47 protein-coding genes (1 of these 47 only partly in view) are annotated in these 57,671 nt (G+C 72.6%); 31 read left to right on the forward strand and 16 right to left on the reverse strand.

The window, feature by feature from the left end; translation table 11 throughout:
• Window positions 1-49 precede the first annotated feature (49 nt).
• Complete coding sequence (locus ACZ59A_RS22605) at window positions 50-667, reverse strand: hypothetical protein (RefSeq protein WP_470961046.1); 618 nt, start codon at window positions 665-667, stop codon at window positions 50-52.
• Between the two features lie 171 nt (window positions 668-838).
• Here ACZ59A_RS22605 and ACZ59A_RS22610 point away from each other — a divergent pair, with 171 nt between their 5' ends.
• From ACZ59A_RS22610 to ACZ59A_RS22650, 9 genes are all read left to right on the forward strand, one after another.
• Entirely contained in the window at window positions 839-1,204 is a 366-nt protein-coding gene (locus tag ACZ59A_RS22610; RefSeq protein WP_470961048.1) for a hypothetical protein, read from the forward strand.
• Window positions 1,205-1,299: 95 nt separating this feature from the next.
• Window positions 1,300-2,094, forward strand: coding sequence for a TIGR03084 family metal-binding protein (locus tag ACZ59A_RS22615; RefSeq protein ID WP_470961050.1), 795 nt, complete (start codon window positions 1,300-1,302; stop codon window positions 2,092-2,094).
• On the forward strand, window positions 2,091-3,800 hold the full coding sequence (locus tag ACZ59A_RS22620; protein ID WP_470961052.1) for an acyclic terpene utilization AtuA family protein: 1,710 nt from the start codon (window positions 2,091-2,093) through the stop codon (window positions 3,798-3,800). The genes ACZ59A_RS22615 and ACZ59A_RS22620 overlap by 4 nt, the downstream gene beginning before the upstream one ends.
• Window positions 3,797-5,395, forward strand: a complete 1,599-nt coding sequence (locus ACZ59A_RS22625) for an acyl-CoA carboxylase subunit beta (protein WP_470961054.1) — start codon at window positions 3,797-3,799, stop codon at window positions 5,393-5,395. The genes ACZ59A_RS22620 and ACZ59A_RS22625 overlap by 4 nt, the downstream gene beginning before the upstream one ends.
• Window positions 5,396-5,430: 35 nt before the next feature.
• Window positions 5,431-7,353, forward strand: a complete 1,923-nt coding sequence (locus ACZ59A_RS22630) for an acetyl/propionyl/methylcrotonyl-CoA carboxylase subunit alpha (protein ID WP_470961056.1) — start codon at window positions 5,431-5,433, stop codon at window positions 7,351-7,353.
• 54 nt (window positions 7,354-7,407) lie between these two features.
• Entirely contained in the window at window positions 7,408-8,556 is a 1,149-nt protein-coding gene (locus ACZ59A_RS22635) for an acyl-CoA dehydrogenase family protein (RefSeq protein WP_470961058.1), read from the forward strand.
• A gap of 90 nt (window positions 8,557-8,646) precedes the next feature.
• On the forward strand, window positions 8,647-10,230 hold the full coding sequence (locus tag ACZ59A_RS22640; RefSeq protein ID WP_470961060.1) for an AMP-binding protein: 1,584 nt from the start codon (window positions 8,647-8,649) through the stop codon (window positions 10,228-10,230).
• Window positions 10,227-11,018 (forward strand): enoyl-CoA hydratase family protein, encoded by a 792-nt coding sequence (locus tag ACZ59A_RS22645; protein ID WP_470961062.1) that lies wholly within the window; start codon window positions 10,227-10,229, stop codon window positions 11,016-11,018. The genes ACZ59A_RS22640 and ACZ59A_RS22645 overlap by 4 nt, the downstream gene beginning before the upstream one ends.
• Window positions 11,015-11,632 (forward strand): TetR/AcrR family transcriptional regulator, encoded by a 618-nt coding sequence (locus ACZ59A_RS22650; protein ID WP_470961064.1) that lies wholly within the window; start codon window positions 11,015-11,017, stop codon window positions 11,630-11,632. The genes ACZ59A_RS22645 and ACZ59A_RS22650 overlap by 4 nt, the downstream gene beginning before the upstream one ends.
• Before the next feature lie 76 nt (window positions 11,633-11,708).
• Here ACZ59A_RS22650 and ACZ59A_RS22655 read toward each other — a convergent pair whose 3' ends face one another.
• Complete coding sequence (locus tag ACZ59A_RS22655; RefSeq protein WP_470961066.1) at window positions 11,709-12,809, reverse strand: citrate synthase 2; 1,101 nt, start codon at window positions 12,807-12,809, stop codon at window positions 11,709-11,711.
• A gap of 508 nt (window positions 12,810-13,317) precedes the next feature.
• On the opposite strand from ACZ59A_RS22655, the gene pdxH reads away from it, so the two are divergent.
• Window positions 13,318-13,947 (forward strand): pyridoxamine 5'-phosphate oxidase, encoded by a 630-nt coding sequence (gene pdxH, locus ACZ59A_RS22660; protein ID WP_470961793.1) that lies wholly within the window; start codon window positions 13,318-13,320, stop codon window positions 13,945-13,947.
• Window positions 13,948-14,398: 451 nt separating this feature from the next.
• On the forward strand, window positions 14,399-15,871 hold the full coding sequence (locus ACZ59A_RS22665; RefSeq protein WP_470961068.1) for a PAS domain-containing protein: 1,473 nt from the start codon (window positions 14,399-14,401) through the stop codon (window positions 15,869-15,871).
• A 42-nt stretch (window positions 15,872-15,913) separates the two neighbouring features.
• On the opposite strand, the gene ACZ59A_RS22670 is transcribed toward ACZ59A_RS22665, so the two are convergent.
• Window positions 15,914-16,669, reverse strand: a complete 756-nt coding sequence (locus tag ACZ59A_RS22670) for an SIS domain-containing protein (protein WP_470961070.1) — start codon at window positions 16,667-16,669, stop codon at window positions 15,914-15,916.
• A gap of 192 nt (window positions 16,670-16,861) precedes the next feature.
• Here ACZ59A_RS22670 and ACZ59A_RS22675 point away from each other — a divergent pair, with 192 nt between their 5' ends.
• Together ACZ59A_RS22675 and ACZ59A_RS22680 are read left to right on the forward strand one after the other, a co-directional pair.
• Window positions 16,862-17,554, forward strand: coding sequence for a metal-dependent transcriptional regulator (locus tag ACZ59A_RS22675; protein WP_063729711.1), 693 nt, complete (start codon window positions 16,862-16,864; stop codon window positions 17,552-17,554).
• A 556-nt stretch (window positions 17,555-18,110) separates the two neighbouring features.
• The gene (locus ACZ59A_RS22680; protein ID WP_470961072.1) at window positions 18,111-18,995 is read left to right on the forward strand and encodes an alpha/beta fold hydrolase; all 885 of its coding nucleotides are present in this window, start codon (window positions 18,111-18,113) and stop codon (window positions 18,993-18,995) included.
• A 55-nt stretch (window positions 18,996-19,050) separates the two neighbouring features.
• Here the strand turns inward: ACZ59A_RS22680 and ACZ59A_RS22685 are convergent, their stop codons facing one another.
• Entirely contained in the window at window positions 19,051-19,680 is a 630-nt protein-coding gene (locus ACZ59A_RS22685) for a hypothetical protein (protein ID WP_470961074.1), read from the reverse strand.
• A 297-nt stretch (window positions 19,681-19,977) separates the two neighbouring features.
• Between ACZ59A_RS22685 and ACZ59A_RS22690 the strand changes: the two genes are divergently transcribed.
• The gene (locus tag ACZ59A_RS22690; protein ID WP_470961076.1) at window positions 19,978-20,331 is read left to right on the forward strand and encodes an SH3 domain-containing protein; all 354 of its coding nucleotides are present in this window, start codon (window positions 19,978-19,980) and stop codon (window positions 20,329-20,331) included.
• A 130-nt stretch (window positions 20,332-20,461) separates the two neighbouring features.
• Here ACZ59A_RS22690 and ACZ59A_RS22695 read toward each other — a convergent pair whose 3' ends face one another.
• From ACZ59A_RS22695 to ACZ59A_RS22705, 3 genes are all read right to left on the reverse strand, one after another.
• Window positions 20,462-22,141 (reverse strand): transporter, encoded by a 1,680-nt coding sequence (locus ACZ59A_RS22695; RefSeq protein ID WP_470961078.1) that lies wholly within the window; start codon window positions 22,139-22,141, stop codon window positions 20,462-20,464.
• Window positions 22,138-22,980, reverse strand: coding sequence for an ABC transporter ATP-binding protein (locus tag ACZ59A_RS22700; protein WP_470961080.1), 843 nt, complete (start codon window positions 22,978-22,980; stop codon window positions 22,138-22,140). The genes ACZ59A_RS22695 and ACZ59A_RS22700 overlap by 4 nt, the downstream gene beginning before the upstream one ends.
• Window positions 22,981-23,085: 105 nt before the next feature.
• A complete protein-coding gene (locus ACZ59A_RS22705) occupies window positions 23,086-23,778 on the reverse strand; it encodes a bifunctional DNA primase/polymerase (protein WP_468049521.1) in 693 nt (230 codons plus the stop codon).
• Window positions 23,779-24,103: 325 nt separating this feature from the next.
• Between ACZ59A_RS22705 and ACZ59A_RS22710 the strand changes: the two genes are divergently transcribed.
• Window positions 24,104-25,495 carry a transcriptional regulator gene (locus tag ACZ59A_RS22710; RefSeq protein WP_470961082.1) on the forward strand — a complete coding sequence of 464 codons (1,392 nt, stop codon included), beginning with the start codon at window positions 24,104-24,106 and terminating at the stop codon, window positions 25,493-25,495.
• A 194-nt stretch (window positions 25,496-25,689) separates the two neighbouring features.
• Entirely contained in the window at window positions 25,690-27,591 is a 1,902-nt protein-coding gene (locus ACZ59A_RS22715; protein ID WP_470961084.1) for a hypothetical protein, read from the forward strand.
• Between the two features lie 69 nt (window positions 27,592-27,660).
• On the opposite strand, the gene ACZ59A_RS22720 is transcribed toward ACZ59A_RS22715, so the two are convergent.
• Window positions 27,661-28,980, reverse strand: a complete 1,320-nt coding sequence (locus ACZ59A_RS22720; RefSeq protein WP_470961086.1) for an ABC transporter substrate-binding protein — start codon at window positions 28,978-28,980, stop codon at window positions 27,661-27,663.
• Window positions 28,981-29,152: 172 nt separating this feature from the next.
• Here ACZ59A_RS22720 and ACZ59A_RS22725 point away from each other — a divergent pair, with 172 nt between their 5' ends.
• Together ACZ59A_RS22725 and purU are read left to right on the forward strand one after the other, a co-directional pair.
• Window positions 29,153-29,599, forward strand: a complete 447-nt coding sequence (locus ACZ59A_RS22725) for an SCO4402 family protein (protein ID WP_468049514.1) — start codon at window positions 29,153-29,155, stop codon at window positions 29,597-29,599.
• A 96-nt stretch (window positions 29,600-29,695) separates the two neighbouring features.
• Window positions 29,696-30,565, forward strand: a complete 870-nt coding sequence (gene purU, locus ACZ59A_RS22730) for a formyltetrahydrofolate deformylase (protein ID WP_470961088.1) — start codon at window positions 29,696-29,698, stop codon at window positions 30,563-30,565.
• An 81-nt stretch (window positions 30,566-30,646) separates the two neighbouring features.
• Here the strand turns inward: purU and ACZ59A_RS22735 are convergent, their stop codons facing one another.
• Window positions 30,647-32,071, reverse strand: a complete 1,425-nt coding sequence (locus tag ACZ59A_RS22735) for a zf-HC2 domain-containing protein (RefSeq protein ID WP_470961090.1) — start codon at window positions 32,069-32,071, stop codon at window positions 30,647-30,649.
• Window positions 32,068-32,649 carry a sigma-70 family RNA polymerase sigma factor gene (locus ACZ59A_RS22740; RefSeq protein WP_470961092.1) on the reverse strand — a complete coding sequence of 194 codons (582 nt, stop codon included), beginning with the start codon at window positions 32,647-32,649 and terminating at the stop codon, window positions 32,068-32,070. Before ACZ59A_RS22740 ends, ACZ59A_RS22735 begins: the two co-directional genes overlap by 4 nt.
• Window positions 32,650-32,958: 309 nt before the next feature.
• On the opposite strand from ACZ59A_RS22740, the gene ACZ59A_RS22745 reads away from it, so the two are divergent.
• Complete coding sequence (locus ACZ59A_RS22745) at window positions 32,959-33,336, forward strand: STAS domain-containing protein (RefSeq protein ID WP_468049506.1); 378 nt, start codon at window positions 32,959-32,961, stop codon at window positions 33,334-33,336.
• A gap of 186 nt (window positions 33,337-33,522) precedes the next feature.
• On the opposite strand, the gene ACZ59A_RS22750 is transcribed toward ACZ59A_RS22745, so the two are convergent.
• From ACZ59A_RS22750 to ACZ59A_RS22760, 3 genes are all read right to left on the reverse strand, one after another.
• Complete coding sequence (locus ACZ59A_RS22750; protein WP_470961094.1) at window positions 33,523-34,689, reverse strand: sensor histidine kinase; 1,167 nt, start codon at window positions 34,687-34,689, stop codon at window positions 33,523-33,525.
• Complete coding sequence (locus ACZ59A_RS22755; RefSeq protein ID WP_470961096.1) at window positions 34,686-35,354, reverse strand: response regulator; 669 nt, start codon at window positions 35,352-35,354, stop codon at window positions 34,686-34,688. The genes ACZ59A_RS22750 and ACZ59A_RS22755 overlap by 4 nt, the downstream gene beginning before the upstream one ends.
• A 483-nt stretch (window positions 35,355-35,837) precedes the next feature.
• Window positions 35,838-37,358: a helix-turn-helix domain-containing protein gene (locus ACZ59A_RS22760; protein ID WP_470961098.1), complete on the reverse strand. Its 1,521-nt coding sequence runs from the start codon at window positions 37,356-37,358 to the stop codon at window positions 35,838-35,840.
• Window positions 37,359-37,389: 31 nt separating this feature from the next.
• Between ACZ59A_RS22760 and ACZ59A_RS22765 the strand changes: the two genes are divergently transcribed.
• The 6 genes from ACZ59A_RS22765 (at window position 37,390) to ACZ59A_RS22790 (ending at window position 47,673) form a co-directional block, all read left to right on the forward strand.
• Complete coding sequence (locus ACZ59A_RS22765; protein WP_470961100.1) at window positions 37,390-38,730, forward strand: alpha/beta fold hydrolase; 1,341 nt, start codon at window positions 37,390-37,392, stop codon at window positions 38,728-38,730.
• Between the two features lie 176 nt (window positions 38,731-38,906).
• Window positions 38,907-40,247, forward strand: a complete 1,341-nt coding sequence (locus tag ACZ59A_RS22770) for a M64 family metallopeptidase (protein WP_470961102.1) — start codon at window positions 38,907-38,909, stop codon at window positions 40,245-40,247.
• A gap of 267 nt (window positions 40,248-40,514) precedes the next feature.
• Window positions 40,515-42,230 carry a protein kinase domain-containing protein gene (locus ACZ59A_RS22775; protein WP_470961104.1) on the forward strand — a complete coding sequence of 572 codons (1,716 nt, stop codon included), beginning with the start codon at window positions 40,515-40,517 and terminating at the stop codon, window positions 42,228-42,230.
• Between the two features lie 87 nt (window positions 42,231-42,317).
• Window positions 42,318-44,099 (forward strand): serine/threonine-protein kinase, encoded by a 1,782-nt coding sequence (locus tag ACZ59A_RS22780; RefSeq protein ID WP_470961106.1) that lies wholly within the window; start codon window positions 42,318-42,320, stop codon window positions 44,097-44,099.
• Between the two features lie 65 nt (window positions 44,100-44,164).
• Window positions 44,165-45,805 (forward strand): succinic semialdehyde dehydrogenase, encoded by a 1,641-nt coding sequence (locus ACZ59A_RS22785; protein WP_470961108.1) that lies wholly within the window; start codon window positions 44,165-44,167, stop codon window positions 45,803-45,805.
• A gap of 26 nt (window positions 45,806-45,831) precedes the next feature.
• Entirely contained in the window at window positions 45,832-47,673 is a 1,842-nt protein-coding gene (locus ACZ59A_RS22790) for a GMC oxidoreductase (protein WP_470961110.1), read from the forward strand.
• A gap of 43 nt (window positions 47,674-47,716) precedes the next feature.
• Here the strand turns inward: ACZ59A_RS22790 and ACZ59A_RS22795 are convergent, their stop codons facing one another.
• Window positions 47,717-48,742 carry a PT domain-containing protein gene (locus ACZ59A_RS22795; RefSeq protein WP_470961112.1) on the reverse strand — a complete coding sequence of 342 codons (1,026 nt, stop codon included), beginning with the start codon at window positions 48,740-48,742 and terminating at the stop codon, window positions 47,717-47,719.
• Between the two features lie 629 nt (window positions 48,743-49,371).
• Window positions 49,372-49,650 (reverse strand): chorismate mutase, encoded by a 279-nt coding sequence (locus tag ACZ59A_RS22800; RefSeq protein ID WP_470961114.1) that lies wholly within the window; start codon window positions 49,648-49,650, stop codon window positions 49,372-49,374.
• Window positions 49,651-49,917: 267 nt separating this feature from the next.
• On the opposite strand from ACZ59A_RS22800, the gene guaA reads away from it, so the two are divergent.
• The 5 genes from guaA to ACZ59A_RS22825 all read left to right on the forward strand — a co-directional run bounded on the left by guaA (window position 49,918) and on the right by ACZ59A_RS22825 (window position 55,133).
• Complete coding sequence (gene guaA / locus ACZ59A_RS22805) at window positions 49,918-51,504, forward strand: glutamine-hydrolyzing GMP synthase (RefSeq protein ID WP_470961116.1); 1,587 nt, start codon at window positions 49,918-49,920, stop codon at window positions 51,502-51,504.
• A 129-nt stretch (window positions 51,505-51,633) separates the two neighbouring features.
• Window positions 51,634-52,221, forward strand: a complete 588-nt coding sequence (locus tag ACZ59A_RS22810; RefSeq protein ID WP_470961118.1) for a Uma2 family endonuclease — start codon at window positions 51,634-51,636, stop codon at window positions 52,219-52,221.
• A gap of 75 nt (window positions 52,222-52,296) precedes the next feature.
• Window positions 52,297-53,100 carry a class II aldolase/adducin family protein gene (locus ACZ59A_RS22815; RefSeq protein ID WP_470961120.1) on the forward strand — a complete coding sequence of 268 codons (804 nt, stop codon included), beginning with the start codon at window positions 52,297-52,299 and terminating at the stop codon, window positions 53,098-53,100.
• A gap of 91 nt (window positions 53,101-53,191) precedes the next feature.
• Window positions 53,192-54,499 (forward strand): hypothetical protein, encoded by a 1,308-nt coding sequence (locus ACZ59A_RS22820; RefSeq protein ID WP_470961122.1) that lies wholly within the window; start codon window positions 53,192-53,194, stop codon window positions 54,497-54,499.
• A 61-nt stretch (window positions 54,500-54,560) separates the two neighbouring features.
• Window positions 54,561-55,133 carry a DoxX family protein gene (locus ACZ59A_RS22825; RefSeq protein ID WP_470961124.1) on the forward strand — a complete coding sequence of 191 codons (573 nt, stop codon included), beginning with the start codon at window positions 54,561-54,563 and terminating at the stop codon, window positions 55,131-55,133.
• Window positions 55,134-55,167: 34 nt separating this feature from the next.
• Here ACZ59A_RS22825 and ACZ59A_RS22830 read toward each other — a convergent pair whose 3' ends face one another.
• Window positions 55,168-56,838: a serine/threonine-protein kinase gene (locus ACZ59A_RS22830; RefSeq protein ID WP_470961126.1), complete on the reverse strand. Its 1,671-nt coding sequence runs from the start codon at window positions 56,836-56,838 to the stop codon at window positions 55,168-55,170.
• Window positions 56,839-56,991: 153 nt separating this feature from the next.
• On the opposite strand from ACZ59A_RS22830, the gene ACZ59A_RS22835 reads away from it, so the two are divergent.
• Window positions 56,992-57,671: the 5' portion of a PspC domain-containing protein gene (locus ACZ59A_RS22835; protein WP_470961128.1), read on the forward strand. It continues 637 nt past the right edge of the window; the window shows 680 of its 1,317 coding nt (coding positions 1-680); its start codon is at window positions 56,992-56,994; the stop codon falls past the right edge of the window.

Genomic DNA, 57,671 nt, shown 5'->3' on the forward strand with positions numbered 1-57,671 from the left:
AGGTGGAGCCGCCTTTAGGCAGCTCCACCGCCGCGGCGGGTACAGACGTTCACTCGTGGGCGCTGATCACACCGCCGGCGCTGAGCACGATGGAGCTGCCGTTGGCGTCGAGCCCGGCGTCCTTCTTGTTCGCGTCGATCGTGGCGGCCTCGCCCTCGAAGCCGTAGATCTTCGCCCGGTAGTGGAGTTCGCCAACCTTCGTGACCTTGGCCTTCCAGCCGCCCGCGAGCTTGAACGTGCCCGGTCCCTGGTGTTCGCCGCCCATCCAGGAGCGGACCTCGCCGCCCGCCGTGAGCACGACGTACATGCCGTTGGCGTCGAGACCGGCGTCGCCTTCCTTCGCCTCGATCGTGGCCAGGTCGGCACCGTCGTTGACGATCTTGAGGCGGTAGTGCTGGTCGCCGAGCTTGTAGATCTTGGCCGTGCTGCCGTCCACCAGCTTCTGGGTGCGGGACGGCGATGTCGCTGTGCCTGCCTTGGTATCGATCTTGGCATCGGAGCCCTGCGTCCCGGTGGAGGAGGACTCGGCGGCGGCCGCGGGCTTCGGGTCGGCGATGTCCGAGCCGGAGCAGGCGGTCAGGCTGAGTCCGGCGGCGGCGATCAGGGCCGCGGCGGCAACGCGCAGGGTGCGGCGACGAGCGGTGCGGGCAGTGGTGTTGGAGCTCATTGCGGGTTCCCCCCGGGGGCAGTCGGTGTCGTTGTCTCCTCGGTACGACAACCACTCTGGTCGGGGCCGCTACCGCAAAGCTGCCGCCCCGCTAACCTCCGGCTAACGCTTCAGCTCCCTTCGAGCTCCGACGGCCTGACACATACCCCTGGGCCGTGGCAGGCTCGCGGGGTGCCCCGCTACGACCCATACGTCGAGGAACTGCTCGGCTTCCTGCTGACGCGGGTGGACGAGGGGGGTTTCGGGCTGCTGGTCGCGCATGAGCCACGGCGGAAGTCGGCCGCGTATTTCGAAGGGGGCGGCGGGCGCGCGGAGACGCGTGGGGTGTGGTTCACCGGCTGTGCCGCGTGTTCGCGGATTCCGCCGTACACGCTGTTCATGGGCCATGGCGGCGTCAACGTCCCCGAGTGGCCCTGCGTGCCCGTCCGGGAGCTGGCGCTGCGGTTCGTCGGTGATCCGGACTACTGCGAGGGCTGGCGGCCCGAGGCCGCTCGCTTCGCGTCCGGGCGGTTCATCGACGAGACCTACGGTCTCTGACGCGAAATAATGCAAGCACGCTTGATTGTTTTGTGGCGCGCTGCCACGCTCACTCCCGACGCTTCGCACCGCCGCATCACGACCGGGAGTCCCGCGTGTCCGATACGGAAGCTCTGCTCGGTGAACTGCGTGCCGAGGGCGAGGAGTTGGACGGCCTGGTGGCCGGGCTGGCCGACGCGGCGTGGACCGCTCCGACGCCCGCGGACGGGTGGACCATCGCGCATCAGATCGCCCACCTCGCCTGGACCGACGCACGGGCGGTGCAGGCGGCGGAGGATCCCGAGGGGTTCGCCGACGAGGTGCGGAAGGCGTTTGCCGCGCCGGAGCGTTTCGTGGACGAGGGGGCGGAGCACGGCGCGGCCGATCCGCCCGCCGTGCTGCTGCGGCGGTGGCGGGAGGGGCGGGAGCGGCTGGCGCGGGTGTTCGCCGCGCAGCCGCCGGGCGCCCGGCTGCCGTGGTACGGGCCGCCGATGAGCGTCATGTCGATGGTGACGGCGCGGCTGATGGAGACCTGGGCGCACGGCCAGGACGTGGCCGACGCGCTGGGCGTGCGCCGCACCCCCACCGCCCGGCTGCGGCATGTGGCCCGCATCGGCGTACGGGCCCGGGGCTACGCGTACGCGGCGCGCGGGCTGGAGCCGCCCGCCGAGGAGTTCCGGGTCGAACTCACCGCGCCGGATGGTGGAGTGTGGACGTACGGTCCCGAGGGCGCGGCCCAGCGCGTCACCGGCCCGGCGCTCGACTTCTGCCTCCTGGTCACGCAGCGCGCCCACCGCGACGACCTGGCCGTACGGGCGGAAGGGCCCGACGCGGACCACTGGCTGAACATCGCCCAGGCGTTCGCGGGCCCGCCGGGCGCGGGGCGGAAGCCGGGCGGGGGTGCCGCGTGACCACGACGGGACGCGACACGCCGGGGCCCCTCCGCATCGGCAACGCCTCCGGCTTCTACGGCGACCGCTTCCACGCGCTGCGCGAGATGTTGACCGACGGGCCGCTCGATGTCCTGACCGGGGACTATCTCGCCGAGTTGACCATGCTGATCCTCGGCCGGGACCGGGCCAAGGACTCGTCCCGCGGCTACGCCACCACCTTCCTCCGCCAGTTGGAGGACACCCTCGGGCTCGCCGTCGAGCGCGGCGTGCGGATCGTCACCAACGCGGGCGGGCTGAACCCGGCCGGGTTGGCCGACGCCGTCCGTGCGCTCGCCGGGCGGCTCGGGATACCGGTGCGCGTCGCGTACGTGGAGGGCGACGATCTGCTCGGGGCGCGCGACTGGGGCCCGGGCGTGGTCAGCGCCAACGCGTACCTCGGGGGCGGCGGGATCGCGGAATGCCTGCGCGGCGGGGCGGACATCGTGGTCACCGGGCGGGTCACCGACGCCGCGCTCGTCACCGGGCCCGCAGCCGCGCACTTCGGGTGGGCGGCGGACGACTGGGACGCGCTGGCCGGGGCCGTGGTCGCCGGGCATGTACTGGAGTGCGGGACGCAGGCGACCGGCGGCAACTACGCGTTCTTCGAGGAGATCGGCGACGTACGCCGCCCCGGGTTTCCGCTCGCCGAGATCCACCCGGACGGGTCGGCCGTCATCACCAAGCACCCCGGCACCGGCGGCGCCGTCACCGTCGGCACGGTCACCGCGCAGCTGCTGTACGAGACGGCGGGCGCCCGTTACGCCGGGCCCGACGTCACGGCCCGGCTGGACTCCGTACGGCTCACCGAGGACGGCCCCGACCGGGTGCGGATCCATGGCGTACGGGGCGAGGCGCCGCCGCCGACCCTGAAGGCCGGGCTGACCCGGCTCGGGGGCCACCGCAACGAGGTGGTGTTCGTCCTCACCGGGCTCGGCATCGACGCCAAGGCCGCCCTCGTACGCGACCAGATGGAGGCCGCGCTCGCCAAGCGCCGCCCCGCCGAGGTCCGCTGGACGCTGGCCCGCACCGATCACGCCGACGCGGCCGTGCAGGAGGAAGCCAGCGCCCTGCTGCGGCTCGTCGTCCGCGACCGCGACGCCGAGACCGTGGGGCGGGCGGTCAGCGGCGCGGCCGTGGAGCTGGCCCTCGCCAGCTACCCCGGGTTCCACGTCACCGCCCCGCCCGGGAAGGGCACCCCGTACGGGGTGTTCGAGGCGGCGTACGTCCCGGCCGACAGCGTTCCGCACATCGCCGTCCTGCCGGACGGCACCCGGACCGCGATCCCCCCGGCCCCGCACACGCAGCCCCTCACGCCCGCCGACGAACCCCCGCTGCCCCCACGGCTCGAAGGCCCCACGCGCCGCGCCCCGCTCGGCGCGGTCGCCGGGGCCCGCAGCGGCGACAAGGGCGGGAGCGCGAACGTCGGCGTCTGGGTGCGTACCGAGGATGCCTGGCGATGGCTGGTCCACACCCTCACCACCGACCGGCTCCGCGAACTCCTCCCGGAGACCGCCGGGCTGACCGTCACCCGCCACCAACTCCCGCGGCTGCGCGCCCTCAACTTCACTATCGACGGCCTGCTCGGCGAGGGCGTCGCCGCGCAGTCCCGCTTCGACCCGCAGGCCAAGGCCGTCGGCGAATGGCTGCGCTCGCGCCACCTCGACATACCGGAGGTACTGCTGTGACCGTGCTCGCGTCCGCGCTCGACCCCGCAGGCGCCGACTACACGGCCCACCGCGAGGCGATGCTCGCCAAGCTCACCGAGCTGGAGGCCGAACACGCCAAGGCCCTCGCGGGCGGCGGCGAGAAGTATGTCGAGCGCCACCGCAAGCGCGGCAAGCTGCTCGTCAGGGAGCGCATCGAACTTCTCCTGGACCCCGATACGCCCTTTCTGGAGCTGTCCCCGCTGGCCGCCTGGGGCAGCGACTACCCGGTCGGCGCCTCCGTCGTCACCGGCATCGGGGTGATCTCCGGCGTCGAGTGCCTGATCAGCGCCAACGACCCCACCGTGCGGGGCGGCGCCAGCAATCCGTGGACGCTGAAGAAGTCACTGCGCGCCCATGAGATCGCGCGGGCGAACCGGCTCCCGGTCGTGAGCCTGGTCGAGTCCGGCGGTGCCGATCTCCCCTCCCAGAAGGAGATCTTCATCCCCGGCGGGGCCATGTTCCGCGACCTCACGCGCCTGTCCGCCGACGGAATCCCGACCATCGCCGTGGTCTTCGGTAACTCCACCGCCGGAGGCGCGTACATCCCGGGGATGTCCGACCACGTGATCATGGTCAAGGAGCGGTCCAAGGTCTTCCTCGGCGGTCCGCCGCTGGTCAAGATGGCCACCGGCGAGGAGAGCGACGACGAATCCCTCGGCGGCGCCGACATGCACGCCCGCACCTCCGGACTCGCCGACTACTTCGCCACCGACGAGCCCGACGCCCTCCACCAGGCGCGCCGCGTCGTCGCCCGCCTCAACTGGCGCAAGGCGCACGCCGATCCGGGTCCGGCCGAGCCGCCCAAGTACAGCGCGGACGAACTCCTCGGCATCGTCCCCGGCGACCTCAAGGTCCCCTTCGACCCGCGCGAGGTCATCGCCCGCATTGTCGACGGCTCCGACTTCGACGAGTTCAAGCCGCTGTACGGGACGAGCCTCGCCACCGGCTGGGCCACTCTCCACGGCTATCCCGTCGGGGTCCTCGCCAACGCGCAGGGGGTGCTCTTCAGCGAGGAGTCGCAGAAGGCCGCGCAGTTCATCCAGCTCGCCAACCAGCGCGACATCCCGCTCCTCTTCCTCCACAACACCACCGGTTACATGGTCGGCCGCGCCTACGAACAGGGCGGGATCATCAAGCACGGCGCCATGATGATCAATGCGGTCTCCAACTCGCGCGTCCCCCACCTCTCCGTCCTCATCGGCGCCTCCTACGGCGCCGGGCACTACGGCATGTGCGGCCGCGCCTACGACCCCCGCTTCCTCTTCGCGTGGCCCAGCGCCAAGTCCGCCGTCATGGGCCCGCAGCAGCTCGCCGGGGTGCTGTCGATCGTCGCCCGCCAGTCCGCCGCCGCCAAGGGGCAGCCGTACGACGAGGACGGCGACGCCGCCCTGCGCGCCATGGTCGAGCAGCAGATCGAGTCCGAGTCGCTGCCGCTGTTCCTCTCCGGGCGGCTGTACGACGACGGCGTCATCGACCCGCGCGACACCCGCACCGTCCTCGGCCTCTGCCTCTCCGCCCTCCACACCGCGCCCGTCGAGGGCGCGCGCGGTGGCTTCGGCGTCTTCCGGATGTGAGGAAAAACCCCGCCGTGATGCACGTGATGCCTGTGATGCCTGTGATCCGATCCGTCCTCATCGCCAACCGCGGCGAGATCGCCCGCCGCGTCATCCGCAGCTGCCGCGAACTCGGCATCGCCACGGTCGCCGTCCACTCCGACGCGGACGCCGACGCCCCGCACGTCCGGGAGGCCGACACCGCCGTACGGCTGCCGGGCGACGCCCCCGCCGATACGTATCTGCGCGGCGACCTGCTGACCAAGGCCGCCCTGGCGGCGGGCGCCGACGCCGTCCACCCCGGCTACGGCTTCCTCTCCGAGGACGCCGCCTTCGCCCAGGCGGTGTGCGACGCGGGGCTGCTGTGGGTCGGGCCGCCGCCCGCCGCGATGCAGGCCATGGCCTCCAAGACCCGCGCCAAGCGGCTCCTGCGCGACGCGGGCGTCCCCCTCCTCGACTCCCTCGACCCCGCCGAGGTCACCGCCGAGGACCTGCCCGTCCTCATCAAGGCGGCGGCGGGCGGCGGCGGCCGCGGCATGCGCGTCGTCCGCGAGACGGCCGCGCTGCCCGCCGAACTGACCTCGGCGCGCGCGGAGGCGGCATCCGCCTTCGGGGACGGCGAGGTGTTCGTCGAGCCGTACGTGGAGGGCGCCCGCCACGTCGAGGTGCAGGTGCTGGCCGACACCCACGGCACGGTGTGGTCTCTCGGCACCCGCGACTGCTCGCTCCAGCGCCGCCATCAGAAGGTCGTCGAAGAGGCCCCGGCCCCGGGGCTCGCCGACGAGCTGCGCCGCCTGCTGGAGGAGTCGGCGGTGAACGCGGCCCGGGCCATCGGGTACGAGGGCGCGGGCACCGTCGAGTTCCTGGTCTCGTCGGCGGGCCGGGCGTACTTCCTGGAGATGAACACCCGCCTCCAGGTCGAGCACCCGGTGACGGAGGAGGTGTACGGGCTGGACCTGGTGGCCCTCCAGCTACGGGTGGCCGAGGGGCAGCCCCTGGCCCCCGAACCCCCGTCCCCGCGCGGCCACGCGGTCGAGGCGCGGCTGTACGCGGAGGACCCGGGCCGGGGGTGGCAGCCGCAGGCGGGCGTGATGCACCGGCTGTCGGTGACCGGACCGCGCGTGGACTCCGGGATCGCGGACGGGGATCTGATCGGCGTCCACTACGACCCCCTGCTGGCCAAGGTCATCGCCTGGGCGCCCACCCGCGCCGAGGCGCTGCGGCGGCTGGCCCACGGGCTGGAGCACGCCCGGATCCACGGCCCGGCCACCAACCGGGACCTGCTGGTACGGGCCCTGCGGCACCCGGAGTTCGAGGCCGGACGGATGGACACCGGCTTCCTCGAACGGCACCTCGACGCACTCACCGAAGACACCGCAGAGGGCATCGCGCTGGCCGCCCTCGCCGCAGCACTGGCCGACGCGTCAGATCGGCCGGCGACCGTGGCGGGGCGTCTCGGGGGCTGGCGGAACGTACCGTCCCAGCCGCACCTCAAGACGTACCGCGCACCGGACGGCACCGAGCACGAGGTCCGCTACCGGCTCACCCGCGACGGCCTCGTCACGGAGGGCTTCCCGGATCTCCGGCTGATTCAGGCGACCCCGGCCCACGTCGTCCTCGAAGTCGAGGGAATTCGGCGGAAGTTCGACGTTTCGATCCATGACGACCGCATATATATCGACTCGCCCCTCGGATCGCACACCCTCGTCCCCCTGTCCCGCTTCCCCGACCCCACCGCCCGCACCGCGCCGGGCTCCCTGCTGGCCCCCATGCCCGGCACGGTGGTGCGGATCGCCGACGTCGCCGAGGGCGACCACGTGGCGGCGGGCCAGCCGCTGCTGTGGCTGGAGGCGATGAAGATGGAGCACCGTGTCGTCTCGCCCACCGCCGGGGTGCTCACCGCGCTGCACGCCGCCGAGGGCCGTCAGGTCGAGGTCGGGGCGCTGCTCGCGGTCGTCGCGGCGGAGGAGCCCGCATAGCCCGACCCACCCCGTACAGCGCCCCGCAACCCCGTACAACGGACGGAGCCGCACATGACCACCCAGGCGCAGGCGCACACCCCCGTCGACACCCCGGAGCAGGCCGACCTCCGCACCGCCGTGGCGGCCTTCGGCAGGGACAACCACGACACCGCCACCCGCGACCTGTGGGCCAGGGCGGGCAAGCTCGGCTATCTCGGCGTCAACCTCCCCGAGGCGTACGGCGGCGGCGGTGGCGGCATAGCCGAACTGTCCATCGTGCTGGAGGAGCTGGGCGCGGCGGGCTGTCCGCTGCTGATGCTCGTCGTGTCGCCCGCCATCTGCGGCACGGTGATCGCCCGGTACGGCACACAGGCGCAGAAGTCCCGCTGGCTGCCGGGCCTGGCGGACGGCAGCGTGACGATGGCGTTCGGCATCACGGAGCCGGACGCCGGATCGAACTCGCACCGGATCACCACCACGGCCCGCCGCGACGGCGCGGAGTGGGTGTTGACCGGCCGCAAGGTCTTCATCTCGGGGGTGGACATCGCCGACGCGACCCTGATCGTGGGGCGCACGGAGGACGCGCGGACGGGCAAGCTCAAGCCCTGCCTGTTCATCGTCCCGCGCGATACCCCCGGCTTCTCGTACCGCCACATCCCCATGGAGCTGGCCGCGAACGAGAAGCAGTTCGAGGTCGTGCTCGATGAGGTGCGGCTGCCCGCGGACGCGCTCGTCGGCGACGAGGACGCGGGGCTGGCGCAGCTGTTCGCGGGGCTGAACCCGGAGCGCGTCATGACGGCGGCGTTCGCGCTGGGGATGGGCCGTCACGCGCTGGCGAAGGCGGTGGACTACGCGCGTACCCGCCACGTGTGGAGGGAGCCGATCGGCGCGCATCAGGCCATCGCGCACCCCCTCGCCCAGGCGCACATCGAAGTGGAGCTGGCCCGGCTGATGATGGCGAAGGCGGCGTATCTGTACGACGCGGGGCAGGACGCGGCCGCGGGGGAGGCGGCCAACATGGCGAAGTACGCGGCCGGGGAGGCGGCAGTGAAGGCGGTGGACCAGGCGGTGCACACCCTCGGCGGGAACGGCCTCACGGAGGAGTACGGGCTTGCGAAGCTGATCACGGCGGCGCGGGTGGCGCGGATCGCGCCGGTCAGCCGGGAGATGATCCTCAACTTCGTGTCGCACCAGACGCTGGGACTGCCGAAGTCGTACTGACGCTCGTACCCACAGTCGTACGGACCGGGCGAGCGGGGCAGAACGGACGGGAAGGCAACAGGCAGGCACAGTGACCCGAGGGGAGCGGCCATGGTGTTGCGCAGCGAGTTTCCCGATGTCCCGCCCGTCGATCTGCCCATTCACGACGCGGTGCTGGGCCGCGCGGCGAAGGAGTTCGGGGACCGTACGGCGCTGATCGACGGGGTGACGGGGGAGAGCGTCGGCTACGCGGCGCTGGATCACGCGTCGCGCCGGATCGCCGCGGAGCTGGCGGCGGCGGGGGTGCACAAGGGCGAGGTGGTGGCGCTGCACAGCCCCAACTCGCTGATGTATCCGATGGCGTTCTACGGGGCGACGCGCACGGGCGCGGCGGTGACGACGGTGCACCCGCTGGCGACGGCGGAGGAGCTGGCCCAGCAGCTGCGGGACGCGGCGGCGACCTGGATCGTGACGGTGTCGCCGCTGCTGGGGGTGGCGCGGCAGGCGGCGGAGCGGGCGGGCGGGGTGCGGGAGATCTTCGTATGCGACGAGGCGGGCGGGCACCGTTCGCTGCGGGACATGCTGGCGGGCACGGCGCCGGAGCCGGTGGTGGACATCGACCCGGCGGAGGACGTGGCGGTGCTGCCGTACTCGTCGGGGACGACGGGCAGCCCGAAGGGCGTGATGCTGACGCATCGCAGCGTGGCGACCAATCTGGCGCAGGTGGAGGCGCTGGTGCCGACGCGGCCGGGGGAACGGGTGCTCGCGGTGCTGCCGTTCTTCCATGTGTACGGCCTGACGGCGCTCATGAACGCCCCGCTGCGGGCCGGGAGCACGGTGATCGTGCTGCCGCGCTTCGATCTGGATCAGTTCCTGACCGCGATCGAGCGGTACGAGGCGCAGGCGCTGTACGTGGCGCCGCCGATCGTGCTGGCGCTCGCCAAGCATCCGGCGGTGGCCGAGCACGACCTGTCGTCGGTGCGGTACGTGCTGAGCGCGGCGGCGCCGCTGGACGCGCGGCTGGCGGAGGCGTGCGCGCGGCGGCTGGGCGTGCCGCCGCTGTTGCAGGCGTTCGGGATGACGGAGCTGTCCCCGGGCTGCCATCTGGTGCCGAGGGAAGCGGAGGGCGTTCCGCCGGGGTCGGTGGGGAAGCTGCTGCCGAGCACGGAGATGCGCATCGTGGGGCTGGCGGACGGCCGGGATCTGAGGGCGGGGGAGGACGGGGAGATCCTGATCCGGGGCCCGCAGGTGATGAAGGGCTATCTGGGGCGGCCCGCGGACACGGCGGCCATGGTCGACGCGGACGGCTGGCTGCACACGGGCGATGTCGGCCATGTGGACGCGGACGGCTGGCTGTTCGTGGTGGACCGGCTGAAGGAGCTGATCAAGTACAAGGGCTACCAGGTCGCCCCGGCCGATCTGGAGGCCGTGCTGATCGCGCACGAGGCCGTCACCGACGCCGCCGTGATCGGCGTGACGGACGGGGACGGCAACGAGATCCCGAAGGCGTACGTGGTGCGCGGGCCGGGTGCCCGGATCTCGGCGGAGGAGCTGATCCGTTACGTTGCCGGGCAGGTGGCCCCGTACAAGAAGGTGCGGCGCGTCGAGTTCACGGACACCGTGCCGCGCTCGGCCGCCGGGAAGATCCTGCGGCGCGAACTGCGCGCCAGGGAAAGGAGTTCGACCAGCCCATGACCGAAGCCCCCATGACCGAGCCGGAAGTTCCACTGGTGCGCTCCTCCGACGACCGGGGCATCCGGGTGCTCACGCTCGACTCGCCGCACAACCGCAACGCGCTCTCCGCCCGCCTGGTCGCCGAGCTGCGCGCCGGGCTGGCGGCGGCCGGGGCGGATCCGGAGGTGCGGGCGGTGCTGCTGACGCACACCGGCAACACGTTCTGCGCGGGCGCGGATCTGCGCGAACCCCCGGCCGCGTCGGGCGCGCTGGGGCTGGTCGAGCTGTTGCGCGCGATCGTGGAGCTGCCCAAGCCGGTGGTCGCGCGGGTCACCGGGCATGTGCGGGCCGGTGGGCTGGGGCTGCTGGGGGCGTGCGACATCTCGGCGGCGGGGCGGGGCGCGAGCTTCGCGTTCACCGAGGCGCGGCTCGGCCTGGCCCCGGCGGTGATATCGATGCCGCTGCTGCCCCGGCTGGACGCCCGCGCGGCGGCCCGTTACTACCTCACGGGCGAGCGGTTCGACGCTCTTGAAGCCGCCCGGATCGGCCTGGTGACGGTGGCGGACCCGGCGGGGGACACGGGCGCGGCGCTGGCTCCGGTGCTGGAGGGGCTGCGGCGCGGCTCCCCGCAGGGCCTGGCCGAGTCCAAGCGGCTGGTGACGGCCGAGGTGCGGCGGGCGTTCGACCGGGACGGGGAGGGGCTGGCCGAGCTGTCGGCGCGGCTGTTCGCGTCGGCGGAGGCGCGGGAGGGGATGACGGCGTTCCGGGAGCGGCGGGATCCGGTGTGGTCGGCGGAGGCCGGTCAGTGAGTCCTGATACGCGGCCGCGTACGTCCCAGCCCAAGCAGGACCGCAGCCGCGCGACCCGGCAGCGGCTGCTGGAGGCCGCCGTGGCGTGCCTCGCCGAGCACGGCTGGGCGGGGTCGACGGTCTCGGTGGTCGCGGAGCGGGCCGGGGTGTCCCGGGGCGCGGCCCAGCATCACTTCCCGACCCGGGAGGATCTGTTCACCGCCGCGGTCGAGCACGTCTCGGAGCAGCGTTCGGCGGAGCTGCGCGCCCTCGCCCCGGCGGGCGAGGGCACGGCCCGTACGCACGCGGTCGTCACCGAACTGGTCGACCTGTACACCGGCCCGCTGTTCCGGGCCGCGCTCCAGCTGTGGGTCGCGGCGTCGTACGAACCCCAGCTGGGCGCCCGGGTCACCGTCCTGGAGGCCCGTATCGGCCGCGAGACCCACCGCATGGCGGTGGACCTGCTGGGCGCGGACGAGAGCGTCCCGGGGGTCCGGGAGGCCATTCAGGGGTTCCTCGACATGGGCCGCGGCCTGGGCCTGGCCAATCTGCTGACGGACGACAGCGCCCGCCGGGAGCGGGTGGTGGCGCAGTGGTCGCGCATCCTGGACGAGGCGCTGGACGCGGCGCGGTAGGCGAGCGCCGGTGGGCAGGGCGCGGTGGGCAAGGGGCCGCGGGCGGGGAGCGCCCCGCCCGCGGCCCGCCGTACCGCTACCCCGAGATGTCCCCGTAGCCGTCGATCTCCTGCGGGCCGCGGGTGCCAGGACCGACGTACCGCGCGGAGGGGCGCACGAGGCGGCCCGTCCGCTTCTGCTCCAGGATGTGCGCGCTCCACCCCGCGGTCCGCGCGCACGTGAACATGGAGGTGAACATGGGCGCCGGGACCTCCGCGAAGTCCAGCGTGATCGCCGCCCAGAACTCGACGTTGGTGGCCAGCACCCGGTCCGGCCGCCGGTTGTGCAGCTCGTCCAGGGCGGCCCGCTCCAGCGCCTCCGCGACCTCGTAGCGCGGCGCCCCCAGCTCCTTGGCGGTGCGCCGCAGCACCCGCGCCCGCGGGTCCTCGGCGCGGTAGACCCGGTGGCCGAAGCCCATCAGCCGCTCGCCCCGGTCGAGCGCCTTCTTGACGTACGCGGTGGCGTCCCCGGTGCGCTCGATCTCCTCGATCATGCCGAGCACCCGCGAGGGCGCGCCCCCGTGCAGCGGCCCTGACATGGCCCCGACTGCGCCGGAGAGCGCGGCGGCGACGTCGGCGCCGGTGGAGGCGATGACGCGGGCGGTGAAGGTGGAGGCGTTCATGCCGTGCTCGGCCGCCGAGGTCCAGTACGCGTCGACGGCGGCGACGTGCTTGGGGTCGGGCTCGCCGCGCCAGCGGCGCATGAAGCGCTCCACGATGGTCTCGGCCTTGTCGATCTCCCGCTGCGGCACCATCGGGCGGCTCTGCCCGCGCGCCGACTGGGCGACGTACGACAGCGCCATGACGGCCGCGCGGGCGAGGTCGTCGCGGGCCTGGGCCTCGTCGATGTCGAGGAGCGGTTTGAGGCCCCAGACGGGCGCGAGCATGGCCAGCGCGGACTGGACGTCGACCCGGACGTCGCCGGAGTGCACCGGGATGGGGAAGGGCTCGGCGGCGGGCAGCCCGGGGTTGAAGGCGCCGTCGACCAGCAGGCCCCAGACGTTCCCGAAGGACACATGGCCCACCAGGTCCTCGATGTCGACGCCGCGGTAGCGGAGCGCGCCGCCTTCCTTGTCGGGTTCGGCGATCTCCGTCTCGAACGCGACGACTCCCTCGAGTCCGGGTACGAAGTCGGACATCGGGCGGCTCCTCATGATGTGGGCGACGGGTGGGGTGCGGCTGGTGCGGGTGTGCGGGCTGGTGCGGGGATACGGCCGGTGCGGAGAGAGCTGGTGCGGATGAAACGTCAGAGGGGCGGAGAACGGTGCCATCGGGGGTCGTCCGGCCCCGGGACGGCTCCGCGGCCGACGGCTCGCGGTCCGTACCGGATACCCGGTGGTGTGCCCCGTGCGCGCGGTGGTCACCCGGCGCGGCCGAAAACCGGCGCAGGGCATCGCACTGACAGGCGCATGTTCGGCCACGGCGCGGTGGACGCGCCAGTCACGGGGGCGCGTGAGAAGTGGCACACCGCCTGTGTGGCGGGGGAGGGTTACGGATCCCCGACGCGGGGGAGGGAAGAAATCGCTCTTTCGGGGTAACCCGTGCGGTGGACCGGTGATGTTGCAAGATATGCGCGTGCCTCACGTTGACCCGGAGCCCCCGGCTTCCCCCTCGGCTTACTCCGCGCGCACGTACGACCCGGCCGCCATGCGCGAGCACTACCGCGCGGCGGGCATCGACGAGGCGGGCCTCGGGGGCACCCCGTTCCAGCAGTTCACGCGGTGGTTCGAGGAGGCGGTGGGCAGCGGTCTTTACGAGCCGAACGCGATGGTCGTCTCCACGGCGGACGCGGCCGGGCGCCCCAGCTCCCGTACGGTCCTGATGAAGAGCTTCGACGAGCGCGGCTTCGTGTTCTACACCAACTACGGGTCGCGCAAGGGCCGCGAACTGGCCGGGAACCCGCATGTCTCGCTGCTCTTCCCCTGGCACCCGATCGCCCGCCAGGTGATCGTCACGGGCGTCGCGGACCGCACCGGGCGGGACGAGACGGCCGCGTACTTCCGGACCCGCCCGCACGGCTCGCAGCTGGGCGCCTGGGCCAGCGCGCAGTCCTCGGTGGTCGGCGGGCGGGAGGAGCTGGACCGTTCGTACGCGGAGCTGGCGGACCGCTATCCGCCGGGGGAGCAGGTGCCGGTGCCGCCGGAGTGGGGCGGGTTCCGGGTGGTGCCGGAGGCGGTGGAGTTCTGGCAGGGCCGGGAGAACCGGCTGCACGACCGGCTGCGCTATGTGCGGACGCCCGGCGGGGACGGCTGGCGGATCGAGCGCCTGTCGCCGTGAGGCGTGTGGGACGCCCGGCGCGGGGCGCGCACAGCCCTCGGAAGCCTCGGCACACGGCCGGAGACGCAGACGACCCGCGGGTCTGTCCCCTGGCGCCGGTGAGGGCGCCTGGGGGCCGGTCGGACGTACCGGCAACCCGCGGGCCGGGTGACTGCTTGGGATTGGCCGGCTGCGCACATCCCTCGTGCGCCGGTCCGGCGAATGCGCTGAGCGCGACGACGGACTGCTAGCCCGCAGTCACCTCACGCGTCCGGATTTGATACATCTGCCGAACCACCTCCCTTCTCGTGTGCTCACCACCTTAGGAACGCGCTCGGGCCGCACACAAGCAAATTTCCGGGAGGCAACGATTTCGCCGAATCCGGTGTGGCGCGCGTCACGTTCGAGTTCAATGTTCCGACGTGCACCATCACAGGCAGCCACGTCCACCACGTCCCGCAGGGGGTGTCCGGTGACCGCTCCGCAGCGCTCCGAACCCGCGCGTCCCGCGCATCCCGTCCCGGCCCAGCCGACGGCCGCGCCCGTGCCCGCGACCGGCCCGGGCCGGGACGACTCCGACCTGCTCGCCGCGCTCCTCGACGGCATGGACGCCGCGCTGTGCGCGTTCGACGCCGACGGCACCGTCACCCACTGGAACCGCGAGGCCGAGCGCATCCTCGGCTGGTCCACGGCCGAGGCCGTGGGGCGCGAGGGGCTGGCGGGGTGGGCGGTCCGTACGGAGGACGCCCGGGACGTCGAGGCGCGGCTGATGGAGGTGCTGGACGCCCCCGGCCGCCGGGTGCACGAGTTCGCCCTGCTGACCAAGGAGGGCGGCCGGGTCCTGGTCCGTACCCAGTCGTCCGCGGTGCCGGGCGCGGACGGCCGCCCGGCGGGGGTGTACTGCGCGTTCAGCGAGGTGCACGCGCAGCTGGACCTGGAGCGGTCGATCGCGCTGAGCGAAGCGCTGCTGGACGACGCGTCCTGGTGCGTCGTCCTCGTCGACGCCGACCTGCGGGTGGCGGTCCTCAACGGGAACGCGGCGGACGCCCTGCGCACGGGCCGCGCGGCCGCGCTCGGGCGGCCGCTGGGCGAGTTCCTCGACCAGGGCGTCGAGGACGCCGAGAACGCCTTCCAGCACGTCCTCGCCGAGGGCGCGCCCCCGGCCCCCACCGAACTGTGGGTGACGCTGCGCAGGCCGGCCGAGGAGCCCCCGGAGGGCGGGCCCGCGGCGCGCCGCTGCTGGCGCAGCGGCTTCCTGCGGCTGGCCTCGCCGCTCACCGAGGAGCCGGTGCCGCTCGGGGTGGCCTGGATCTTCCAGGACGTGACGGAGCCGAAGGAGCGCGAGCAGGAGAGCGCGCGGCTGCGCTTCCGCGGCAATCAGCTGCACCGGGCGGCCCGGGCGGCGGCCGAGTGCGAGGACCCGATGGAGGCGGCCGCGGTCCACCTGGACTTCGCCCTCGCGGGCTTCGCCGACCACGCCCTGATCGATCTGGTGCTGGACCGTCCGGAGACGGTGCCGCCGGGTGCGCCCCCGCCGGGCGCGCTGTCGCCCGGCGGGGGCGAGCGGATCCGTCTCGTCCGGGCGGCGGCCACGCCGTGCGGCACCGCGGGCCCGTGCTCCCCGATCGCCCCGGGCGGCATCCCGGTGGCCTACCTGGAGGGCCATCCGGCGCTCCAGGCGGCCGAGCGCTGCGGTTCGGTGCGGGCGAGCGCGTCGCGTACGGACGAGGCGGCGGCGGCGCGGTGGGCGGCGGCCCGCAAATGGCCGGAGGGCTCGGTGTACGCCCTGTGCGCGGTCCTGCGCAGCCGCGGCCGAACCCTGGGCGTCCTGACCTTCCTCCGGGGCGGCCCGGCCCGCCGCCCCTTCGACCGCCCGGACACGGCGTACGCGGAGGATGTGGCGGCCCGGGTCGCGGCCGCGGTGGACCTGGCCCACGGCCGGTAGGCGGGCGGCGCCCCTACCGCCGGTAGTAGGCGGGCGGCGCCCCTACCGCCGGTAGAAGATCCGGTCGCCGTACTCCGTCATCACCTGGCGGTTCCACTCGTGGCCGCCGTCCACGTTGCCCGACCGCAGCAGGGGCGGCCGTACGCCGCGGGCGACCAGCTCCGCCACCCCCGCCGCCACCACGGCCTGCATCAGCGCGCTCGTCACCACGGTCGACGCGGGGCCGAACGGCGCCCCGACGCCCTCCGCCGTGATCTCCGCGTCGCCGACCGCGATCTTGCTGTCGAGGACCAGATCGCAGTGGTCCTTGAGGAAGCTCCCCGACGTGTTGCGGGACGTGGTCTCCGCCGCGTATGCCACGGACGTCACGCCGACCACCGTCACCCCGCGATCCCGCGCGCCGGTCGCCATCTCCACCGGCAGCGTGTTCCGCCCGGACAGCGAGATGATGAACAGCAGGTCGCCGGAGCGCAGCGGACCCGTCTCCAGGACGGCCGTGGCGAGCCCCTCGACCTTCTCCAGCGCGCTGCCCAGGGTGGCGGGCATGACGTCCACGCCGACCACCCCCGGCACCGGGAGCAGATTCATCAGGGCCAGCCCGCCCGCGCGGTAGACCACGTCCTGGGCGGGCAGGGAGGAGTGGCCCGCACCGAAGACGAAGATCCGCCCGCCGCCGGTGACCGTGTCGGCGATCAGGCCGCCCGCCGCGGCGATGCGCTCGGCCTCCTCGTCCCGCACCTTGTGCAACAGCGCGATGGCGGCGTCGAAAAAGCGCCCTGCCGGGTTGCTCTGGCTCATCGCCGAGGCCCTTCGTGTCGGTGTTAACTTGGGTCCACATCCCCGTGGCGCGGATCACGTTGCGTTGTGGATCATGAAGCTGTCAATACCACCTCTCCCCAGCGCTACGGCAGTGGCCGATCCGGCTCTCTTGTCGGTGGGATGCGTCAGAATTGGGTTCAGGGCCACCGCACGACACATCAAGGGGCACGCATGTCCGGACTGATCGACACCACGGAGATGTATCTCCGCACCATCCTCGAACTCGAGGAGGAGGGCGTAGTCCCCATGCGCGCCCGGATCGCGGAGCGGCTCGATCAGAGCGGCCCGACCGTCAGCCAGACGGTCGCGCGCATGGAGCGCGACGGGCTGGTGACGGTCGCGGGCGACCGTCACCTTGAGCTGACGGAGGAGGGCCGTCGGCTGGCCACGCGCGTGATGCGCAAGCACCGGCTCGCCGAATGCCTGCTCGTCGACGTGATCGGCCTGGAGTGGGAGCAGGTCCACGCGGAGGCGTGCCGCTGGGAGCACGTGATGAGCGAGGCGGTGGAGCGCCGGGTGCTGGAGCTGCTGCGCCACCCCACCGAGTCGCCGTACGGGAACCCGATCCCCGGTCTGGACGAGCTGGGCGAGAAGGGCGAGGCCGACCCGTTCCTGGACGACAGCATGGTGAGCCTGCGCGAGCTGGCGCCCGGCACCGAGGGCAAGACGGTGGTCGTGCGCCGGATCGGCGAGCCGATCCAGATGGACGCCCAGCTGATGTACACGCTGCGCAGGGCCGGGGTCCAGCCGGGCTCGGTGGTGAGCGTGACGGAGTCCCCGGGCGGTGTCCTGGTCGGCAGCAGCGGCGAGGCCGCCGAGCTGGAGGCGGACATCGCCTCCCACGTCTTCGTAGCCAAGCGCTAGCCAAGCGCTGGCCCCGGCGGCCCCGCCCGCCTGCCCACCCGCCCGCGCCGCCCGTCCCGCCTGCGGTGACGGTTTTCGGCTGCGCCGGAGTTCGGGGAAATCGAGCGGGCGGGGGCGACCCGTGCAACCCTGTCGCTGACGCATATGCACAAGCGTGCTCGCGGTCAGGGGAGGGGGCTCCTATGGGCCCGGCGGGCGGCAGCGATGCCGAGCGGGCGTTCGAACGCGAGGGCCCCGGTGCCATGAGGCGCCGGGGCCCTGCTTCCCCATGTCCCCCCGAAGGGCCCCGGGCCGTACGGGCCGCGCGAACGCGGCCGTTACGACCCGGGGCCGTAGCGACCCGGAGCCCCGAGCTCCCAGGGTCATCCCCCGCGGACTTCCTTCCCCGAGCAGTCCGCCTCCCGCTAGCTGTCTCCCCTCGGCGGAGGCGGCCAATCCTTGAGCGTGGTCACTCGAATGAGGGGTGTTGCCCGGCACTTGCGGTGCGTTCGAATACAAGTTCGATACTGTGGGGCGGACGGGGTTGGTCGGGAGAGGGATGGAGGTGCCAGACGACATGGTGCGACGCATCGACGTGACCGGAGCCGGCGGTGTGCGGCTCGCGGCCTGGGAGTTCACGGACCCGCCCAAGGCCGGAGGCCGCGCGGGAGCGCGCGGCGGCCCCGGAGTGCTGCTGCTCCACGGGCTGATGGGCCGCGCCGCGCACTGGGCGGAGACCGCCCGCTGGCTCGCCACCCGGCACCGGGCCGTCGCCCTCGACCAGCGCGGCCACGGCCGCAGCGAGAAGCCCGCCGAAGGGCCGTTCGACCGCGGCACGTATGTGGACGACGCCGAGGCGGCCGTCGAGCAGCTCGGAATGGGCCCGGTCGCCCTCATCGGCCACTCCATGGGCGCCCTGACGGCATGGCAGCTCGCCGCCCGCCGCCCCGACCTGGTCCGGGCCCTGGTCATCTGCGACATGCGGGCCTCGGCGCTCGGCGGTGCCTCGCAGCGCGAATGGAGCGACTGGTTCCGGTCCTGGCCGGTGCCCTTCGCGACCCTGTCGGACGTCCGCAAGTGGTTCGGCGAGGACGATCCGCTGCTGGAGCGTCCGAACGCCGCCCGGGGCGACTTCTTCACCGAGGTCATGGCCGAGCGTTCGGACGGCTGGCGCCCGGTCTTCTCCCGTCGCCAGATGCTCAAGGCCCGTGCGGCCTGGGCCCATGACGCGCACTGGGAGGAGCTGGCCCTCGTGGAGTGCCCCACCCTGGTCGTCCGCGGCCTGGACGGCGAGCTGGGCCGCGCCGAGGCCCAGGAGATGGTCCGCGTACTCCCCCGCGGGGAGTACGCGGAGGTGGCCGACGCGGGTCACCTGGTCCACTACGACCAGCCGGACGGCTGGCGTCGCGCGGTGGAGCCGTTCCTCGCCGCGACCCTCCCCGCGCAGCCCGGACCGGTGTAGTCCGGACCGGTGTAGTCCGGACCCGCGCAGGCCGGGGCCGGTGCGGTCCGGAGGATCAGCGGCGCGCGGGGAACTTCCAGACGAACGGCTTGCCGCCGATCTCGGTCCAGGCGATCTCCAGGCGCTTCGTGTCCGCCGGGATGAGGAAGGTGCCGCAGAGGGTGTAGCTCTGGCCGTCCTTCCAGTTCTTGATGGCGTCCGAGTCGGCGCACCCCTTCGGCGCGTCACCGCCGATGACCTTCGCGCCGCGCCGCCCGTCGGCGTAGACGTCCGCGTAGTCGCCGACCCGCGGCCATTCCTTGACGACGTCTCCGGCCATATGCCGGTACGTCACATAACCGGTCGCGGGGACCTTGCCCTTGGCGTCTTTCGGGTCGGAGACCAGGTCCTTGGCGTCGGCGGCCGTACCGACGTCGATCCGCTGGGCGGTGATCGAGTAAAACGGCTTGACGCCGGTGTCCTCCTTGAACGCCCGGGACGCGGACTGCCCCGGTTTCAGCACGGACTTCGCGGCCGCACTCGCACCGCGCTTGCCGTTGTTGTGCGCGCTGAAGCGGGAATGCTGCTTGTGCTTATGGGATGAGGACGAATGGCTCTTTTTCCCGTGAGATCCGCAGGCGGTGGCAGCCAGGGCCAGTACGGCAACGGGCGTAGCGACGCGCAGCCACGTTGTCTTCTTCAGCAAGTCGATCTCCCCTGCGTGATCCTTCTCTGATCGATGATCCTAGGGGCTGGAATTCCGCATCCGGGTCGTCAACTGTGTGCGTACTGTGACCACCTGAGTGTGAGTCTGTGGAAGATGGCCGGATCCGGGCGCGCCGCGGCGCGGAGGAAGCCATTCCCATCCGGAATTCAACCCTCGCGGCCTCAAGGGCGTCTACCAGTACGGTGCTTGCGGATTGGCTGCTGCTACGCTCGGCCACACGCAATCACGCATTACCACCAAGATGTAAAGAAATCACTGATCTCGGGGGGAGATCGCGTGAAGCTTAAACACCAAGCCTCGATGGTCGTGCTCTCGGCGGTGCTCATGCTGGGCGGCTCGATCGCGATGGCACCCACGGCATCCGCCGTGGGCTCTTCGGCGTGCCGGTTCAATTCGCCGGACGTCAATTTCAAGGTCGCGACGAGTGGCGCCAGATTCCGTACCGGGCCGGGAAAGAGGTACCGCGCGATTGGGACGCTGTATCGGGGGGATTCCTTCCGGTACTTCTGCCGCACCGGCGGTCTGGGCGGATTCATGAAGAGCTGGTCCTACGGAAAGATCCTCAAGCGGACCACCTCGGGCATCAAGCCCGGCACCAGGGGCTGGGTCTACAGCAAGTACCTGGACTAGCCGCCGACCACGTGCGGATACGTTCCGGCAGCGACGTTCCAGCAGCGACGTTTCACCAGGGGGAAACGGCGCGGGAGCGGGACCTGACCAGTCCCGCTCCCGCGCCGTACGCATCAGCCCGATGCGGGCCTCAGCCCTTGCTCACCGCCGCCAGGATCTCCGGCAGCCGCTTCGCCGTCCGCGGTGCGGCCAGCCGCAGCCCGGCCTCCGCGATCCCCGCGCCGTACGCCACGCCCAGCGGCAGCAGCACCCACAGCAGGTCGTGCGCCCCGCTGGTGTGCAGCCAGATCGTCAGGCCCAGCAGCGGTGAACACAGCACGGCGCCCGCGATCATGCCGCCGAAGAGGCCCATCCAGGCGAGCCCGCCCTGCCCCGGCGCCACGTTCTTGGCGCTGTCCTGCGGGATGGAGTACGGGAGCAGCGCCGACGCCAGCGCGCCGGTCGCCATCAACCCGCCGAGCAGGCCGAACGCGAGCCCGAGCGCCTCGGGGACGGCGGGCAGGTCGTGCATGAAGAGGGCCGAGCCCACCACCGCCAGGAGCACGTACGGCAATCCGACCAGCCCCACCGCGAACGCCCGCCCGCGCAGCTCCTCGTAGGCGTCACGCGGGGAGGCGATGGTCTGCGCGACCATCCAGAAGGCGGAGGAGTCCTGCCCGAACTGGTTGTACATCTGCATGCCCAGCATCCCGGTGGCCCAGCACGCCCAGTAGATGCTGCCGTTGCCCTGGATGGAGGTGATGATGGGCAGCAGCAGTCCGACGCCCAGCGAGCTGACCCAGCTGGCCTTGGACTTGGGGTCCCGCACCGCGTACCGCAGGGTGCGCAGCATGACCGTGCCGCTGCGCCCTGCCGGAACCAGCCGCCCGAACGGGCCGCGCGCGTCGGCGGACGAGCCCGCACCCGCGGCGCCCCGGCGGGGCTTCTCCTGCTGGATCGTGGAGCTGTCCGGCGTGGTCATCAGGTGCGTCAGGCTGCGCGCCCACCACCACATCAGCAGCGCCAGCGCCACCGCGCTCAGGGCGAACTGGGCGGCGGCGAGCCCGTACGCGCCCTCGCTCACGCCCTGGACGGCGTCGATCGCCGACGCGGGCGGCACCCAGCGCAGGACGTCCGCGGCGGGCCGCAGCGCGCCGAGCCCGCCCTCGCCGGACAGCTTCTGCACGCCCACGTTCACGAACTGCGCGCCGATCGCCACGAACAGACCGCTCAGCAGCGCCAGATCGCGGCCCTTGCGGCTGCTCAGCAGCCGCGTGTTGGCGGTCGCGACGGCCCGCGCCAGCGCCACGCACGTCAGCACGGTCAGCACGCCCGCCAGGACGGAGGCCCCCGCGGCTGCCGCCCCGTGCGCGATGGCGATCAGCGAACCGAGCACCAGGGTCAGCGTGAACAGCGGGCCGGTGCCGATCAGTGAGGACACCAGCAGCGCGCTGATCAGCGGCCGGGGCCGCAGCGGCAGCATCACCAGCCGGGTGGGGTCCAGGGTCTCGTCCCCGCTGGGGAAGAAGAGCGGCATCACCGCCCAGCCGAGCGCGAGGACCGCCGTGAGCACGGTGACCAGCGCGTCCGCGCCGTCGTTGCCGCGCAGCAGCACCAGGCCGAGCAGCTGGAGGGCGGCGAAGAGGAGGGTGAGGACGAGCGAGGTGATGTACGCGGCGCGGCGGCCCGCGGACTGCCGCAGCCCGTTGCGCATCAGCGACAGCTTCAGCTGGACGAAGACGGGCAGCAGCGAGCCGGTGGGGGCCGCCGGGGGAGCGGGCGCCGCGGTGTCGAGCGGGCCCTTGGCGTCGAGCGGACCGGTGAGCGTCATCGGGCGCCGCCGCCGAGCCAGTCGAGGTTGTCCCCGGAACCCTGGTCGCGGGCGCCCACCAGCTCCAGGAAGGCGTCCTGCAGGGACGGCGCGTCTCCCCGTACGTCCGCCAGCGCACCCTGCGCCCGGATCTTGCCGCGCGCCATCACCGCGACCCAGTCGCACAGCGACTCCACCAGCTCCATCACATGGCTGGAGAAGACGACTGTCGCGCCGGAGCGGGTGTAGCGCTCCAGCACGCCGCGGATGGTCTGCGCGGAGACCGGGTCGACGCCCTCGAAGGGCTCGTCGAGAAAGAGGACTTCCGGGTTGTGGAGGAGCGCGGCGGCCAGGCCGATCTTCTTCCGCATACCGGTCGAGTAGTCCACGACCAGCTTGTTCTGCGCACCGGCCAGGTCCAGGACGTCCAGCAGCTGGGTCGCGCGCTTGTCGACCTCGTCGCCGGGCAGTCCGCGCAGCCGCCCGGTGTACGCGAGGAGTTCGCGCCCCGAGAGCCGCTCGAACAGCCGCAGCCCCTCGGGCAGCACGCCGATCCGCGCCTTGACCTCGGCCGGGTCCTGCCAGACGTCGTGGCCACCGATCTCGACCGTGCCGGAGTCGGGGCGCAGCAGCCCGGTGATCATCGAGAGGGTCGTGGTCTTGCCCGCGCCGTTGGGGCCGACGAGCCCGATGAACTGCCCGGCGGGCAGCTCAAGGTCGATTCCCTGGACCGCGATCTGCTCCCCGAACCGCTTCCACAGACCCCGCACCTGCACGGACGGCCGCTGTTGTGCGGCGGCGGGCCCGGCCGCTGCCTCGGCGGGTGCGGGTACGTCTGGCTCTGCGTGTGCGTCCGGCACTGGAATCCCCGTCTCCCGACATCAGGCTGGTCCGGGGACCGGTCATGTGTTCCTGTCCCCGTCCGCGTCCACGATACGGGGGGCCACCGACGGCGCCCAGGCGTGTCAGGCGCGCCTGGGCGCGTCGGCACCGTGGGGGGACCGGGTCTCGCGGCCCCGGGTCTCCCGTCCGCACGCGTAGGCGAGCGTGCTCACCAGCTCCTCGGCGTCCGGCAGCCAGCGGTTGGCGGCGGTCGGCCGACGGGCCCACTGGGTCGGGCCGTGCCGTCCGACCCGGGTCGGGGGCGCGACCACGTAGTCCCCGTCGCCGCGGGCGGCCAGGTCGACCGAGGAGGGCGGCCAGCCCAGGTTCCGCAGCAGGTCCGGGATCTTCGCGGCGGCGCCGGGGAGCACGAAGAAGAGCATTCTGCGGTCCGGGGTGGAAGTGACCGGGCCGAGGTCGACGTTGCGGCGCTCCATCCGGGCCAGCGCCAGGCAGCCCGCCGACTCCGGTACGTCCAGGGCGTCGAAGGTACGGCCGGTCGGCAGCAGGATCGACGCGCCGGGGGCGCGGCCCCACATCCGCCGGACCACGACCGGGCTGCCGGTCGCCTGGTTCACCCAGTCCGGCGCGGTCGGATGGGCGCCGGGGGCCGGGCAGTCGGCCTGTCCGCAGGAGCAGCGCTGGAGGCCCTTCACGGTGTCCAGCCAGGCCCCGGCGAGCACGTCCCAGTGGCGTTCCTCGGCGTAGCGCACGGCGGCATCGAGCAGCCGTTCCCCGCGCTGCTTCGGAATATGTGGTGTTCCTGTCACGTCCATGGTCTCTTCCACGACAACACAACTTCCGCCGTCAACAAGGGTTACGGCCGGGACCCCGCACGGGCGCGGGGACGGCATACCGGGGCGCATGGGTGCATGACCGGGGGCGCGTATGGGGTTCCGGCTGCGTAAGCGGGTAGCCACCTTGAGTAACAGGCGTACGAGGGCGTTTTGGCGCGGCCGTACGCACGTACGTGAACCAAGCGGTCTATGTGGTCAATACGGGCAAGTTCCGCATTCGCCGTATACCCGCGATATTCGCGGGGAACTGATCAACAGGGACGGCATCCGCCGAGAACGCACAGCAGTCACTGGGGGTAAAACCATGGCCGCTAGGCCGCTTGTGGCGCGACAGCCGAACGAACGGCTGCAAGCGCTGATTCAGGAAGCCGCGTGCTCCAATGCCGGTTTGGCCCGCAGGGTCAACATGTGCGGTGCCGAGCACGGTCTCGATCTGCGCTACGACAAGACATCGGTCGCCCGGTGGCTGCGCGGACAGCAGCCCCGGGGCCGCGCCCCGGGCATCATCGCCGAGGCGCTGGGCCGCAAGCTCGGGCGTACGGTCACGATCGACGAGATCGGCATGGCCAACGGCAAGAACCTGGCGTCGGGCGTGGGACTGCAGTTCTCGCCGACCGTCCTCGGCGCGATAGAGCAGGTCTGCGAGTTGTGGCGCAGCGACGTCGGCCGCCGGGACTTCCTGACCGGCTCGACGGTCGCCGCCTCGGCACTCGTCGAGCCCAGCCGCGACTGGCTGATCACCGGTGCGGACGCGCAGGTCGCGCGCACCGCGGGGGCCCGGGTCGGCCGCTCCGACGTCGCCGCGGTGCGGGCCACCACGGACGCGCTGGTCGAGCTGGACCACCGGTACGGCAGCGGCCATGTGCGCCCGGTCGTCGTCCACTACCTCAACAGCGTGGTCTCCGGGCTGCTCGCCGGGTCCTACCGGGAGTCGGTCGGGCGCGAACTGTTCGCGGCGGTCGCCCGCTTGACGGAGCTGGCCGGGTACATGGCGATCGACACCGGTCAGTCCGGGCTCGCCCAGCGCTACTACATCCAGGCGCTGCGGCTCGCGCAGGCCGCCGGGGACCGGGGTTACGGCGGATACGTGCTGGCCGCCAGCATGAGCCATCTCGCCGCCCAGCTGGGCAACCCCCGGGAGATCGCGCAGCTGGCCAAGGCCGCGCAGGAAGGCTCGCGCGGCCAGGTGCCGCCGCGCGCCGAGTCGATGTTCCTGGCCGCCGAGGCACGCGGGCACGCGCTGATGGGGGACGCCACGGCCTGCCAGCACGCGGCCGGGCGCGCCCTGGACGCGCTGGAGCGGGCGGTGGGCAGCGGCGGTCCTTCCGGGGACGAGCCGCCGTGGATCCAGCACTTCGACCACGCCTATCTGGCCGACGAACTGGCCCACTGCCACCGCGACCTGGGCCAGGCCGAGCCCGCCCGGCGGCGTGCCGAAGAGGCCCTGGCGGGCCATCCGGAGGGGCGGGTGCGGCGCCGCGCCATCGGGCTGCTGCTGCTGGCCACGGCGCATGTCCAGGGCCGCGAGGTGGAGCAGGCGTGCCAGGTCGGCGGTCAGGCGGTGGATCTGCTCCAGACGCTGCGCTCCAACCGGGGCGCGGAGTATCTGGACGACTTCCAGCAGCGGTTGGAGCCGTACCGGGACGAGCCGGTGGTACGGGAGTTCGGGGCGAGGCTGGAGGTGCAGGCGGCCTGAGCCCCGGCCGCGGGTCCCTCCGCGGCGCCGCGGAGGGGCCTTCGAGGGGCCGTCGCCGGGCCTATGCGGGGCCTTTGCCGGGCCTTCGCGGGGCCTTTGCCGGTGACCAGTCTCTCCCCCCGGCGGGCGCCGACCCTCGCGGGTAACCGGTAGCGTGAGCCGACGATTCGGCAATCGCTTATCAAGGAGACCCGGTGACGCAGAGCGGACAGGGCGACGAGCCGCAGCTGCCTGCGGTCCGTGAGGGCGTTGTACTGCCCGCTCAGACCGACCAGTGGCCCGCTGAGCCCCCGGAGTCCTCGGGGCCGCACGTGGGACAGCAGCACGGCGCCCCGGCCGGTGGCCAGGCGTGGGGCCAGCCCTGGGGACCCCAGGACGCACCGCAGGGGCCGCCCCCGCAGGGCGCGGCCCCCGCGCCGTCCGCACCCGCCGGGCCTCCCGCGGGCGCGGGCCCGCTGCCGCCCGAGGGCGCGCCGTACGGTCAGCCGGGTCAGGGTTTCGGCCCGCCGGAGCCGGGGCCGGACCAGTCGTTCGGGGCGCCGCCGCAGGATCCCGGGCAGTCGTACGGTGCGCCGTACGGGCCGCCGCAAGGGCCGGACCAGTCGTACGGGCCGGACCAGTCGTACGGGTCGCCGCAGGGCTGGGCGGCGCAACAGCCGCTGCCGCAACAGCAGTCGCCGCAGCAGCACCAGCCGCCCGCGTACGCACAGCCCCAGCCTCCGCAGCAGCCCCCTGCGTACCAGCAGCCCCAGCCGCCGCCCGCGTACGCCCAGCCGCAGCAGCCTCCCGCGTACCCGCAGCCGCCGCAGGCGCAGTCCCAGCCGTTGCCGGACAGACCGGCGCAGCCGCAGCCGGAGCCGTACGCGGGTGCCGCCGACGAGACGCAGATGCTGCCGCCGCAGCCCGCCGCGGGGGACGCCGAGGCGACCCAGTACATACCCCCCGTCACCGGGCCCCCGCAGCAGCCGTCCGCCAGCGCGCCGCTGCCGCCCGAGAACCGGCCCGCCAAGGCCGAGGCGCCCGGCGAGTCCACCACCCAGCTGCGCACGGTGCGCCCCGGCCGGGGCGCACACCGCGGCCGTGGGCAGCAGCCCGCCCCCGCCGCTCCGGCGGCGGGGGCCGCCGAGGAGACCGCCGTGCTCCCGGCCCCGGTCCCGGCCGCCGCGCCGCCGCAGACCGCCCCGTCCCGGCGCGGTCGCCAGCAGCAACAGCAGCAGCCGCCGAAGCCGACCGGCTCCCCCTTCGCGATCCGCCCCGGCCGTCCGGGCGACCGGCCGCCGCCCGCCGAGTTCGACGGGCTGTTCCGGGCCGATGACGGCGGCGCCGCGGGCGCCGGTGCGGAATCCCCCGGCGAGACGCAGCAGATGCCGCAGTTCACCGCCCCGGCCCCGGCCCCCGGGGACGCGGGCGGCGGGCACGGTGGCGGCCGCGGTGGGCGCGCCGGGCGGGGTGGGCGCCGTCGCCGGATGTCGCCCGCCGTGCTCATCGGCATCGTGGTCGCGGGCTGCGGGGTCGCCGGGCTCGCAGCCGGAGCCGCGCTCAGCGCGGGCGGTGACGACGAGAAGAAGGACGACAACACGACGCTGGGCAGCAGCTCGGAGACGAGTGCCGGTGAGGACGAGCCGAGCAAGTCGGCCGATCCCGCGGAGCCGCAGGCGAAATCGCTGGACGCGCTGCTCAAGGACAGTAACAACAGCCGCTCTGCGGTGATCAACGCCGTGAACAACATCAAGTCCTGCAAGGACCTGCCCAAGGCCGCCTCGGACCTGCGCACGGCCGCCCGGCAGCGCAACGACCTGGTGACCCGGCTGGGCAAGCTGACCGTCGACAAGCTGCCGAGCCACGCGCAGCTGACCGCGTCGCTGACCAAGGCGTGGAAGTCCTCCGCGCAGGCCGACAACCAGTACGCGGCGTGGGCCGATCAGGCCCGCGGCAAGAAGGGCTGCCAGAAGGGCCAGGCCCGCCGGACCGGGCGGGTCGGGGCGGCCGAGCGGGCGAGCGGCGAGGCGACCGCGGCCAAGCGGAAGGCGGCCGAGCTGTGGAACCCGCTCGCGGGGAAGTACGGCCTCACCAAGCACGAGGCCACCCAGCTGTGAGCAGCGGCGCCTGAGCCGACAAAGCCGCCGGGCCCGGACGAACCCGGCGGCCCGGCGGAACCCGGCGGCTCAGTCCCGGGGGCCGTACCGCTCCAGTGTCTTCGCCACGTCGACGAACCCCTTGCGCACCGCGACCAGCCGCCCGCGGCGCACCACCTGGTAGGTGACGTCGGGGTTCACGATCCGCGGGTAGTCCGCCACGTTCAGCGGGTCGTCGTAACCCCAGCGCAGTGGGGGCGTCAGCCCGCCCGTGTCGACCTTGTGGCCGTGGTCGAGCGCGTTGCGCACGGTGCGCGCGCTGATGTCGTCCGGGTTCAGGGACATCAGGACGGAGCGCAGCGCGGTGTAGGCGATCCAGGTGGTCTGGGTACCGGCGTCGTCGGGGTCGATGCGGTTGTCGTCGAAGGCGTACTTGTTGATGACCTTCTTCATCGGGCCCCAGCGGGGATCGTCCGGAGCCGGGTACCAGCCCGTGGCGTACGTCCCCTCCAGCGGGCTGTTGCTGCCGCCCGTGCTGTCGACCAGGGACTGCCGGACGCTGCCCATGATGGAGGCGATCCGCACCTTGGGGCGTTCCTCCTGGACGCGCCGGAAGGAGTCGAAGAAGGTGCCCGTGCGGTTGCCGAGCGCGGCGGTGACGCAGGAGCTCTGCAGCTTCGCGCCCGCGGCGGCGGAGCCCAGCGAGCTGTCGGCGCCGACGTCCTCCAGGGCGGTGGTGGCCTGCGAGCTGTAGTCGCCCGCGCCTTCGGGGGCGCGTATGTCGTGGGCGGGCGCGCGGCCCGCCGCCTTGAGACCGGCGTCGAGGAGTTCGGGGAGTTCGTCGCCCGCGATGGTGTCGGGGCGTACCAGCGAGACGCGCTCGCAGCGGGAGCCGAGCTGGCGGCCGTTGCCCGCGAGCAGCGTGGCCTGGCCGCCGTTGACGGGGTAGGAGTACGGGCTGTTGAACTCCTCCTGGGTCAGCCCGTAGCCGCCGATGTACGGGATGCCTGCGACCTCCAGCGGGGAGGTGAACGAGCGGCCGTGCTGGCTGTACGAGCCGACGACCGCGACGGCCTTCGCCTTCCCGGCCTGCTGTGCGCAGCGCGCGGCCTGCACCGAGTCGTTGCGCTCGTTGCAGGTGACCACCTTGAGCTTGCGGCCGTGGATGCCGCCGTTGTCGTTGACCCAGCGGGCATACGCCTGTGCCATGGCGGGCATTCCCGGCATATTGGTCGACTTGGTGCCCTCGGGGGCCCAGGTCATCACGACGATGGGTTTTTTGTCGGCCCCCTTCGCCATCCCTGGCAACGAGCCGCAGCCCGTCAGCGAGGACGTGCCGACCGCGGTGCACAGTACGGCGACGGCGGCTGCTCGGAGGGTGCGGGGGGAGGGGCGTCGCCGTCCGGTCATAGCATGGGAGCCTGGTGCTCCGGACGGAACGCATCCGCTATGCAAGGGAACGCACGGGTATCGGGAAGGTGAACACCCGGGGGGCGATGCGTCCCCCTGTGTGAAGAACGTACGATCGATCACTGTGCAAGGTTCGGAGAAGTCTTCCCGTCGCGGCCATCGCTCGACCACCATGGGCGGTATGCCTGTCAACGACATGCCGTGGTGGCGCTGGCGTACCAATGTGCGCTCGGGGCTGCACATGCTCTCTGACCCGGTCTTCCAGCAGGAGTGCTGGCTGGCCGGGCAACCCGGATACGGCGACGTCACGGACGCCGTCTACCGCCTGGTCGAGGACACCTGGCTGGACAACTGGTCGGCCGAGAAATACGTCGGAACGATCTTCCGCGACTCCCAGGAGGCGGCGCTCGTCGATGTCGCCGTGCTGCGGGTGCTGAGGATCCTCCACCAGGTCGGCGCGGACGCACCGGTCTCGGCGTACCTCGAACACCACGGCTGGCCGGAGGCGATGCGGGCGGCCCGCGACGCCCATGTCCGGCTGGCCGCCAACGACGGCGAGGACCCGGACGTGCCGCCGCGCACCCTTGAGGTGCTGGCGATCATGACGCAGGCCGCTTAAGGCGGCTGCCCGACGGCTGCCCGGTGGCCGCCGGGCGGTCGTCGGGCGGTCGTCGCGGTCTCAAGGAGTGTCGCGGGTGTGCGACGCTATGGAGTCATGAGCGAGTCGCATTCCGCCCCCGACCAGTACATCCTCACGCTGTCCTGCCCGGACAAGCAGGGCATCGTGCACGCCGTGTCGAGTTTCCTCTTCATGACCGGCTGCAACATCGAGGACAGCCAGCAGTTCGGGGACCGCGACACGGGGCTCTTCTTCATGCGGGTGCACTTCCGCGCCGTCTCCCCGGTGAAGGTGGAGGACCTGCGGGCGAGCTTCGCGGCGGTCGGGGACTCCTTCGGGATGGACTGGCAGATCCACCGGGCGGACCAGAAGATGCGCGTCGTGCTGATGGTCAGCAAGTTCGGGCACTGCCTGAACGACCTGCTCTTCCGCTCCCGGATCGGCGCGCTCCCGGTGGAGATCGCGGCGGTGGTCTCCAACCACACCGACTTCAAGGAGCTGGTGGGCTCGTACGGGGTCCCGTTCCGGCACCTCCCGGTGACCAAGGACACCAAGTCGCAGGCCGAGGCGGAGCTGCTGGAGCTGGTGCGGGCGGAGAACGTCGAGCTGGTGGTGCTGGCCCGCTATATGCAGGTGCTCTCGGACGACCTGTGCAAGCAGCTGTCCGGCCGGATCATCAATATCCACCACTCCTTCCTCCCGAGCTTCAAGGGCGCCAAGCCGTACCACCAGGCCCATGCGCGCGGGGTGAAGCTGATCGGTGCGACGGCCCACTACGTGACGGCCGACCTGGATGAGGGCCCGATCATCGAGCAGGAGGTCGAGCGCGTCGGCCACGAGCTGACCCCGGACCAGCTGGTCGCGGTCGGCCGCGACGTGGAGTGCCAGGCCCTGGCGCGCGCGGTGAAGTGGCACAGCGAGCGCCGCGTGCTGCTGAACGGCCACCGGACGGTCGTCTTCGCCTGACGCCTGACGCCTGACGCCTGACGCCTGACGCCTGACGCCCGACGCCCGACGCCTGACGGCTCCCCGGCGCGCGGGCGGGGGCTACAGCCGCGAGAGCGAGGCCGTCGCGAACAGCACGTCGCGGATCGCCTCCACGTCCCCGGACTGTCCCACCGCCGCCTCCTGCGGCGGCACATGCCCGGCGGCGAGCTGGTAGAACGCCTCCGGGTCCAGCGCGATCTCCGCCACCGTCTCCTCCGCCGTGCCCACGGCGGCCGGTGAGTCCAGCGGGATGTACCAGTTGCCGCCGCCGGTGCCCTCGACCTCCAGCCGGAGCGTACGGCCCGGGGCGCCCGCCTCGACCAGGCGGCGCGGCGGGGCGGCGAGCCCGGCGCGGCGCCGCTCGGCCAGCGCGTCGGGCAGCAGCCGGGCACACAGGTCGATCATGGCCTTGAGGTGGGCGGAGGCGGGGAGTTCATACGGGTAGTCGACGGCCTCGGCGATGTCCCCGGCGTGCACCCAGCACTCGAAGGCGCGGTCCAGGAACGCGTCGCGGACCGGCAGCGTGAAGTCCCCGAACGGAACGGCGAGATCCGAGGCCCCGCGCCCGGCGAACGACACCGTACGGACCAGCGCGTGCCCCTGCTCGCGCCACAACTCCCGCAGCGGCGTGGACGGACCGCTCCCGCCCGCTGCGCCGGGCTCCGCGTGCCAGTACGCGTCCGTACGGGCCGAGAGCGAGCCGGGGGCGTGGTCGCCGAGCGGGTCGGGCAGCCCGAGGGAGGCGGCGACGACGCCGTCCACCACCATCAGATGCCCGATGACCCCGGCGACGGTGGTGCCCCGGCTGGTGAGCCGCTGCCCGTCGAACCACTTGAGCCGCACCGGAGCGCGCCATTCGGCCTCGCCCATGTCCCGCAGCAGCGCGTCCAGCCGGGCGGCCTCCGCGTCGTACGCGGCGGCCCAGCCGGGCACGGGTATCCGGGCGGGGCGGCGGCCGAGGCATCCGGCCAGCACCCGGGAGCGGAGCAGCGGGTCGAGGTCGAGGCTGTGCTCGGCGTGCAGCAGCCCCACGGCCTCGCGCAGCCGCAGCGCCTCCTCGGCGCACGAGGTGCAGTGGTTGAGGTGCGCCTCGACGGCGGCCGTCTCGTCCGGGGAGCACGCGGTGAGCGCCCAGGCGCCGAGGAGCGACCGCAGGACGTCATGCGAGGGCGGTCGCCGCGGGACGCTTTCCGGATGTGTCGGAACAACTTCCTCTTTCGGGCCTTCCGGAGGTCCCGGTATTTCCTGGTCTATTTCCTCTTCTTCTGGGCCTTCTTGGGCATCCGGTTCGGGCAGCAGCGGCAGCGGGCCCGGCCAGCCGCTGGTGTCCTCGGGGGCGGACCGGGGCGTCGGGATGCGGGGCGGCCCGGTCGGTTCGGGCGGCGTGCCCGACGTGTCGCCGGGTCCGTCTCTGCCGTCGCCGGATCCGCCGCCGGAGCCCTCGCCGTACTCGGGATACCGCTCCGGGCCGCTCGCGCCGCTCACAGCGCCCGCCCGTAACCGGGCGGCGCCATGGTGCGCGGTGGTGGGACGTAGGCCGTGGACAGCAGTTGAAGCCCGAGCCGCAGACGGCGCCTGGCCTCGTCCTCGGTCACTCCCAGGGCGGCGGCGGCCTGGCGGTAGTCGCGGCGGTCGAAGTAGGCCAGCTCCAGGGCGGCGCGCAGCGGCGCGGGCATGGAGGTGACGATGTAGTCGGCGCGTGCCGCGACGGAGGCGTCGCGGATGCGCTCCTCGACGGCGACGTCATCGCCGTCGCTGCCGCCGCCGCCCTCCGTGGTGGTCTGCGCCCGGAGCCGGTGCACCGCCTGGCGGTGGGCGAGCGTGGCGATCCAGGAGCGCAGGGAGCCGTGCTTGGGGTCGTACGCGTCCGGGTTCTCCCAGACGTAGCCGAAGACCTCGCGGGTGATGCGGTCGGCCGCGTCCTCGTCTTCCAGGACGCGGTGGGCGAGATGGTGGACGAGGGAGGCGAAGCGGTCGTACAGCTCGCCGAGCGCGGCGGCTTCGCCGCGCGCCAGCCGCTGTTGCATCCTGCGGTCCCAGCGGGGCGGTGCGTCGTTCACCATGCGGCCCCCATCCCTGTTCGTCGGCCGGGTCTCCTGGCACTATGCCCACCTTCATATCGAATGTAGTGCCGGGGGCTGACACAACGCGCCTCCATGCGGCAAAGTGCGGCACAACGCGGCTGCGGATGGTATTGGGTCGGTCACGGTGCGCAGGACCGGCGCGACGAAACGCTTCGGCGGGGCATAGGCTCGTCCCCACGGCATGGAGACAGGGGGAGTTTTATGCGGTGCCGGGCGGGCAGCCGCTCTGGAACAGCAAATTCCGGTTAGCTGCGAGCGAAGGGCTTCGAGCGCGTGACGTTGAAGGTGATGGAGGACGGACGGGGGGAGTGGGTCGTCCTGCAGGTCTCCGGCGAGATGGACCTCGTGACCTCGCCCGCAGTCCGGCAGCACGTCCACGACGCGGTCGCCGAGGGCCGCCACTCCCTGGTGCTCGACCTGTCCGAGGTTCGCTTCTGCGACTCCAGCGGCGTCGGCGTCCTGATCGCCGCGCGGCGGCTGATGCGGTCGTGTTCGGGCCGACTCCGGCTGATCCTCCCGCCCCAGGACGCCGCGCACGGCTCCCATGTGCACCGCGTCCTCGCGGCCCTGGGCGTCCGCCGCCTGTTCGACGTCTACCCCAACCTGATGGTGGCGACGGAACCCGACGGCGACGAGCGAAACACCGCCGACTCCCTCTCGGCCTGAGCTTTCCAGCCGTTCCGCCCTGTCGGCTGATCCAGCCCGGTGGTGGCTGTTCCGGCTTGAAGCCGACGGTTCCGGTCCCGGCTCTTCCAGCCCGGCCGGCGTTTGAGGCCACGCCCGGAGGGCGTCCGGGGTCCGGGGCTTGCCCCGGTTCGGGAAGGGGCGGGGTGGGGAAGAAGCCCCCGCGCCCTACGGCCGTGGCGGCACCTTCGGGAAGTCCGCCAGCACCACGAAGCCCCCCTCCTCCGTCGGCTCCGCCCTGAGCGTGCCGCCCAGCAGCACCGCCCGCTCCCGCAGCCCCACCAGCCCATGGCCCCCGCCCGGCAGCCCCGGTGCCACGGCCGAGGCGTCCGGCGGCCCGTTCCGTACCTCCACCCGCAGCCCCCGCCCTTCGGCGGCCGCCTCCGTGATCCGTACGGTCACCCGCGCCCCGGGCGCGTGCTTGCGCACATTGGTCAACGCCTCCTGCACGATGCGGAACGCGGCCCGCTCCACCGCCTCCGGACGCCCCGCCCGCCTCGCGTCGCCGGCCTCCTCGTACGCCACGTCCAGCGCGCTCAGCTCGATCAGCCGCGGCAGATCCGCCAGCCGGGGCTGCGGGGTGAGCTGTTCGAGGTCGCCGCCCGCAGCCCGCAGGATGCCGACCATATGGCGCAGCTCGTCCAGCGTCCGTACGGACAGCTCGCGGATCGTCCGCGCCCCCTCCCGCGCCCGCGCGTCCTCCGCGCTGATCTGCACCGCCCCGGCCTGCAGGCTGATCAGGCTGACCTGATGGGCGACGACATCGTGCATCTCGCGGGCCAGCCGCGCGCGTTCGGTGCTCAGCACCTGCTCGGCGATCAGCTCGTCGGCATGGCGGCGGCTGCGGGTCAGATCGTCCAGCCGGGCGGCGAGTTCGCCCCGGGTGCGCACCAGCAGGCCCAGCGCGATGGGCCCGACGGAGGTGATGGACGCGTCGATCAGCGTCAGCGTGTTCTCCCGGTACGCGGTCGGCTCGAAGTCGGACACCGGCCACGGAATGAAGTGCGCGGCGGCCAGCAGCAGCGCCGAGACGCCGAGCAGCCGTGGGCCGGGGCGGCGTTCGGCCACCGTATAGAGCGCGATCATCGGCGCGAACCAGATGTAGCCGATGAGGATGCCGGGCAGGGTGACCAGGAAGACCGGCGCCGGGAAGCGGCGGCGCAGCAGCAGGGCGGCCGCCGCGATCAGGGAGACGTTCAGTTCCAGGCCGAGGGTGACGCCGTTGACGAGCAGCGCGTCGGCCACGGCGAGCACGGCGGGGACCAGCAGCGGCCCCCATCGCCGCACCCACCCCGGCAGCTTGCGCCGCCACGACGGCGACGCGGCCGCGGTCACCGCGGCCCGCCCGCCCCCGGGCGGCTGGTGATCAGCCCGGCCCGGTCGGCGACGATGGCGGCCTGCACCCGGTTGAGCCCGCCCAGCTTGGCGAGCACCGCCCGCACATGGTCCTTGACGGTGCTGGGCGCGAGCCCCATCCGTTCGGCGATCTGCGGATTGGCCAGCCCCTCGCCCAGCAGCGCGAGCACTTCGCGTTCGCGCGGGGTGAGGGCGTCGACGGCGGAGGCGGCGGTCGCCTCGGCCTCGGCGGCGAGATAGCCGCCGATGACGGCCCCGGTGACGCCGGGGTCGAGGACGCTGCCGCCCTGGGCGAGGGTGCGCACCGCACGGACGAGCTGTTCCGGTTCGGTGTCCTTGAGGAGGAAACCGGCCGCCCCGGCGCGCAGCGCGGCGGTCAGGTATTCCTGGGCGTCGAAGGTGGTCAGCATGGCGACGGTGGGGGAGCGGGGCGCGGCCCGCAACTGCCCCAGTACGGTGAGCCCGTCGGCGTCCGGCATGCGGATGTCGAGGAGGACCACGTCGGCCTCGCTGCCGAGCACGGTCTCGACGGCCGTTCCGCCGGAACAGTCGGCCACCACCTCGATGTCCGGGGCCGTGCCCAGGATCAGCCGCAGGCCGGATCGTACGAGCGCCTCGTCGTCGACCACCGCAACACGGATCACCGGCCGCTCCCTCCCTCAGCTGTCATGCGCATTGTTCGCACAGCCTGCCGCATCGGAGCATCAATATGGAGTGGTCTCCTCCGCCCTGTTGGGGGGATCACCCCTCCGATCGGCGGGGGGCGAGGGAAGACCAGGGACGGATGTCCGCGCTCCCGCGGCCGGGCAGAGTGGATCACATGCCGCACCACTCCGCGGGGTACACCCGACCCCCCGCCCCAGCAGCGCGTCATACGGCCTCTCGGCGCGCTGACGACGCCGTGGCCGAAAATGGCCGCGGTGCGGGGCTGGAAGCGGGGCGCTACGGCGCTCGACGGGCCGCCGCGACCCCCACACGCGGCGGCCTGTCCACCCTTTGACCCGCCCGCCGAGCCGTGCCGACCGGCCCTCGCTGGGGGAGGACCGGCCCGTCGGGGCCTGACCAACTCCGAGCGGCCCCGGCCCGGCGGGCGTACCAACCGCCCCCACTTTCATGGCTGGCAGGTGTCAGTGCGCGCCCTCGATGGGCGGTTCGGCCGGTGCCGGACCCAGCGTCGTGGTGCCCGGTGCGGCCCGGTGTCCCAGCCCCGTGCGGTACGCGTCCATCGCGGCCTCCAACCGCCCCTCGCGCCGCAGCAGATCGCCCAGCAGCCGGCACAGGTCGGCCAGGTCACCGGCGGCGCCGGTGCGTTCCAGCAGCGACAGCGCCGCGCAGTAGTGCTCCTCCGCGCCCTCCGCGTCGCCGCGCTCGTCGGCTATCAGCCCGAGCAGCCGGTGCGCGCCGCCCGCGTGCACCGCGCCGCGCTCCGCGGTGAGTTCGACGGCGTCCAGCCCCTCCCCGGACTCCCCGGACCCACCGGAAGCATCCCCGGCCTCCCCGGGGGCGTCCCCGGCCTCCCCGGATCGCGCCAGCAGCGGTCTCAGCAGCGCCTCCGCTTCGGCGGTGCGGCCGCGGCGTCGCAGCACGTCCGCAAGCTCCACCTCCACCTGCACTGTGAACAGCGCGGCCCGCTTGGACGCCAGCATGTCGCGGGCGATGCGCAGTTCGCTCTCCGCGCGCTCCAGGTCGCCGTCCTGCGCGTGGACGTAGCCGCGCATCCAGTGGCAGTGGGCCAGGTCGGTGCGCAGCCGCAGCTGTTCGTACAGCTCCTGCGCCTTGGCCAGCGAGGCGTCGGCCTCCGCGGTGCGGCCCTCCGCTATCAGGGTGCGGGCCACTCCGCGGTGCATCTGGGCGACGAGTTCCGTGTTGTCGACGCTGGGCGCCAGCGCGAGGGAGAGTTCGGCGGCGCGCACCGCACGGGCGTGCGCCCCCATGTCCATGTACGGGGCGATCGAGGCGGTGTAGAGCAGCAGCAGGGCGTTCGGGTCGTGCAGCCCGGAGGCGTTCAGCTCGTCGATGGCGCTCTCCAGCAGATAGCAGGAGTAGCGCAGCTCGCCCGCGAGCAGATGGGCCACGGCGCGGCCGCGGATCGCCGGGACGCGGCGCGTCAGCGGCTCGTCGGCGAGCAGCTTCTCGGCGGCCTCGAAGTGGTCGCGCGCGGCGGTCAGTTCGCCGGTCTCCATGGCGCAGTCGCCGAGCCCCAGCAGGGCCGCGGCCCGCTCGTCGCCGAAGCCGAGCCGCTCGGCCTCGGCGCCCAGCGCCGCGAAGCGGGCGGCCGCGTCCTCGGTGTCGCCGGTGGCCAGCGTCTTCCGGGCGTCGGTGAGTCCGGCGCGCAGCCGGGTGGCGTCATGCGGAGAACGGCCGGTGGCCAGCTCCTCGTAGGTGACGCCGAGGCGGGCGGCGAGGTGGCGCAGGGCGACCTCGGAGGGGCGCACCTTCCCGGATTCCAGCGTGGAGACATACGCCGCGGTGTAGGCCGGTTCGGCCAGCTGCCGCTGGGTGAACCCCCGTTGTGTGCGCAGCTTGAGCACCCGGCGCCCGATCGCCGCCGTACCCTCCGCCCCCGCCACTCGACCGTCTCCGGCGCTCTTTTCGGCCACCGTGCCCTCTTCTCCCCGGCGGTAACTTAATCGCCGGGCTAAGTCCATTTACGTGAGGATTAATAAGATGCAGCAGGCGATGGATACAGCACCGGAAGGGTCGGGCGCCACGGCGACCGTCCGTCAGCCGGGACTGCTCCTCACCGACCACCATTTCGACGTACCGCTTGACCATAAGGCTCCCGGAGGCGAACGGATCCGGCTTTACGGCCGAGAGGTCGCCGCCGCGGGCACGCCGGACACGGAGCGCGAGCGGATGCCGTGGCTGCTCTACCTCCAAGGCGGCCCCGGATTCGGCGCCGACCGCCCCGTGGGCCGCTCCGGCTGGCTCGACCGCGCGCTCGACGAATACCGGGTGCTCCTCCTCGACCAGCGCGGCACCGGCCGCTCCACGCCCGCCACCCGTCAGACCCTGCCGCTGCGCGGCACCCCCGAGCAGCAGGCCGACTACCTGGCCCACTTCCGCGCCGACTCCATCGTCCGCGACTGCGAGCTGATCCGGTCCCGGCTGACCGGCGGCCGCCCCTGGACCGTCCTCGGCCAGAGCTTCGGCGGCTTCTGCGCGGTCAGCTATCTGTCGTACGCGCCCGAAGGTCTCGACACGGTGCTGCTCACCGGCGGGCTGCCCGGGCTCGGCGCCTCCGCGGACGAGGTGTACCGGGCCGCCTATCCGCGGATGGAGCGCAAAACCCTCGCCCACTACGGCCGTTACCCGGGCGACGCGGACACGGTCCGCCGCCTCGTGGGCCATCTCGCCGCGCACGAGGAGGTGCTGCCGGACGGCACCCGGCTGACCCCGGAGGCGTTCCAGCAGGTCGGCATCCTGCTCGGCACCTGCGACGGCTCGCACCGCCTCCACTACCTGCTGGAGGACGCCCTCGTGGAGACCGCCGCCGGACCGCGGCTCGCCGACGCGTTCGCCGAGCAGATCGCCGCCGTCCTCTCCCGCTCCGGCAGCCCCCTCTACACCCTGCTGCACGAATCCGTCTATGCCCAGGACGGCCGCGCCACCGCTTGGTCCGCGCACCGCGTACGGGACGAATTCCCGCGCTTCGACGCCGTGACGACGGCCGCCGAGGACCGTCCCGTCCTGCTGACGGGGGAGTCCGTCCACCCCTGGATGCTGGAGACCCACGCCGCGCTGCGCCCGCTGCGCCGCACCGCCGAACTGCTCGCGACACGCACCGGCTGGGGCCCGCTGTACGACCCCGAACGGCTCGCCCGCAACACCGTGCCGGTGGCCGCCGCGATCTACCACGACGATCTGTACGTCGACACCGCCCACTCGCTGGCCACCGCCCGCGCGATCCGGGGGCTGCGGACCTGGGTGACGGACGAGTTCGAGCACGACGGGGTGCGGGCCGGTGGCCGCCGGGTCATGGACCGGCTGCTGGCGCTCGCCCGGGACGAAGCGGCATGACGGTGTGACGGAGCGTCACGTCGGCCGGGGGCGCGAGGGTGGATATAGGGCCTGATGGTCGATTTCCTTAGCGATTTCCCTAGTTCCCATTGCTCGGGCCTTCCTTTGGCCTTAGGTTGAGCCGCGAATTAATCGTGTTTAACAGGCCGCTTACGGAGCGAACGTCGGGAGCCCCCGTGCGCAGAGGGATTTGGCGAGACCGCCACGCCCCCTTACGCGCCGCTGCCGTCGCCGGGGGCGTGGCGCTGACGGTGGCGTGGGCCGCCGCCGTCGCCCCTTCGGCGTCCGCCTCCGCCGAGCGGGCCGGGCGCACCCATGAGGTGGAGTACTTCACCGGCCCCGGCACCCACCCCCGGCACACCGAGGTCCCGGCCGCCACCCCCGCCCGGCTCACCCGCGGCGACCGCGCGCTCTCCCCCGCCGAGACCGCCGCCGACGGCGACGTCGCTTCGGTCATCGGGAACGGCCCCTCGGCCGACAAGGTCGACGTCGTCTTCGTCGGCGACGGCTACACCGCCGCCCAGCAGGACGACTTCCACGCCGACGTGCGCTCCAAATGGGCGCAGATCTCCGCCGTCGAGCCGTACGCCGCCTATCGGGACCTGTTCAACGTCTGGTCCGTGGACGCCGTCTCGAACCAGTCCGGCGTCTCCGGTGATCCGTCCAAGGGCGTCGTCAAGGACACCGCCCTCGACTCCTACTTCTGGTGCGACGGCACCGAGCGGCTGCTGTGCGTCGACACCGGCAAGGTCGAGTCGTACGCGGCGAAGGCGCCGGAGGCCGACCTGGTGATCGTGCTGTCCAACTCCACCAAGTACGGCGGCGCGGGCTACACGGTCAGCTCCGGCGTCGGGTACGACGGCATCGCCACCGCGTCCTCCGACCACCCCGACTCCGACCAGGTCGCCGTCCACGAGACCGGCCACTCCGTCGGCGGCCTCGCCGACGAGTACGTCTACGCCGCGAACGGCACCTACACCGGCGCCGAACCCGACGAGCCCAACGCCACCAAGCTGACCGCCGCGCAGCTCACCGCGGAGAAGCGGAAGTGGTACCGCTGGATCGGCCAGAGCTCACCGGACGGCGGCACGGTCCGCGCGTACGAGGGCGGCCGCTACTACCCCAAGGGCCTCAACCGGCCCACCGAGAACTCGATCATGCGCACGCTCGGCCGCGAGTACAGCCTGCCCGGGCGGGAAGCGATGATCGCGGGCTTCTACCGCCACGCCAGCGTGCTCACCAGCCGCACCGGCACCGCCGCCCCGCTCGCCCGGGCGGCGAACCTCAAAGTGAGCGTGGTGAAGGCCGCCTCGCTGAGCTGGTACGTGGACGGCGCCGAAGTCGCCGCGGCCCGCGGCAAGAAGACCGTCACCCCCGCGTCGCTCGGCGTCCGGCCCGACGGGAAGCCCCACACCGTCACCGCCAGAGCCGCGGACACCACCCGCGCGGTGAAAGACCCCGCGCTGCGCAAGCTGCTGACCGCCTCCCGCACCTGGAAGGTGCCCGCCACCAGCTGACGCGCCCCACCAGCCGCCGCCCCGTGGACCCCCGCCGCGGGGCGGCTTTGGTCCTGCGGCTCGCTTCGGTCCTGTCGATGCGGGGCGGCCGCGGTCCGCCCCTGTAACATCGGCACGCTCTACGATCCCCGACGCGGCCCGTCCGCTCAATCGCCCCCAAGGGTGAGCGCGCAGGTTCGCGTTCCCCCGGCGCGCGGCTCATCGCACAAGGCGCCGGAGGCGCCCACCGGAGGCTGTGCCTCCGAAGCCGTGAGGCAAGATGAGGCCATGGGTAACTCCGGGGGAAATACCGGCCTGCTGGCCGGGCGTTATCGGCTGGTCTCACGGCTCGGCCGCGGTGGCATGGGCACGGTCTGGCGGGCCGTTGACGAACTGCTGGGCCGCGATGTCGCGGTCAAGGAACTCCACGTGGACGAGGGCTTCGGGCCCGACGACCGGCTGCGTGGGGAGCGCGCGCTGCGTGAGGCCCGTACGGTCGCGCAGATCAAGCACCCCAACGTGATCGTCCTCCACGACGTCGTGGAGCAGGACGACCACCCGTGGATCGTCATGGAGCTGGTCGACGGCTCCTCGCTCGCCGACCGGCTGGGCGCGCAGGGCCCGCTCGGGCCGCATGAGGCGGGCCGGGTGGCGGCGGCGCTGCTGGACGCGTTGCGGGTGGCCCACGCGCGCGGGGTGCTGCACCGGGACATCAAACCGGCGAACGTGCTCATCGAGGCGGGCACCGGGCGGGTCGTGCTGACGGACTTCGGGATCGCCCAGGTCGACGGGGCCACCACGCTCACCGAGGCCGGTGCGTTCGTGGGCTCGCCGGAGTACACGGCGCCGGAGCGGATGTCGGGGCGCCGTACCGGGCCCGAGTCGGATCTGTGGTCGCTCGGCGTGCTGCTGTGCACGCTGGTGAGCGGCGTGTCGCCGTTCCACCGGGAGTCCGTGGCGGCGGTGCTGCACGCCGTCGTCTACGACGAGATCCACGTACCGGAGGCCGCCGGGCCGCTGCGGCCGCTCATCGAGGGGCTGTTGCGGCGCGACACGGACACCCGGCTCACCGCGGACGAGGCGAGCCGGATGCTGCGCACGTACCTCGGCGCGGGGGACACCTCGGGGTTCTCCGCGCAGCGCACCCCGACGCAGTCGAACGCGCTGCCCGGAACCCCGGCGGGCACCCCGGCCGGATCCCCAGTGGGAACGCCGCTCGCCTCGACCGCCCCCGTCCCGGCGGGGCGCCGCGCCCCCAGGCGCCGTACGGTGCTGATCGCCGTCGCCGCGGTCGTCGCCCTCGCCGGGCTCGGCGCGGGCACGATGGCGCTGCTGGACGACGGCGACAAGAGCACGACGGCCGGTGACCGCGGCGCGGCCCGGGTCGCGGAGAAGGACACCGGCAAGGACGCGGGCAAGGACACCGGCAAGGACGCGGGCAAGGACGCGGAACCGGCCGAGGACGCCTCCGACCGTACGGCCTCCCCGAAGGCGTCCGAGGGCGCGACGGCGTCCACGTCCCCCGACCCGGGCGCGGGCCCGTCGGGCGCGGTGCCCGAGGGGTACGAGCGGGTCCACGACCCGGCCGGGTTCTCGCTCGCCGTGCCGAAGGGCTTCGCCCGCGAGGACAAGTCGCCCCGGGTCTACTACAACTCGCCCGGCCTGGAGTTCCGCATCGGCGTCCACCCCCAGGAGCCGGACCCGAGGGGCCCGCTGGCGGTGAGCCGGGAGGCGGACGCCAAGGGGCCGGGCGACTACAAGGGGTACCGCAACGGGCAGGTCATCGAGACCACGCAGAACGGGCACCCGGCCGCGCTGTGGGCGTTCGTCTGGGACGGTTCGGCCGATGACGGCGGCTCGCGGCAGACCTTCGATCTGAGCTGGAACGAGGGCGGCAAGATGTACGACCTGTGGCTTTCCGTCCCGGTCGAGAAGAAGGTCGAGGGGAAACGGTACTTCGATACGGCCGTCGCCACCTTCGCCCGGACCGGCGCAACGGGCTGACCCCGGTCGCAACGGCTTTGTCACGAGCCGTCCCCGCAGCCCACCGCGGGTGGCGGTGTTCACTGCCGACCGGGTAATGATTTGCGCATGACGAACGACGGGGGACGGGCGAACGAGCCCAGCAGCTACGATCTGCGGCCGCCGCAGCAGGCACCACCACAGGCACCGCCAGCACAGGCACCGCCGCGGCAGGCCGTGCCGCCCGCGCCGCCGCGCCAGGCGGGGCCCGGTGCGTACGAGCCCACGCAGGCTTCCGGGCAGCGCCCCGCGGACCCCCGCGACCCGCGCGCGGCGGCCCCCGGCGCGCAGCACGGCCCGGACGCCGGGAACGGCCCCGACTCGGGGCGGCTCATAGGCGGCCGCTACCGGCTCCTCGGGCGGCTCGGCCACGGCGGCATGGGCACCGTCTGGAAGGCGCACGACCAGATCGTGGACCGCGAGGTGGCGGTCAAGGAGCCGCGCGTTCCCGAGCAGCTGCCGGACCGCGAGCGGCAGACGGTCTACCAGCGGATGGAGCGCGAGGCGCGCGCCGCGGCCCGGATCGACCACCCCTCCGTCGTCACCGTCCATGACGTGGTGGTCGAGGACGGCCGCCCCTGGATCGTGATGGAGCTGGTGCGCGGCGAGTCGCTGGCCGACCGGCTGGCCGAGGGCACGCTGGATCCGCGCGAGGCGGCCCGGATCGGGCTGGCCGTGCTGGGCGCGCTGTCGGCCGCGCATGCCGCGGGCGTGCTGCACCGGGACGTCAAGCCGGACAACGTGCTGCTCGGCCGGGGCGACCGGGTGGTCCTCACCGACTTCGGCATCGCGCAGGTCGAGGGCGAACAGGGGCTGACCGAGACCGGCGGCTTCGTCGGCTCGCCCGAATTCATCTCGCCCGAGCGGGTGCTCGGGCAGCGGCCGGGCCCGGCGTCGGACCTGTGGTCGCTGGGCGTCGTGCTGTACGCGGCGGTCGAGGGCATGTCCCCGTTCCGCCGCTCGCACACCCCCGCGACCCTCCAGGCCGTGCTGTCGGCCGAACCGCAGCGGCCCGCGCGGGGCCCGGACGCGCTCGGCTCCATCACCATGCGACTGCTCCTCAAGGACCCGGCCATGCGCCCGTCGGCGGCCGAGACGCGGGAGGCGCTGGAGTCGGTCGTACGGCCGGCGCCGCAGCCGCTTCCGACGGTGCTCACGGCGGGCGGCGGATACGGCGGCCCGGCGCGGCGGAGCGACGCCGCCCAGGGCGGCAGCCGGTTCGTCCCGCCGATCCTCCACAAGAACCGCAAGGCGCAGTTCGGACTGGGCGCCGTCCTCGTGGTGATCGCGTCCGTGCTCGTGCTGGTCTTCACCCAGCCGTTCGCGAGCGAGGACCCGTTGCCGTCCGGCTGGACGGTCCGCGAGGAGCGCGATGTGGTGGCCGCCTCGCTGGCGGTGCCGAGCGCGTACAAGCGGATACAGGACGACAGCGACGTGAGCGCGCCGAGCGTCACCTTCGGCGACCCCGGCGGCGTCTACACCATCACCCTGACCAAGCTGGTCTCCGACTCGGAGCGGAAGATCACGAACACCGCGGGCCTGGCCGGGCAGATCGTCGCGAACTACAAGAGCGGCGCCCTGTCGACGATGGACGAGGCGAGCAGCGAGAAGCCGAAGGAGACGCGGCAGCAGGGCGAACCCGCGACGGACCTGAACACCACCTACTACAAGCCCGGCACCACCAGCGACGACAACCGCATCCTCTATCTGAACCGCGATCACGTCTACGTCAGCGACGATCACGTCGCCTGGCAGCTGACCGTGACGATGCCCGCCAGGGGCGACGCCCGGGTGACCGGGGACGCGCTGTACGAGGACGTCGTGAAGAACCTGAAGATCGAGGGCATCTGAGCGGTAGCCACAAATAGTTACCGCCGGGTACCCAAACCGCCCGGCCGGGGCCTACCCTCGCCCCCATGACCGACTCGCAGGACAGCGCACAGGACCAGGCCACAACGGCGCCACCGGCACCCGCCGACGGAAACCCGGTCGCCGCCAAGGGCGCCCGGACCGCCGCCGACGTCGTCACCCCCGAGCTGGTCGCCCGGCTCGCCCGGTCCATCGTGGGCAGTGGCAGCACCGTCAACCACACCCCGTTCACCGGGGAGGTCCTGGCCTCCGGGCTGCCCGAGTCCACCCCCGAGGACGTCGCCACCGCCTTCGAGCAGGCCCGCGCGGCCCAGCGGGCGTGGGCCGCCACGCCCGTGCGCACCCGCGCCGCGGTCTTCCTGCGCTTCCACGACCTGCTGCTGCGCCGCCAGTCGGAGGTGCTGGACCTCATCCAGCTGGAGACCGGCAAGACCCGGCTGCACGCCCATGAGGAGATCCAGGGCGTCGTCCTGGCCGCCCGCCATTACGGCCGCAAGGCGCCCGCCTATCTGCGCCCCAAGTCCCACCTGGGCGTCGTCCCCACGCTCACCAAGGTCACCGAACTGCGCCAGCCGCGCGGTGTCGTCGGCCAGATCGTGCCGTGGAACTACCCGCTGGAGCTGTCGGTCGGGGACGCGATACCCGCCTTCGTCGCGGGCAACGCGGTCGTCATGAAGCCGGACACCGAGACCGTGCTGACCGCCCTGTGGGCGCGTGAACTGATGCTGGAGGCCGGAATGCCTCCCGGCGTGTGGCAGATCGTCGTCGGGGACGGCCCGGTCGTCGGCCCGGCCGTGGTCGAGCACGCCGACTACGTGTCGTTCACCGGCTCCACCGCCACCGGCCGCGGCGTGGCCCAGGCCGCCGCCGCCCGCCTGGTGGGCTGCTCGCTCGAACTCGGCGGCAAGAACGCCATGCTGGTGCTGCGCGACGCCGACCTCGACCGGACTGCCGAGGGCGCGGTCCGCGCGTGCTTCGCCTCCGCGGGGCAGCTGTGCATCTCCATCGAGCGGCTGTACGTCCACGAGTCGGTCGCGGACGACTTCCTGGAGCGGTTCGCGGCCCGTACGAAGGCCATGCGGCTCGGCTCGGCCCTCGCGTACGGCGCCGAGATGGGCTCCCTCGTCTCCGCACGCCAGCTGGAGACCGTCACCCGCCATGTGGAGGAGGCCGTCTCCAAGGGCGCCACGGTCGTCGCGGGCGGCCGCCCCCGCCCGGACATCGGCCCGTACTTCTACGAGCCGACGATCCTCGACGGCGTGGAGGCGCCGATGGCGGTATGCACCGAGGAGACCTTCGGCCCGGTGGTGTCCGTCTACCGCTTCACCGACGAGGACGAGGCGATCGAGCGCGCCAACGCCACCCCGTACGGCCTGAACGCCAGCGTCTGGTCCAAGGACGGCCGCCGGGGACGCGGGGTCGCGGCCCGGCTGCGCGCGGGCACCGTCAACGTCAACGAGGCGTACGCCGCCGCGTACGGCAGCGTCGCCTCCCCGATGGGCGGCATGGGCGACTCCGGACTCGGCCGCCGCCATGGCTCGGAGGGCATCCTCAAGTACACCGAGGCGCAGACGGTCGCCCAGCAGCGGGTGATGCCGCTCGGCCCGTCCTTCGGCCTGACGGACGAGAAATACGCGGACTTCATGAGCCGCAGCCTGCGCGCCATGAAGGCCCTGCGGCTGCGCTGACCGGTACGCATCGACGGGAGGTACCCGTGACAGGGGACAAGCGCACCGACAACACGCCTGACGACGCGTACGACTACGACGTGCTCGTCGTCGGGTCGGGCTTCGGCGGAGCCGTCTCGGCCCTCCGGCTGACCGAGAAGGGCTACCGGGTCGGCGTCCTGGAGGCGGGCCGCCGCTTCACGCCCGAGACCCTGCCCAAGAACTCCTGGGACCTCCGCAACTACCTCTGGGCCCCGGCCCTCGGCCTCTTCGGCATCCAGCGCATCCATCTCCTCGGCAAGGTGATGGTGCTGGCGGGCGCCGGGGTCGGGGGCGGTTCGCTCAACTACGCCAACACCCTGTACGTACCGCCCGAGCCGTTCTTCCGGGACCCGCAGTGGGGCCGCATCACCGACTGGCAGGAGGAGCTGGAGCCGTACTACGACCAGGCGCGGCGGATGCTCGGCGCCCGGCTCAACCGGACCATGACCCCCTCCGACGTCCATCTCAAGGCGGCCGCCGAGAAGATGGGCGTGGGGGACACGTTCCACATGGCGCCCGTCGGCGTCTTCTTCGGGGACGGCGAGGACTCCGACGGCTCGGCGAAGGCCGCGCCGGGGGAGGCGGCCCCGGACCCGTACTTCGGCGGCGCGGGCCCGGCCCGCCGGGCGTGCACCCAGTGCGGGGAGTGCATGACCGGCTGCCGCCGCGGCGCCAAGAACACCCTCAACGAGAACTACCTCTACCTCGCCGAGCGGACCGGTGCCGTCGTCCACCCCATGACGACCGTGGTCGCCGTGTGCGACGACCCGGACGGCGGCCACCGCGTCAGCACCGTCCCGACCGCGAACCGCCGCAAGGGCAAACCGAAGACGCTGCGCGCGCGGTACGTGATCCTCGCCGCCGGTACGTACGGCACCCAGACCCTGCTGCACACCATGCGCGACCGGGGCCTGCTGCCGCGGCTGTCGGACCGGCTCGGAATGCTCACCCGCACCAACTCCGAGGCCCTGGTCGGCGCCCAGACCACCGACCGCCGCCACCGCGCCCGGCGCGGGGAGCGCCCCGACTTCAGCCGCGGCGTCGCGATCACCTCGTCCATCCACCCGGACGAGAACACCCACATCGAGCCCGTCCGCTACGGCAAGGGATCCAACGCGATGGGCATGATGTCCATCCTCCAGATCCCGGAGGGCCGCGGCCCGCGCTGGCTGCGCTTCCTCGCGGCCAACCTCCGCCATCCGACGCTGGCCGCGCGCTCCCTGTCCAACCGGCGCTGGTCCGAGCGCACCATCATCGGCCTGGTCATGCAGACCCACGACAACTCGCTGACCACGTACCGCAAGCCGAAGGGCCCGGGCAAGGGCCTGCTGACCGCCCGCCAGGGCCACGGCACGCCCAACCCGGACCACATCCCCGAGGGCGCGGCGGCGGCCCGCCATCTCGCCGAGTCGATCAACGGCTTCGCGGGGAGCAACGTCGGCGAGCTGATGGGCACCCCGCTGACCGCCCACTTCCTGGGCGGCTGCCCGATCGGGGCGTCGGCGGAGGAGGGCGTGATCGACCCGTACCACCGGCTGTACGGCCACCCGGGGATCCTGGTGGTGGACGGCTCCGCCGTCTCGGCCAACCTGGGCGTCAACCCGTCCCTGACCATCACGGCACAGGCGGAACGGGCGATGTCCCTATGGCCCAACAAGGGAGAAGAGGACCCCCGCCCGTCCCCGAACGAGCCGTACACCCGAGTCCCCCCGGTGTACCCGACAACCCCCGCAGTCCCAAGAACGGCGTTCGCCGCCCTCACTACTGTTGTGGGCAATCGTCCCGCGGGGCGGGACGGGTGGGCACAACCCACCCACCGGCCCGCACCCGACAACGAAACCCCGTAGGGCCACCCCGCAAGAGGGTGACCCTACGGCGTACGGCCTGGGCTCAGGCCGAGTGACGCCGCCGCACAACGAACACAGCCCCGCCACCCACGGCCATCGCAACGCCACCGATAAGCCCGATCATCGGCAGCGCGGAGGAAGACCCGGTCTCGGCGAGCTTCCCGGACACCGGCACCTCGCTCAGCTCGGCCCCACTCTGCGGCACGGGCCGGTTGCCCTTGTCGCCCGGCTTCGGCTTGGCGTCGTCGATCGGCCCCGGCTTGCTGCCCGCGACCAGCACGTCGAAGTCGTACTCCGTGGCCTCGGAGTAGCCGCAGACGTCGTCCTCGTTGTGGTACGCGCCGATCGCGAAGCCGAACCCGTAGCTGCCCGGCGTCTTGGCGTCGACCTTCAGCCGCAGCTTGGCGTCGGCGTACTCACCGGGCTTCAGCTCGCCGATCGAGGCGAAGTAGCCCGCCTCGTCGCTGATGGCCTTCCAGCTGCCGCTGTCCTCGTCGTACGACTGCACGGTGAGGAGCTTCGAGACGTCCTCCAGCTCGTCCTTGCTGATGGCGTACATCTGCACGTACGCGTCCACCGACTTCATCGCCTTGTCGGAGGTGTTGGTCGTCCGGAACGTGAACGGCACCCAGCCCGACCCGGCCACGACCTTGCTGGGCAGCCCGCGCAGCTCGGTGGTGACGGCGGCCTCCTCGGACGCCTCCTCGCAGGTCGGGTCGGTCGGTACGTCCGTCGGCTCGGCCGTGGGGCCGGTGGTCGGCTCGTCGGTGGGCTCACCGGTCGGCTCGTCCGTCGGCTCGTCGGTGGGCTCGTCCGTGGGCTCATCGGTCGGCTCGTCCGTCGGCTCGTCCGTGGGCTCATCGGTGGGCCCGGCCGTGGGCTCGTCGGTCGGCTCCGACGTCGGCGGGATCGACGGCTCCTCGCTCGGGTCGCCGCCATCGCCCGGCTCGGTGACCGACGGGCTGGGCGACGGGTCCGACTCGGCGAAGGCGGCGGGCGCGGCGAGCAGTGCGGCAGGAGCTATGGCGGCCGTCGCTACGGCGGCCACCAGTGTGCGGCGAATCTTCATGAAGACCTCTTCTGGAAGGCCGTCGCGGTGGGGCGCGGAATGGCCGTGCGTTCGGTTTGCACGTACATGACCAACCCGGTGGCCGAAAGGTTGCCTTCACAGTTGCTCACAGAATGGTCACAGAACCCACAGACGCATCAGCCGGAACAGGCGTAGGGCCCCGGGACGTCCGAGCGGGTCGGATGTCCCGGGGCCCTAGGCGGTCAGCACCGGCGTCAGGGCAGCGCCGGTGCTGAGGGGGCGGCGCCGGGGGGTTGCGCCGCGGGCTCGGGGCTGGGAAGGCGGAAAACCGGGGAAAGCAGGAAATTCGATGGGGGGAGGAGGAAGGTGCGTCAGGGGCGTACGCCCGCGCGGCCGAACTCGTGATCAGGCCGTGGTCGGACCAATGACGGGTGCTGACCCGGGGTGTTTTCCCTCACTGCATCGTGCTGGATGCGGCGCTCCGGGCGCAACCGTTTCGACTGGATACGGTCGGTCCCAGGCGTCCCCGGGACCGACCGCCCTATGGATGGTGACCGGGCTGCTGTCCCCTGCCGACCGGTCACCTCGCCGACGCGGCACCGGGCTCAACGAGCCCGTTCGCGGGCCGGTCACCCGCCGTACGGGTGATGGCGGCCGCCCCCGCCGGGTCAGGCCCGGCCGCGGCACAGCTCCAGCAGCGTCATGGCGAGGGCCGTACCGGGCTTGCCGAGCGTCCGGCGGTAGCGGTCGAGGATCTCCATCTCGCGGGAGAGGTGCACCCGCCGCCCGCCCGACGCCATCCGCGCCTCCTGGACGGAGGCCGAGACCGCCATCCGTTCCCGTACGAGGTCGAGGATCTGCCCGTCGAGGGCGTCGATCCGCTCGCGCGCGGAACCGATCACGGCGGCGGTGTCGGTACCGGTCGTATCAGAGGGGGTGGTGCTCATATCCGTATCTCCTGGTCTCTTCTGTCGATGAGAGGAGCCCGGAACCGGCGGCGACCCGAAGAGATACGCAACAGCGCCCCGGGCCTTGACCGGCCCGGGGCGCCTGGGAAGTCGCTTGTCAGTAGCTCAAGCAGCACGACCATGGCAGCCGGACGGGCCGGTGCCATAGATAAAGACGAAGGTCATGCGCATGGACATGAGGCTGATTATGGGCTGGTTAGAATCGAAAGTCCAACCCTCCAGTTCCACCGCCGGAAGGCCGCCGAAGTGCCATCAGCGTCCCCTGCTGCCGCCCCCGACACCGTTCTGGTCGTCGACTTCGGCGCGCAGTACGCCCAGCTCATCGCCCGACGGGTCCGAGAGGCCCGGGTCTACAGCGAGATCGTCCCGTCCACCATGCCGGTGGCCGAGATGCTCGCCAAGAACCCGAAGGCGATCATCCTCTCCGGCGGACCGTCGTCGGTCTACGCCGAGGGAGCACCCAGGCTCGACCGTGCGATCTTCGAGGCCGGGGTCCCCGTCTTCGGCATGTGCTACGGCTTCCAGCTGATGGCCGTCACGCTCGGCGGCACCGTCGACAACAACGGGGCGCGCGAGTACGGGCGCACCGATCTGAACGTGACCAAGCCGGGCTCGACGCTCTTCGCGGGCACCCCCGAGCAGCAGCAGGTGTGGATGTCGCACGGCGACGCCTGCTCGGCCGCGCCCGAGGGCTTCACCGTCACCGCCTCCACCGGGCAGGTGCCGGTCGCGGCGTTCGAATGCGACGAGCGCAAGCTGTACGGCGTACAGCACCACCCCGAGGTGATGCACTCCACCCACGGTCAGCAGGTGCTGGAGCACTTCCTGTACCGGGGCGCGGGGCTGGAGCCCAACTGGACCACCTCCAATGTGGTGGAGGAGTCCGTGGCGGCCATCCGCGAGCAGGTCGGCACCAAGCGCGCGATCTGCGGGCTGTCGGGCGGGGTGGACTCCGCCGTCGCCGCCGCCCTCGTCCAGAAGGCCATCGGCGATCAGCTCACCTGCGTGTACGTCGACCACGGGCTGATGCGCAAGGGTGAGTCCGAGCAGGTCGAGAAGGACTTCGTGGCGGCCACCGGTGTGCAGCTGAAGGTGGTCGAGGCCGAGCAGCGCTTCCTCGACGCGCTCGCCGGGGTGTCCGACCCCGAGGAGAAGCGGAAGATCATCGGCCGGGAGTTCATCCGGGTCTTCGAGCAGGCCCAGGCCGAGCTGGTCGCCGAGGCGGGCGCGGCCGGTGAGGCCGTGGAGTTCCTGGTCCAGGGCACCCTGTACCCGGACGTGGTGGAGTCCGGCGGCGGCAGCGGTACCGCCAACATCAAGTCCCACCACAACGTGGGCGGGCTCCCCGACGACATCGAGTTCCAGCTGGTCGAGCCGCTGCGCCGGCTCTTCAAGGACGAGGTGCGCAACGTCGGCCAGGAGCTGGGCCTCCCGGACGACATCGTCCACCGCCAGCCCTTCCCGGGCCCCGGCCTCGGCATCCGCATCATCGGCGAGGTCACCAAGGACCGCCTGGACCTGCTCCGCGAGGCCGACGCCATCGCCCGCGAGGAGCTGACCGCCGCTGGTCTGGACCGCGAGATCTGGCAGTGCCCGGTGGTCCTGCTCGCCGACGTCCGCTCGGTCGGCGTCCAGGGCGACGGCCGCACCTACGGCCACCCCATCGTGCTGCGCCCGGTCTCCTCCGAGGACGCCATGACGGCCGACTGGTCGCGCCTGCCGTACGACGTGCTGTCGCGGATCTCGACCCGCATCACCAACGAGGTGGACGAGGTCAACCGGGTGGTTCTGGACATCACCAGCAAGCCGCCCGGCACTATCGAGTGGGAGTGACCGCCCGCTCCTGATCATCATCTGATCGTCAAACGCCGCTGCCGTCGCTCATTCGTTTGGGTGGCGGCATCGGCGTTCGTGCTCGGTACGCTGGCCCCACGGCCAAGAATCCCGTCCATGGGAGGAACCATGACCGCTGAGCCGCTGCACACCACCCCGTGGCCTGTGCCGCCGCTGGATGGCTACACCGTGGACGATTTGTTCAGTCTGCCTGATCTCCCGCCGCACACAGAGTTGATCGACGGGAGCCTGGTTTTCGTGAGTCCGCAGCGGAGTTTTCACGCCCTGGTGATCGAAGTGCTGCTGTTCGGCCTGCGGGGGACAGTGCCCGGCGACCGGCGGATCCGGCGGGAAATGAATGTGGTCATCAACAAGCGCCAGGCACCCGAGCCGGACCTCTTCGTGATTAGGGCCGAGGCCGTGATCGGTCCGGAGGAGTCGCGTTACGAGGTGAAGGATGTCGAGCTGGTGGTGGAGGTGGTCTCCCCGGAGTCGGCGGTGCGGGACCGCAAGCGCAAGCCGCAGCTCTATGCCGAGGCAGGTATCCGACACTTCTGGCGGGTGGAGCAGGGCGAGGACGGATATCCGGTCGTCCACGTCTTTGAGCTGGACGAGGCCACAGGCTCCTACGGCCTTACCGGTATCCACCACAACCAGCTCAAGCTGACCGTCCCCTTCACGATCGACATCGACCTCACCGAGATCGACCAGCTGTAAGAGGCCCCGCCCCTGGCCTCCTGCGATACCCGGAGGTAGCTTCCGCTCCAGCACCCCAGAGGAGCGGAGCTGCCGATGACGATGCCGATACCGCGGCCGAACCCCGAGCCGATACCGACCGATCAGCTGCACATCACGATGCCGCCCACCCACGCCTCCCTGGCCGACGAGCGGCGGTATCGCAAGGAGCGGCTGGCGGCGGCGCTGCGCCTCTTCGGGCGGTACGGGTACGAGGAGGGCGTCGCGGGGCACATCACCGTGCGCGACCCGGAGCTGACCGACCACTTCTGGGTGAACCCCTTCGGCATGCCCTTCGCCCACGTCACCGTGAGCGACCTGATCCTCGTCAACGAGGCGGGCCAGGTGGTCGACGGGCGCTACCACGTCAACCAGGCGGCCTTCGTCGTTCACTCGTCCGTGCATCGAGCCCGGCCGGATGTGGTGGCGGTCGCCCACACCCGTTCCGTCCACGGCCGGACCCTGTCCACGCTCGGTGAGCTGCTGGAGCCGATCACCCAGGACGTGTGCGCCTTCTTCGAGGACCATGGGCTCTACGACAGCAGCACCGGCATCGTCGTGGACGAGGAGGAGGGGCGCGGGATCGCGTCCGCGCTCGGCGCGTACAAGGCCCTCATCCTGCGCAATCGCGGTCTGCTGACGGTCGGCGACTCGGTCGACGCGGCCGCCTGGTGGTTCCTCACGATGGAGCGCGCGTGCCAGACGCAGCTGGCGGCGAAGGCGGCCGGGAAGCCGGTTCTCATCGATCACGAGAGCGCCGTGCGGACCCGTGAGCAGCTCGGAAGCGATCTTGTGGCGTGGATCAACTATCAACCTCTGTACCTGCAGATCACCCGCGGTGAGCCCGACCTGCTCAACTGAGACCCCTCGCGGTGCGGCACAATCCTCCCTCTACACATGTCAGTTGGGCGTACAGAACGAGTGAACGACGGAGCGGTGAGACCTCGTGGCGGTGGACACGACGAAAGACGCCACGAAGGCGAAGGCGAAGGCGGCGAACGGCCCCCACGGCCATGGGCACGCGGACCACGGCCCGGCGGGCTGTGAGTGCCCTCAGGGCGCCCGTGAGGGCCACCGGCGGGCGGTGGCCGCGTTCGTGGCCATGCGGGAGCGTTTCGCGGCCGGAGAGGGCCTTCCAGCGGCGCTCGCGCACTCCGCGGGGGCGTCCCGGCAGTGGGTCTCCGACGAACTCGCCCACGCGGCCCGTACGGTCTCCGACAGCGGCCACGCCGAGAGCACCGCATGGCGCGACGCGGTGTGGCGGCGGACCCTGCTGGTGGTCTGGGGCGCGGTCGGGGCGCTGCTGATCGGGCAGTTGGCGACGGCGCTCGGCAGCGGCTGGTCGGTCGCCCGCACCGCCGGGCTCGCCGCCGCCCTCGTCACCGGCGCGCTGCTGACCCTCACCGCCCGGCTGCACTACGCCAACGGCGGCCCGCTCGCGCCGCTCGTCGGCGAGGACAACCGGATGTCCACCTCCCGCTCCCTCGCCGCCGGCTGGCTGCTGTTCGCCGTCTTCTCGGTGCTCGTCCTGGCCGTCGAACTGGCCGTCGCCCCCGGCGACCGGGACCGGATCGCCGGGGGCCTGTCCCTCGGCCACGCCGCCGGGCTGCTCACGGTCACCGCGCTGACCTGTGTCGCCGCGGTGCTCGCCCGGCTCGTCGTCGCGGCCCGGGTGCGGGCGCAGCGGCTCCAGAAGGTCCGCGCGGTGCGCCCGCGCGCAGCCGACCTCCTCACCGACGACGCGGGCCGCGGCAGCTTCGCCGACGCCCAGTACGTCGTCGTCCACGCGGTCGCCCTCGCCTTCGCCGCCGTCCGCCTCGCCCGCGAACCGTGGCGGCTGCCGGAGCTGCCCTGGGGGCTGGTGCTGCTCGCCGTCGTCTCCGTGCTCATGTACCTGACCGGCAAGTACGCGGAGGGCGGTCGCCCGACCGTCCTGTCCGTCGTGCGGGTCCGCCCCGAGGAGGGCGGCATCGACCGCGACGCCCCGATCCGTACCGGCGACGACATCGAGATCCGCGGCAACGGCTTCGTGCCCCCGGGCGCGCAGGACCCCGACCGGCTGGCCCGGATGGTCGTCCGTATCGGCGCCGTCCACGTCCACGTACCGCTGGTGCCGGTGGCGGGCGGCTTCAGCAACCCGACCGATACGGCGCTGACCGTCCCGGTGCCGGTGGACGTGGAGCCGGGCCGGGTGGATGTGCAGGTGGTGACGGCGTCGGGGGCGGAGACGAACCGCTACCAGATCGACGTGCTGGACTGAGTAAGAATCCCTCTTCCCTCCGTATGGTTTTGATGACTGCGCAATGGGAGAGGCGGGCGTCATGAGGCATGCGGACCGAACGGTCGGAGGGGGCCCCGCGGGCGACGCGGGCAGTGTGAACGTGGTGAGCGGCATAGGCGGCCCGCCGACGGGCGGGGTGCGGGAGATGGCGGCGCGCTATGCGCTGCTGCCGCTGCGGATCTTCCTGGGTGTCACGTTCGTGTACGCCGGGATCGACAAGCTCACCGATTCGGCGTTCCTGGCCGACAGCGGCGCGGGCTCGATCGGCCAGCTGATGAGCCAGGTGCGCGACACCTCGGCCGTGCCCTGGCTGGTCGACCAGGCCCTGAACGCGCCGAGCACCTTCGGCTATGTCATCGCCTTCGGGGAGCTGGCCGTCGGCCTCGGCACCCTGTTCGGCCTTCTCTCCCGTCTGGCGGCTCTCGGCGGCGCGCTGATCTCGCTGAGCCTGTGGCTGACGGTGAGCTGGCAGACGGAGCCGTACTACTACGGGAACGACCTGGCCTACCTGATGGCCTGGCTTCCCCTGATGCTCGCCGGTGCCCCCTACCTGTCCCTGGACACGGTCTGGTCCAAGCACCGCCGCCGCCAGAACTCACAGCTCTTCACCTGAAACCTGACGGACACCCCCTAGGGGGTGCGGGAGATCAGGGGAGCCGGATGCCGTCGCGGACCTTGTCGAAGACCGGGCGGTACTTGCTCCACTGGTCTTCCGGCGCGCTGAGATAGATCGCGTACTCCTTGTCGCCCTCGTTGCCGAACCCCAGGTCGATCGCCCGGAACCAGCGGGCGCGGCCCTGGAACCGGAACTCCCAGATCGCCGCGGGTATGCCGCGGAAGGTGGTCTCCTGCAAGCGGGTCCGGTCGTACGCGAGGACCTCGCCCTTCAGGGCGGTCTCGACGTCCTCGAAGTGATCGACCTGGTCCTTGGCCGCGAAGTCCAGGACGTTGATCGACAGGCGGGCCATCTTGGTGGAGTCGAGGTAGCGGACCTCCTGGGTGCTGTCGACCTTGCCCTCCGAGTCGGAGTCCAGCGTCCAGTCGTCGGGCACCGGGAAGGACACCCCGAGGCTCTTGACCAGGTGGTAGCCCTCCGGGACAGGGGACGGGGTGACCGAGGGGGAGGCGCTGGGGGCCGCGTCCGAGACGGTCGGGCTGCCGTTGTCCGACTTCCACACATAGACGCCGCCCGCCACCATCACGACCGCCAGCGCCGTCCCGATGGCGGCCCACCGGGCCTTGTTGCGGGCGCCGGGGCCCTGAGGCGGCGAGGCGGGGGAGAACACGGGGGCCGGGATGGGCCGCTGCGGCGTGGTGTCCGACCGCTGCGGCTCCGGGACCGCCCGGCGGCCCGTCTCCGGCTGTGGCTGTGGCTGTGGCTGCGCCTGCGGCTGTGGCTGCGGGGGCGGGGCCGGAGCGGGGGGCGGGGGCAGCTTCGGGGTCTTCGTCAGGACCATGGTCGTGGCCGTACGGTCCTCCACCGGATACACCGTCGTCTCCGGCTCCGACGCCGGGCCGCGCAGCGCCCGTTCCGTCTCCTCCGCCGACGGCCGCTGCTCCGGCTCCTTCTCCAGCAGCGCTTCGATCAGCGGCGCCAGCGAGCCCGCCCGCCTGGGCGGGTCCAGGGGGTCCACGGCGATCGCGTACCCGGTCTCGATCGGCGTCGGCTTACGGAACGGAGCCCGGCCCTCCACCGCCTGATAGAGCGTCGCGCCCAGCGCCCACAGGTCGGACGCCGGGCCGGGCTTGCGGCCGCGCACCCGCTCCGGGGCGATGTAGTCGATGGAGCCGACGACCTCGCCGGTCTTGGTGAGGGTGGACGTACCGGTGGCCATGGCGATGCCGAAGTCCGTGAGCACGACCCGGCCGTCGGTGCCGAGCAGCACATTGCCGGGCTTGACGTCGCGGTGCAGGACGCCCGCCGCGTGGGCGGCGCGCAGGGCGCCGATCATGCCGCGGCCGACCCGGGCGGTCTCCTCGGGGGAGAGCGTGCCGCCCTCCTTGAGCAGGTCGCCCAGGGTCGTGGAGGGCACGTACTCCATCACGATGCACGGCAGCCCCTCGTCGTCCACGACGTCATGGACCACGACCACATTGGGGTGGGTGATGCGGGCCGCGCTCCGCGCCTCGCGGCGGGTGCGCTCGTGCATCGTCGTCAGTTCTTCCTCGCTGAGGTGCGGCGAGACGTGCAGCTGCTTGACGGCGACCTGACGGCCCAGCAGTTCGTCCTCGGCGCGCCAGACCGTACCCATGCCGCCGCGGCCGATCTGCTCGGCCAGCCGGTACCGTCCGGCAATCAGCCGACCTACGTCCGACACCGCACTCCCCTCCCGCTCCACGGCGGCCTGCTTCACGCATGTCGCGCTTGTTCGATCCGCCACGATAGTCGCCACGACATCGGGGATGATCTCAGGGAAGGCCCAGGGTTTCACCGGATGTCGCCGGAACGACCGTCTTGTCACCATGGACGCATGACCGATGCACCCACCGTGGCGGACGAAGGCGAGGGCGCGGCCGGTTCCGGCGAACCCCGGGGCACGCGGCCGCCGCCCTCCGCGAGCGCGCCGCTGCGGCGCGCTCGCGACCAGAAGATGATCTCAGGGGTGTGCGGCGGTCTCGGCCGCTATTGCGACGTCGACCCGGTGATTTTCCGGGTGGTCCTGTCCGTGCTCGCCGTCGCGGGCGGGATCGGCCTGATCGTGTACGGCTTCTGCTGGCTGCTGGTCCCCCTCGACGGGGAGGACGAGAATGAGGGGCGTCGTCTGCTCTCCGGGCGTGTCGAGGGTCCGGCGCTGACGGCTGTGCTGTGCGCGCTGGTCGGCTGCGGACTGTTTTTGTCCATGCTGAACAACGGCGGCGTCATGTCGTTCTCGTTCATGTTGTTCCTCGCGGTGGCCGGTGTCGGTTATTGGTCGCACCACCGGCGACAGGCGGAATGGTGCGGCGCGGTGGATCCGGCCACGGCGCAGGCCGTCGCGGACGCGCCCCCGGAGGCGAAGGCCCCGCCGACGCGGGGCGGCCCGGGGCCGTCGTGGTGGCGGGATCCGATCGTCAAGGACGGCACGACGGGGCCGCCGGGCGCGCGGTATCTGTGGGGGCCGGACGAGGGTCCGTACGACCGGGCCAGGGCGCGGGCGGAGCGGGCCCGGCG

The sequence above is a fragment of the Streptomyces sp. NPDC040405 genome (assembly GCF_055595765.1).

What these genes read in the sequence shown, in the direction of transcription:
- ACZ59A_RS22605 (WP_470961046.1), bottom strand. Translation starts at nt 667, where the DNA reads ATGAGCTCCAACACCACTGCCCGCACCGCTCGTCGCCGCACCCTGCGC.
- ACZ59A_RS22630 (WP_470961056.1), top strand. Translation starts at nt 5,431, where the DNA reads ATGCCTGTGATCCGATCCGTCCTCATCGCCAACCGCGGCGAGATCGCC.
- ACZ59A_RS22635 (WP_470961058.1), top strand. Translation starts at nt 7,408, where the DNA reads ATGACCACCCAGGCGCAGGCGCACACCCCCGTCGACACCCCGGAGCAG.
- ACZ59A_RS22640 (WP_470961060.1), top strand. Translation starts at nt 8,647, where the DNA reads ATGGTGTTGCGCAGCGAGTTTCCCGATGTCCCGCCCGTCGATCTGCCC.
- ACZ59A_RS22645 (WP_470961062.1), top strand. Translation starts at nt 10,227, where the DNA reads ATGACCGAAGCCCCCATGACCGAGCCGGAAGTTCCACTGGTGCGCTCC.
- ACZ59A_RS22655 (WP_470961066.1), bottom strand. Translation starts at nt 12,809, where the DNA reads ATGTCCGACTTCGTACCCGGACTCGAGGGAGTCGTCGCGTTCGAGACG.
- pdxH (WP_470961793.1), top strand. Translation starts at nt 13,318, where the DNA reads ATGCGCGAGCACTACCGCGCGGCGGGCATCGACGAGGCGGGCCTCGGG.
- ACZ59A_RS22670 (WP_470961070.1), bottom strand. Translation starts at nt 16,669, where the DNA reads ATGAGCCAGAGCAACCCGGCAGGGCGCTTTTTCGACGCCGCCATCGCG.
- ACZ59A_RS22675 (WP_063729711.1), top strand. Translation starts at nt 16,862, where the DNA reads ATGTCCGGACTGATCGACACCACGGAGATGTATCTCCGCACCATCCTC.
- ACZ59A_RS22680 (WP_470961072.1), top strand. Translation starts at nt 18,111, where the DNA reads ATGGTGCGACGCATCGACGTGACCGGAGCCGGCGGTGTGCGGCTCGCG.
- ACZ59A_RS22695 (WP_470961078.1), bottom strand. Translation starts at nt 22,141, where the DNA reads ATGACGCTCACCGGTCCGCTCGACGCCAAGGGCCCGCTCGACACCGCG.
- ACZ59A_RS22705 (WP_468049521.1), bottom strand. Translation starts at nt 23,778, where the DNA reads ATGGACGTGACAGGAACACCACATATTCCGAAGCAGCGCGGGGAACGG.
- ACZ59A_RS22710 (WP_470961082.1), top strand. Translation starts at nt 24,104, where the DNA reads ATGGCCGCTAGGCCGCTTGTGGCGCGACAGCCGAACGAACGGCTGCAA.
- ACZ59A_RS22720 (WP_470961086.1), bottom strand. Translation starts at nt 28,980, where the DNA reads ATGACCGGACGGCGACGCCCCTCCCCCCGCACCCTCCGAGCAGCCGCC.
- ACZ59A_RS22725 (WP_468049514.1), top strand. Translation starts at nt 29,153, where the DNA reads ATGGGCGGTATGCCTGTCAACGACATGCCGTGGTGGCGCTGGCGTACC.
- purU (WP_470961088.1), top strand. Translation starts at nt 29,696, where the DNA reads ATGAGCGAGTCGCATTCCGCCCCCGACCAGTACATCCTCACGCTGTCC.
- ACZ59A_RS22740 (WP_470961092.1), bottom strand. Translation starts at nt 32,649, where the DNA reads ATGGTGAACGACGCACCGCCCCGCTGGGACCGCAGGATGCAACAGCGG.
- ACZ59A_RS22745 (WP_468049506.1), top strand. Translation starts at nt 32,959, where the DNA reads ATGGAGGACGGACGGGGGGAGTGGGTCGTCCTGCAGGTCTCCGGCGAG.
- ACZ59A_RS22760 (WP_470961098.1), bottom strand. Translation starts at nt 37,358, where the DNA reads ATGGACTTAGCCCGGCGATTAAGTTACCGCCGGGGAGAAGAGGGCACG.
- ACZ59A_RS22765 (WP_470961100.1), top strand. Translation starts at nt 37,390, where the DNA reads ATGGATACAGCACCGGAAGGGTCGGGCGCCACGGCGACCGTCCGTCAG.
- ACZ59A_RS22775 (WP_470961104.1), top strand. Translation starts at nt 40,515, where the DNA reads ATGGGTAACTCCGGGGGAAATACCGGCCTGCTGGCCGGGCGTTATCGG.
- ACZ59A_RS22780 (WP_470961106.1), top strand. Translation starts at nt 42,318, where the DNA reads ATGACGAACGACGGGGGACGGGCGAACGAGCCCAGCAGCTACGATCTG.
- ACZ59A_RS22785 (WP_470961108.1), top strand. Translation starts at nt 44,165, where the DNA reads ATGACCGACTCGCAGGACAGCGCACAGGACCAGGCCACAACGGCGCCA.
- ACZ59A_RS22795 (WP_470961112.1), bottom strand. Translation starts at nt 48,742, where the DNA reads ATGAAGATTCGCCGCACACTGGTGGCCGCCGTAGCGACGGCCGCCATA.
- ACZ59A_RS22800 (WP_470961114.1), bottom strand. Translation starts at nt 49,650, where the DNA reads ATGAGCACCACCCCCTCTGATACGACCGGTACCGACACCGCCGCCGTG.
- ACZ59A_RS22810 (WP_470961118.1), top strand. Translation starts at nt 51,634, where the DNA reads ATGACCGCTGAGCCGCTGCACACCACCCCGTGGCCTGTGCCGCCGCTG.
- ACZ59A_RS22815 (WP_470961120.1), top strand. Translation starts at nt 52,297, where the DNA reads ATGACGATGCCGATACCGCGGCCGAACCCCGAGCCGATACCGACCGAT.
- ACZ59A_RS22825 (WP_470961124.1), top strand. Translation starts at nt 54,561, where the DNA reads ATGAGGCATGCGGACCGAACGGTCGGAGGGGGCCCCGCGGGCGACGCG.